This is a genomic window from Thiemannella venezuelensis (genome assembly GCF_014203605.1).
Classification (GTDB): domain Bacteria; phylum Actinomycetota; class Actinomycetes; order Streptosporangiales; family Streptosporangiaceae; genus Planomonospora_A; species Planomonospora_A venezuelensis.
Genome location: NZ_JACHJJ010000005.1, coordinates 230,687 through 285,637 on the forward strand (window position 1 = coordinate 230,687; position 54,951 = coordinate 285,637).

A 54,951-nucleotide genomic window follows, 5' to 3' on the forward strand; every position below is an offset into this window, starting at 1 on the left:
CCGGATCCTGAACCTGGAGCCCGAGGTGACCGGCGGCGCCGCACGCCCCGGCGCGGCGCACTCCGGCGGCCTGCTGCGCGACGTGGCCTCCGGCGCCGCGGTCCGCCCCGGGATCTTCACCGCCGTCGCGGCGGCCGTCCCCGAGGAGGCCATCGCCGTCGCCGACCGGCTCGGCCGCTACACCGACGGCGACGTGGACTTCGGCGACGTTCCGCTGGACACGCTGCCGCTGGCCGAGGTGCGCCGCCGGATCCTGGTGGCCGACAACGGCGCCGCCCTGTTCGCCGGGCGGCTCAGGGACGAGCTGGACGTCACCGGGCAGGCCTCGGACGAGGACCTCGCCGCCGCACTGCGCGCGGCCTGCGCCGAGGACATCGTCGAGGCGCTCCCGGACGGCCTGGACGGCCGGGTCGCCGAGGCGGGCCGGGAGTTCTCCGGCGGCCAGCGGCAGCGGCTCCGGCTCGCCCGCGCGCTGGCGGCCGACCCGGAGGTGCTCATCCTGGTCGAGCCCACCAGCGCCGTCGACGCGCACAGCGAGGCCCGCATCGCCGACCGGCTGGCCGCGACCCGGGCGGGCCGCACCACGCTGGTCTGCACGACCAGCCCGCTGGTGCTCGACCGCGCCGACCACGTGATCTACATCGAGGAGGGCGTCGTGCAGGCCCAGGGCACCCACCGGGAGCTGCTGGCCTCCGCGCCCGCCTACACCGCCACCGTCACCCGAGGGGAGGACTGAGCCGGATGAGCAGGAAGATCCTGCCGGTCGCCGACCAGGCACAGGTCCGGGCCTACGCCCGGCGGCTCACGCTGAAGTACCCCCGGGAGCTGGCGGCGGCGCTGGCCCTGCACGGGCTGGCCGCCGCCGCCGGGCTGGTGGTGCCGTGGCTGCTGGGCGGGCTCGTCAGGGACATCGAGGGCGGAGCCGGGGCCGACCCCGCCGCGGTGGCCCTGGCCGTCGCGGGCTTCCTGACCGCGCAGGCCGTGCTGGTCAGGTTCGCGGTCCTGGCCTCCTCCCGGCTCGGCGAGAAGGTCCTCGCCGAGCTGCGCGAGGAGTTCGTGGGCCGGGTGCTCGGCCTGCCGCTCTCCACGGTCGAGCGCGCCGGGTCGGGCGACCTGATCAGCCGGACCTCGCGGGACGTGGACTCGCTCTCGCGCACCGTACGGCACGCCGTCCCCGAGACGCTGATCGCGGTGGTCACCATCACGATCAGCGTCGGCGCGCTGGCGCTGGCCGGGCCGCTGCTGATACTGCCCGCGCTCTGCTCCGTGCCGCTGCTGTGGTTCACCACCCGGTGGTACCTCAGGCGGGCCAGGGACGGCTACCTCCGCGAGAGCGCCGCCTACGCCGACATGACCGACGGCCTGGCCGAGACGGTCAACGGCGCCCGCGCGATCGAGGCCCTCGGCCTGCAGGAGCGCCGCCACCGGCGCACCGACGACGACATCGCCCGCTCCTGGGCGGCCGAGCGCTACACCCTCGGCCTGCGCACGGTCTGGTTCCCCGCGGTGGACTTCGGCTTCGTGCTCCCCGTCGCCGTGACGCTGGTGACCGGCGGCCTGTTCTACATCGAGGGCTGGGTCTCACTGGACCAGGCCGTCATGGCCGTGCTCTACGTGCAGCAGCTCGCCGACCCGGTCGACCGGCTGCTCACGTGGATCGACGAGCTCCAGGTCGGCGGGGCCTCGATGGCCCGGCTGCTGGGCATCGCGGAGGTGCCCGACGACCGCGAGGAGGGCTCCGGCGTCCCCGACGGGGAGGAGCTGCGGGCCGGCGGCGTGCGCTACGCCTACCGCGAGGGCCACGACGTGCTGCACGGCATCGACCTGACGGTCCGGCCGGGGGAGCGGCTGGCCATGGTCGGGCCGTCCGGCGCGGGCAAGTCCACGCTGGGCCGCCTGCTGGCCGGAATCCACGGCCCGCGCGAGGGCTCCGTCACGGTCGGCGGCACCCCGCTGGTCGAGCTCCCCCTGGACGACCTGCGCGGCCACGTGGCCCTGGTCACCCAGGAGCACCACGTGTTCCGGGGCACGCTCCGCGACAACGTGCTGATCGCCCGGCCGGACGCCGACGACGCCCGGGTCCGGGAGTGCCTGGAGGCGGTGGACGCCTGGGGCTGGGTCGAGGCCCTGCCCGGCGGCCTGGACACCCCCGTCGGGTCGGGCGGCGAGACCGTCTCCCCGGCCCAGGCGCAGCAGCTCGCCCTGGCCCGCCTGGTCCTGGCCGACCCGCACACCCTGGTCCTCGACGAGGCGACCTCGCTGATCGACCCCCGGGCCGCCCGGGACCTGGAGCGCTCGCTGGCGGCCGTCCTCGACGGCCGGACCGTGATCGCCATCGCGCACCGCCTCTACACGGCGCACGACGCCGACCGGGTCGCGGTGGTCGAGGACGGCCGGATCAGCGAGCTCGGCTCCCACGACGAGCTCGTCGCCGCCGGCGGCTCCTACGCCGCCCTGTGGAGCAGCTGGCACGGCACCCCCCGGGACGCCGCCGCGCCGGGCCTGGACGGAACCGGTTCGCTCGTGAGCCGGTGAGAGCTCGCTGAGGGCCCGCCGGACCGGGCTAACCGATGCCGAGGGACTTCTTGAGGAAGTCGACCTGGAGAAGGAGCAGGTTCTCCGCCACGACCTCCTGCGGGGTCATGTGGGTCACCCCGGACAGCGGGAGCACGCTGTGCGGGCGGCCCGCCGCCAGCAGCGCCGACGAGAGCCGCAGCGTGTGCGCGGCGACCACGTTGTCGTCGGCCAGGCCGTGGACCAGCAGCAGCGGGCGGTCGAGCTTCTCGGCGTCGGCGAACAGCGACGAGCCGTCGTAGTGGCCCTCGTCCGGGTGGCCGAGGTAGCGCTCGGTGTAGCAGGTGTCGTAGAGGCGCCAGTCGGTCACCGGCGCCCCGGCGACGGCCGCGTGGAACACGTCGGGACGGCGCATCACGGCCAGGGCCGCCAGGTAGCCGCCGAAGGACCAGCCGCGGATCGCGACCCGGGACAGGTCGAGGTCGTCGGGATACTGCGCGGCGGCGGCGTGCAGGGCGTCGACCTGGTCCTCCAGGACCGGTCCCGCCAGGTCGTGCAGGACGGCCCGCTCGAAGGCGGGGCCGCGGCCGGGGGTGCCCCGGCCGTCGGCCACGACCACCGCGAAGCCCTGGTCGGCGAACCACTGGCTGGTCAGGAAGGCTCCGGAGGCGGCCAGGACGCGCTGGGCGTGCGGCCCGCCGTACGGGTCCATGAGGATCGGCAGCCTCGCCGAGCCGGGTACGTGGTCCGAGGGCAGGACCACCGCGGTGGACAGGCCGCGCTCGCCCGCGCGGATCAGGGAGACCCGCAGGTCGAGACCGGGGCGCTCGGCGTGCGAGGAGATGTGGCCGCGCGGGGTGTTGTGGTGCAGGACCTGGACCGCGGTGCCCTCGCCGGAGAGGGTCTGGCCGGTGAGCACGAGGGTGCCGCCCGCGGTGCGGCCGCTGTAGACGCCTCCCTCGGAGGGCCCGACCAGGGTGATGCCGCCGTCGCGGTAGGCCCACAGGGCGATCTCGGCCGGGTCGCCGCCGCTGGCCCGGAAGAGCACGGTGCCGCCCTCGACGTCCAGGACCTCCCGGACCTGGAGGGTAGGCGGGGTGACGGGCGCGTCGCCGACGACCAGCCGCCGCCCGCCGTCGGCGTCGGCCATCCAGACGAGGGCGCCGTCGGGCAGGTGCCGGGGCACGCCGGCGGCGATCTCCACCCAGGCGGCGTCGGTGTCCTCGCGGACGAGGGCGGTCGCGCCGGTCGCGGGGTCGACCTCCAGCAGCTTCATCGAGCGCTGGTCGCGCGAGAGGGTGACGATCACCAGGCCGTGGTCGTCCCAGTGGGCGGTGACGAGGTACTCGTCGGTGAAGGGGACGGGGACGCGCGAGCCGCTCAGGCCGAGGACGAAGAGCTCGACCCGGGCGTTCGGCGTGCCCGCGGCGGGGTAGCGCTGCTCGGCGGCGGGCCGGGCCGGGTTGGCCGGGTCGGCGATGAACCAGGTGTGCACCGGGGACTCGTCGGCCCGCGCGACCAGCACGGCGTCGCCCGAGGGCGACCACCAGTAGCCGCGCATGCGGTTCATCTCCTCGGCCGCGACGAACTCCGCCAGGCCGTACGTCACCTCGGGGGCCTCGGGGCGGGCCAGCGCGTGGTCCACCTCGTCCTGCAGGTCCTGGACGTGGAACGCGCCGCCGGTCACGTAGCCGACGTGGCCGCCGCCGGGGGACAGGCGCGGGTCGACCACCGGGCCGGGCGTGGTGAGGCGGCGCACGCCTCCGGACCGCAGGTCCGCCACGTAGAGCCCGCCGGCCAGGGCGAAGGCCGCGGTGGTCACCGCGGTGTCGGTGCTGTAGGCGACGATGCCGCCGGCCTGCTCCCGGCTCCGCTCGCGGCGCGCCCGCTCCTCCGGCGGCAGGTCGTCCTCGTCCGCGGCCAGCGTGCGCGGGTCGACGACCAGCCGCTCCAGGCCGCTCGCGACGTCGAACTCCCACAGGCAGGTGATCGGGTCGGAGCCGCCCTTCGTCCGCAGGAAGACGACCCGGGAACCGTCCGGCGCGATCGTGAAGCCGCGCGGGACTCCGAGGGTGAAACGGCGGGTCCTGGCATGGAGGCGAGGGAAGCTCTCACTCATGCGGTCCATCCTGCCAGTTCCGGGCCGCGTCCCAGGGTGTCTGCGGGCACACGTCCGGGCCGCGGCTCCCGGGCGGCCCGGGCGGGGGCCGGAGCCGGCTCCCGCCGCTGCGGGCATGACTTCTCCCGGTACGCCCGCCACGTCCCGGCCCCGATACCCTCGGAGGCATGAATGACCGGCGCCTGCTGCTCGTGCACGCCCATCCCGACGACGAGACGATCGGCACCGGGGCCACCATGGCGCGGTACGCCGCCGAGGGCGCCCGCGTCACCCTCGTCACCTGCACGCTGGGCGAGGAGGGGGAGGTCATCCCGGCAGAGCTCGCCCACCTGGCCGCCGACCGCGACGACACCCTGGGCGGGCACCGCGTCGGCGAGCTCGCCGCGGCGTGCAAGGCGCTCGGCGTCACCGACCACCGCTTCCTGGGCGGCCCCGGCCGCTGGCGCGACTCGGGGATGATGGGCGCGGCGTCCAACCACCGCGCGGACGCCTTCTGGCAGGCCGACCTCGACGAGGCCGCCGGGGAACTGGCCGCGGTGATCCGCGAGGTGCGGCCCCAGGTCCTCGTCACCTACGACGAGAACGGCTTCTACGGCCACCCCGACCACATCCAGGCCCACCGCGTCTCCCGGCGGGCCTTCGAGCTGGCCGCCGACCCCGCCTTCGGCGAGGGGGAGCCGTGGCGGATCGCCAAGTTCTACCTCACCGCGGTGACCAGGTCGTCGATGCGCCGGGCGGCCGAGGCGATGCGCGAGGCGGGGACCCGGTTCCTGGTGGAGGACGTCGACGACCTGCCGTACGGCTGCGCGGACCGGGACGTCACCACCGAGATCGACGCCCGCCCGTACGTCGGCGCCAAGCTCGACGCGATGCGCGCGCACGCCACCCAGATCAGCGTGGACGCGCCCTGGTTCGCGCTGTCCAACGACATCGGCCAGGAGGCGCTCGGGGTCGAGCACTTCATCCTGCGCGCCGGGGTGCCCGGCCCCGCGGGGCCGGGGGCACCGGTCGAGGCGGGCGGCATCGGCGAGCCGTACGACCGCGAGAACGATCTCTTCGCGGGGATCGGCTAGCCTCGGTGGTCATGATGGAGCAGGTCCCCGGGGTGGAGCGGCCGGCCGCGGCGCGCACCGCGGTGACGTACGCCGTGCTCGTCGTCCCCGGTCTCCTGGCGGGCGTGCTGGGGGGTTTCCACCACTCGTGGTACCTCCGGCCCGTCCCGGTCTCGGCCCTCGGCTGGGTGGCGCTGCTCTTCGCGCTCTGCTACGGCGTCGGCCGGATGCTGGGCGGCAAGGCGCCCGCCCTGGCGCCCGCGGCCGGCTGGATCCTGGTCACGATGCTCTGGCTCTCCCAGCGTCCGGAGGGCGACCTGATCGTCGCCAACGACCTGTCCGGCTACGTCTACCTGTACGGAGGCATGCTCGCCGTCATGGCGGGCGTCCTGCTCGCCCCGTCGAGGGGCGGCGGGTCGTGGCTGCTCACCCAGCACTCCTACGGCCGCGCCCCGGTCCATCCGGATCCGTCCTGATTACCTAAGGTAGTCTCCGTGCAGACAGAGCATCGAGCCGACAGGGACGCCTACCGCAGGGCCGTGGGGCGGTTCGCGACCGGCATCACCATCGTCACCACCCGGCGCGACGGGGCCGACTACGCGATGACCGTCAACTCCTTCGCCTCGGTCTCCCTCGACCCGCTGCTCGCGCTGTTCTGCGTGGAGAAGATCGCCCGCTTCCACGACGCCGTGCTGGAGACCGGGGTGTGGGGCGTGTCGATCCTGAGCGACACCGCCGAGGACGCCTCCCGCTTCTTCGCCCACCGGGGACGTCCGCTGGAGGGCCAGCTCGCGGGCCACCCGCACCACCACGGCGAGCTCGGCGTCGCGCTGTTCGACGACGCCCTGGCCACCGTCGAGTGCCGCACCGCGGCGGTCCACGACGGCGGCGACCACTCCATCGTGGTCGGCGAGGTGGTCGCGGTGGCCACCCCGGCCGACGGCGCGCCCCTGCTCTACCACGAGGGCCGCTACCGCAGACTGTCCGGATAGCGCACAATCGCCGGTATGCGACGGTGGCATCGGGTGCGGCGGGTCCTCAACTACGCGAACCTGTCGACCCCGCTGGGCCTGCTGGTGGCCCGCCTCGGCCGCGCCCGCCTGGCGCCCGGCCCCTGCGGGCTCGTCCTCGGGTACGGCTACCGCCTGCCGTTCCCGGTCGCCGGGGCCTTCACCCTCGGCAACGTGGTCCTGACCAAGCACCCGGAGGGCCACCTCACCGGCCACCTGCTCCGCCACGAGGACCGGCACGCCTCGCAGTACGCGGCCTGCGCCGGGCTGCCGATGCTCCCGCTCTACCTCGTCGCGGTGGCCGTCTCGTTCCTGGTCTGCGGGAACCAGGCCTCGTGGAACGTCTTCGAGCGGCTGGCGAACCTGGAGGACGGCAACTACCCCCGCACGCCGCCCTGGTGGGCCCGGACCAGGCCGGGCCCGCCGGAGTGACGGCCGGTCGCGGCGCCGGTCGGGCCGCTCCCGTGGCTGCTCCCGTGGCCGCTCGCGCGACTACGGGGCCGGGGACGAGCCCGGCAGGAGCGTGAGCGTGTTCACCGCGGCCTTCCTGACCGACTCCTCGCGGGAGAGCATGGGCGTGGTCCGCCCGCTCGCCCACAGCGGCGCCTGGTCGGCGTAGTTGTCGTGGAAGGCGTGGCCGGAGGCGCCGGTCAGGTTGATCCACCGCGACCGGTCGAGGTCGGCCAGGTCGACGACCATCCGCATGGACGGCAGCCAGCCCACCGCGTAGTCCTCCTGGACGTCCCAGCCCGCGGCGTTGACGGCATCGTCGTTGCCGCTCACCGGGAACGGACCCCGGTTGAACAGCCACTCGACCGGGGCGATCCCGGAGGTGCCCAGCGACTGGTGGGTCAGCGTCAGGGAGTGCAGGTCGCCCCAGCGCCACGCCGCCGCGTCCGGGCCGAGGCGGGCGCTCAGCTCGTCGTAGGCCAGGGCCACGGCCCGGCGCAGCATGTCGTCCCTGGTCTCCTCGCGGCCGGTCGTGGCGGTGTCGTCCCAGAACGGGTCGGTCTCCCGCTCCAGCATGACGCGGACCACCTCGAACCAGCGGTCGCCGCCGCCCGGCCGGGCGCCCTCGGGCAGGTCGTCGTTGAACGTCTGGACCAGCAGGTGCCGCCAGACGGCGTTGAAGTACATCGCCGGGGCCGAGTCCATGCCCTGCGAGCCGTCCCAGCCGCGCAGCAGCTCGCGGGCGTCCTTCGCGGGCCCGGCCAGGTCGAGCTCCATCAGCCGGGGCACCAGGAAGCCGGCGAAGCCGTTGCGGCTGTCCTGCTGCAGGCCGCCCATGTCCTCGGCGCCGACCTTGCCGCCGTCCTTCAGCGCGTCCCGGAGCAGGTCCAGGATGCGCTGGGAGCGGTAGCCGTACGCCCAGTCCTTCGTGAGCAGGTGCGGGTAGCGCCCGGGGTCGACGACCGCGTTGTTCGCGGTCACGATGTAGCCCTCCGGCGGGTTGTAGAGGCTGGGCAGCTCGTCGAAGGGGATCGTGCCCTGCCAGGCGTACTCGCCGGTCCAGCCGGGGACCGGCCAGGTGCCGTCGCCCCGGGTCCTGACCGGGATCCGGCCGGGGGCCTGGTAGCCGATGTTGCCGTCGACGTCGGCGTAGACCAGGTTCTGCGCGGGCACGTCGAAGCTGCTCGCCGCGGCGCGGAACTCCTGCCAGTTCTGCGCGGAGCCGAGCGCGAAGATCGCGTCCGCGCTCCGGCCGGGCTCCAGCGCGGTCCACCTGAGCGCGACCGCGTCGGCCGTCTCGCCCGCCACCCCGGCCGCGCCGGGCAGCGCCTTCTCCACGTCCTCCATGACGTCGGAGATGATCGGCCCGTGCGCGGTGTCGCGGACCACCAGCCGGACCGGGTCGCCCCCGGCGACCCGGATCGTCTCGGTCCGGACGGTGAGCGGCCTCCACTCGCCCGTCATCAGGTAGGAGTCGTCCTTGACCTTCTCCATGTACAGGTCGGCGACGTCGGGACCGAGGTTCGTGAAGCCCCACGCGATCCGGTCGTTGTGCCCGATGATCACGCCCGGCACTCCGGAGAAGGTGAACCCGGTGACGTCGAACGGGCACGCCGCGCTCTTCTTCCGGCAGTGCAGCCCGGCCTGGTACCAGACCGAGGGCAGCGCGGCCGACAGGTGCGGGTCGTTGGCCAGCAGCGGCTTGCCCGAGGCGGTGTGCGCCCCGCTGACCACCCAGGAGTTGGAGCCGATGCCGCTGCCGCCCGCGGGGTCGCCCAGCAGGCTCGGAACGGCCCTGACGGCCGCCGAGGCACGGGCCAGCGCCCCGGCGGCGGGCTGGTCGTCCGGCCGCCGGGTGACGCTCTTCCTCGGCTCCTCGTCCTGGTCGAAACGCCCCTCGGCGACCGAGCCCTGGGTCACGATCGGCTGGTGGCCGGCGAACGGGTAGCCGGGCCAGAGCTGCTCGACCCGCTCGCGCGGCAGCTCCGCCGCCGCGAGCGCCCGGCCGATCTCGTCGCTCATGTTGGAGCGCAGGTCCCAGGCCATCGCCTTGAGCCAGGCCAGGGAGTCGGCCGGGGTCCACGGCTCGGGCTCGTAGCCGGAGTTGGTCAGCTTGAGCACGCCGTACTCCAGGCTCCTGGCGAAGGAACCCGGATTCCGCTCCAGCCAGGAGTTCACGCCTCTGGCGTAGGCGTCGAGGTGGTGCCGGGTCGTCTCGGCCAGCATCGGCAGCTCCTGCTCGGCCACCTTCCGCCAGCCCATGGTCCGGATGACCTTGTCCTCGGTGAGCGTCGCCGCGCCGAACATCTCCGAGAGCCGCCCGGAGGTCACGTGCCGGCGGAAGTCCATCTCGAAGAAGCGGTCCTGGGCGTGGACGTACCCCTGGGCGAGGAACAGGTCCTCCGGCGAGTCCGCATAGATGTGAGGAATGCCGTTCCCATCCCGGTAGACGGTGACTTTTCCTACCAGGCCGTCCACCGTGAGCTCACCCGAGAGCTGCGGGAACGACGCGCGCACGTTCCACACGACCACCCCGCCGAGGGCCAGCCCGAGCACCACCAGAACGGTGAGCGCCCGCGCGAGCCAGGTCAGCGGCCGGGGCATCCAGGCATACGGCCGGAACCTCACAAAGCCCTCCTCCATGACACGTCCCAGCAAGTCTGGCAGCCCCCCGGCACCCGGGCACCCCGCCCGCAGGAGGAAGGCGCGGAGGATCACCCCGGCGCGCGGGAGCGTCCTGCCCGTCCGCCAGAATGCGGCGCATGGACTTCACGACCGCCGACCTGATCGACGCCCACGGTGACATCCTGGCGAGCTGCGTGACGCAGTTCCGCTCGTACGGCCTGCGCCCCCGCTTCGCGGGTCCCGTCGCCACCGTCCGCTGCCTGCAGGACAACGCCCTGGTCAAGCAGGTCCTGGCCACCCCCGGCGAGGGCCGGGTCCTGGTAGTGGACGGCGCGGGCTCGCTGCGCACCGCCCTGATGGGCGACCTGATCGCAGCCTCGGCCGTGGCCTCCGGCTGGTCCGGCGTCGTCATCAACGGCGCCGTCCGCGACACCGCCGCCTTCGCCACGCTCGACCTGGGCATCAAGGCCCTCGGCTCCAACCCCCGCAAGAGCGCCAAGAACGGCGTGGGCGAGCTCGACGTACCGGTCACCTTCGGCGAGGTCACCTTCGTCCCGGGCGCCTGGCTCTACAGCGACGAGGACGGCATCGTCGTCAGCCCGCACGCCCTGCTGTAACAACCATGTCGTCGACAGGGGCGGAGCAGTTCACAGCGGGTCCGGCGTGAAGATGTCGGCGGCGGTGACGGTGAGGATGTCGGGGGCCGCGTTGGTGACCGACTCGCGGGCGCAGATGGCGTAGGCGAGGTCGTCCGGGCTGCCGGTCAGTTCGGTCGTCTTGGCGGCGAGTTTGCGGCAGAGCCGTGCCGCGTCCACTTCGCGGGTCCACTTGGACTCGCCGACCATGATCGGCGTCTTCGTGCGGTTGCGCCGTCCGATGACCACCGCGTCGATCTGGTCCTGCCCGTCGGCACGCCACGGTGCTGGGCCGCCCGGGTGCGGCACCGTGCTTGCACTTTTTGCACTTCGTCTGAGATTCTGGAAACGAGCCGAAGGAAGGAGTGTGTCGTGACGACCGCAGCCAACGCCTTGATGCCCGATCCGGACGAGGCTCATGCCCTCGAAAAAGTGACGCGTGTGCTGCACTGCCAGGTGCGCCCGCGGTTGCGGCTCGTCCATGAGGGCGCCGAAGCCGATCTCCCTCCCTCTCTCGCCTCCGCGCTGGTCCGGATCGCCGAGCTGATGGCGGCGGGCCGAGGGGTGGCCATCGTTCCTGTGGACCGGGAACTGACCACCAGGGAAGCTGCGGACCTGCTCGGCATCTCCCGGCCGACATTGATCAAACTTCTCGAAGACGGTGAGATCGGGTTCACCCGGCCCAACAACAGCCGCCGCATTCCCCTGCACGAGGTCCTCGACTACAAGGAACGTCGCAGCCGTCGGCGCAAGGCGCTCCTCGACGAGATGACCACCGACGCCATCGACGCGGGTTTCTACGACATGCCGTCTTCGGACGCCGGGTGATGCGCGCCCATGACCATCGCAGTCCTCGATGCGAATGTGCTCATCCCCAACGCCCTGTGTGATCTACTCCTCCGACTCGCCGAGGAGGACCTTCTCCAGCCACGGTGGTCGCCCCACATCATGGAGGAGATGCAGCGGCATTTGCCCTCGGCCGACCCGCAGGCCCTCCGCCGTCGCGTCAACGCCATGAACACGGCCTTCGAGGACGCCATGGTGATCGGGTATGACGAATTGATCGTTCAGATGACCGACCATCCCAAAGACCGGCACGTTCTGGCGGCGGCGATTCGGGCGGACGCCGATCTGATCATCACATGCAATCTCCGGGACTTTCCGGCGGAGTCCTGCGATCTCCATGGCATCGAGGTGCAGCATCCTGATGACTTCCTGCTCGATCTTCTCGAACGGGAACCCGCCGCGATCCACCGGGTGATCCTTCAGTAGTCGGACGCGACTGGGCGATTCGGTCCGAAGCTGACACCGGTAGAGATCGTGCACTACCTGTCGACAGCAGGAGCCAAACGTTTCGCTGCCCGCCTGCTCGCTCGATTTGCAGACGGCCATGATCGATCCGTGGGGATCGTTTCCGAAGAGTAACGTCCGACAGAGCTTTCTCGCTCCGGCCGTCTGGGCAAGGGCGCCTGAAGTGTGTCGAGCCCATGGCCGCTACGGCAGATCAGAGCAGCACTGACGGAGGAGGTAACTTACATCTCAGGTAAGTTACCTCCTCCGTCAGTTACATATCGCGTCAGGTGAGCACCGTCTCCCGGACCACCGAGTGCATCGCGAAGCCGTTGCGTTCGAAGAAGCGGGCGGCCGCCTCGTTGCTCGCGTAGGCGGTCACCCCGGCGTACTGCGCCCCGTGGCCGCGCGCCCAGGACCGGAACTCCTCCACCAGCCGGGCGCCGATCTTCCGGCCGCGGTAGTGAGGCTGCACGTAGACACTCCCCAGGGTGGCCACCATGACCGGGCGCATCGGGGTCGGGCCGGACAACGACCCGGTCAGGTGGCCGATGACCCGGCCGCCGTCGTCGGCCACCAGCACCAGGCGGTCGGGGTCGCCCACCGCGTTCGCGAACGTGGCCTCGCCGTACTCCCTCGGCCAGTTCACGTTCAGCGCCGGGTCACGGGTCCCCGCGTCCTCGGCGAACAGCGCCGCGCTGCAGGCCACCACACCGTCGAGATCTCCCGCTCCCGCGGGCCGTACCACAACACCGGTCTCAGTCATGGTCGGGACGTTACCGACCGGCACTGACATTCCGGCCGGTCGGTCCGGATCGTGGATCCGGCCGCGTGCTCAGGACCGGCCGATCTCCGCGGGCAGGTCGAGGGCGAGGATCTGGTCGAGGTGGAGGAAGGCCTCGAAGCGGGAGCCGGGGGCGACCGACTCGTCCCGCTCCAGCTCGTCCACCAGACGCAGTGTCCGCGGGGTGCCGAGGTCGTCGCGGAGGGCGTCCTCGATCGCGGCGACCCGCTCGGCGGGCATCGGGGCGCTGGGCGCCTCCGACCACGTCGCGACCCGGGAGCGCCAGAACCGCAGGGTCGCGTCGGCGGCACGCAGGGTGTCCCAGGTGAGCTCCGCGTCCTCGCGGTAGTGGTGCCCCAGCAGCGCCAGCCGCACCGCCAGCGGATCGAGCCCCGCCTCCACCACCTCCCGGAGCCGTACGGCCCCGCCTCCGTCCCGCCCCGCGGGGAGCTCCCGGCCCTCGAAGCGCAGCCGCCCGGCCCGGACCCGCCGGACCACGCCGTCCCGGAGGCCCGGGTCGAGGAGCACCGCTCCGCTCCCGTCCTCCGCGGAGACGAACCCGGCCACCGGTCCGGCCACCTCGTCCGCCCGCAGCGAGCGGTCCGGAGGCCGCACGTTCAGCGCCGGCATGTCGTCCGCGGACGTCTCCCCGTCGGTCACACGGCAGGCCAGCACCCGCACCCGGTGCCGCTCGGCGATCCGCCTGATCAGGTCGGCCAGCAGGAGAGGGCGGAGATCCCCCAGATGGACCCGGTGGCGGGCCGGCGGGCCGACGGCGTACAGCCGCAGGGAACGGGCGCCCTCGGGGACGACCGGCTCGGTCAGGCCGCTGTGCGTGTCATGGAGCCGAAGCATGGGTCGAGACTAACCCGGCGGTCCGCGCCCGTTCCGTGACGGGCGCGGACAGGTGACGCGGGCGGATCGGGTGACGCGGGCGGGTCAGGCGGTGCCCTCCAGGTAGGCGAGGATTTCGCGGTCGCCGCGGTCGCGGAGCCGGGCCACGACCTCGTCCCGGGTGCAGCCGTCGGGCAGGCCGATGCGCGCGCCGATCAGGCGCAGGCCCTCCGCCTCCGAGGCCACCGGGGCGGTGTAGCCGATCAGGTGCAGCGCCCGGTTCAGCGCCGGGATGCCCGGCAGCGCCGCGGGCAGGTAGCGGGTGAGCAGCTCGCCGCCGTCGGAGACCGTCAGGAAGACGTGGTCGCCCTCGGCGGCGTTGGAGGAGGCCAGGACCGGGCGGATGGAGCCCATGGTCGGCTGGTTGTGCCAGCTGATCACCACGTCGCCCGAGGGGGTGGAGGCGGTGAGCTGGCCCCCCGGGGCCATGCCGAGGTACGCGGCGAACCCGGTGGGCAGCGGGGAGCCGGAGCCGCGCAGGTGCTCGGCGTTGACGTCCACCCGGTGCCACCAGCGCCCGTCCCGGCTGCGGAAGCAGCGCCGGGTCGCCGAGACGTCCCGGCGCGGCTGGTAGTCGGCCGGCTCGGTCCCTGCCACCCGGATCCACCCGCGCTGGGTGCGCTCGAAGCCGGGGCCGCCCGCGTAGGCGCGCACCGAGCTCTCGCTCACGTCGTAGCGCCCGGTCAGGTTGGCGACGATCGTGTTGACCGAGGCCTCGCCCCCGGCCCGCTCGATCTCTCTGACGATCATCTCGCGGATGCCCAGGTACTGCTCGCCGCCCCAGCGGGCCAGGCCGTACTTGTTGCGGTCCAGCCGGAGGAACCGGTCGTCGGCGGTGAGCTGGTTGCGGATGCCGACCAGGCTGTAGTCCTCGCCGATGCGCTCCTGGATCTCCTCGGGGGTCAGGGCGTTGCCGGCCACCGCGAGCACGGCCTCCGCCTTGTCGTTGACGCTGCGCGGCCAGGGCACCACGTGGTCCTCCAGCACGCGCAGCTGCGGAACGGAGAGCAGCCAGCGCTCGGCCACGTCCTCGCGGATGCCGAGCTGGCTGACCAGGGTGACGGCCTCCGGCAGCGGGCGCGGCCCGTCGGTGAACAGCTGCCGGGTCTTCTCCCGCAGCTCGTCGGCGCCGCCCGCGACCAGCCACCCGTCCACCTGGTCGTAGCCGGTCAGCAGGGTCCGCACGAACCGCCAGGCCGGGATGGTGAGCGTGGCCAGGTCGGTGCGGTGCCAGGGCACCGCCGCGGCCAGGTCGTCGGCCGGTACGGCGGAGCCGAGCCGGCCGCGCAGCCACGACACGTGCGCCACCAGCGGGGCCGCCTCCGGGCCCGCCAGCCAGGCCTCGACGTGGTCGCGCAGGTCGCGCTCGATCTGCCGGATGCGCTCCCGCGTCACCGAGAACCGCTGGGCCAGCTCGTCCAGGGTCACCCGCTGGGAGGCGTAGAGCCGGTCCCTGGCGATGGCCCGCTGCCGGTCGTCCAGAGAGGTGAAGACCTCGTCGATCAGCTCGGGCAGCGGCCGGTCGGGCCGGGAGGAGCGGGCCGGGGCGGCGCCGTCCTCGGCGACGGGTTCGAGCAGTCGCTCCAGCACCCCGGTGAAGAGCCGGTGCACCGCCTCGCGGCCGAGCGCCTCGGGGGTGCTCGCGCTCGCGGCCGGGTCGGCGAACCTGAGCAGGGGGAGGACGTCGCCGAGCACCAGATGCCCCCAGCAGGCGAGGGCCAGGTCGGCGAGCCGTCCGGCGACCTCGGAGGTCCCCACGGTGGAGCAGGCCCGCTCCAGCGGGATTGCCTGCCACCACGCCTCGGGGAGACGGGTGTCGGTTGCGATCGGCGCTACCTGGCCGGGAGAGGTCCAGCGCAGGGGTGGCGCGATGTCGCTCAGGCTGAGGTTCATTGAGGTCCAACCGGCAAAGGGGAATGTATCCGCAGTTCAGAGTATGTGGTCAGGTAGGGAGAAAAGGGCTGGCACGTCCGGAATAGGACACGTAGAGCACCTCCTCGGCCCGGGTGCAGGCCACGTAGAGCAGGCCGCGTTCGCGCTGGAGGTCGTGCGCCCGGGCCGAGGGATCCTCCCCGGCCGGGGTGAGCGAGTCGGGGGCGGGCACGATGCCGTCGGAGACGCCGATCACGGCGACCCGCCGGAACTCCAGGCCCTTCATGCCGTGCAGCGTGGTCACCCGCACTCCCGTCTCCCGCAGGGCGGCCCTGGCGTCCCGGACGAGCTCCGCGGTCCGCGCGGCGACGCCGATCTCCCCGGGGGGGACGCCGTCCTGGAGCCACTGCGCGACGTGCGCGGCCAGACCGCTCAGCTCGTCCTGCGGCGATCCGTAGGCGCGGACCATCGGGCGCGGGCCGTGCCGCATGGAGCGGAAGCCGTACAGCTCCTGGACCCCGGCCACCAGCCCGTCCGCCGGTCCGCCCCCGCGCAGCCGCACCCCCCAGGAGAGGATCTCCTGCGGGAGCCGGTACGACACCTGCAGCAGCCGCTGGTCGGCGTCGATCCCCACCGTGCCCAGAGCCACCCGGGTGTCGAAGACGCGCTGGTGCGGGTCGCCCACGATGAACAGGTCGTCCGGCGCGTACGGCACCGCCGCGCGCAGCAGCCGCCACTGCGTGGGGTGCAGGTCCTGCGCCTCGTCCACCACGATGTGCCGGTACGGCTCCCGCCGGGGCTCCGCCTCCTCCAGCAGGTCGCCGGTGGTCTGGCCGAGCAGGGTCGCCGCCTCGGCGGCGAGCTGGAGCAGGGTCCGCCTGCCGCGCTCGGCCAGCCGCCCGGTGACGTGCCCGACGGCCTGCCAGACGGCGGTGCGCTGCTCGGCGGAGAGGTCGACGGCGCGGCCGGCGCGCGGGGCGGCCAGATACTCGTCCAGGGTGCGGAGGTTCTGCGCCAGGATCACCTGCTCCCACTCGCGCAGCAGGAACGCCGGGCCGTACTCGCCGCTCGCCTCCCGCCAGAGCGCGGTCAGCTCGCCCGAGCCGACCAGCGAGGGCGGGCGGTCCTCCGCCTCGGCGACGATGCGGTGGGCGAGCCGGTCCACGTTCCCGACCTCGACGCGCTTGCGCACCACCTCGTCCTCGATCAGCAGGTCGAGCCTGGCCGACAGGTCGGCGCTCAGCCCCTGGGAGAAGGCGACCAGCAGGACCGGGCCGGAGCCGTTCCTGGCCAGGTGGGCCGCGCGGTGCAGGGCGACGAGGGTCTTGCCGGTCCCCGCCCCGCCGGTGACCAGGAGCGGCCGGTCGTAGGAGTCCCAGTGGGCCAGCCGGTGCTGCGGCGGGTGCAGGAACACGCACCAGCCGGGTGCGTCCAGCACGTGGTTCAGCTCTCGAGGGCCGTCGACGAAGACCGCCCGGTCCGGGCTGCGCCGGAGCGCGGCGGCGAGGTCGTCGAGCTCCTCGGGGCCGATCGGGCCGGTGCCGGCGACCGCGCGGTGGTTCTCCAGCTCCCGCCAGGCCCCGGCCACCGACTCGCCCCGGGCCAGCGCGGCCAGGGGCGCGTACTGGGTGGGCGGCAGCAGCGGCTCCAGCGCCTCCAGGGTCAGCTCGTCGGTGATCTGCCGGAGCAGCGGGAGGAACCTGTGGTCGATCCCCAGCTCGCCCAGGTCGGTGTCGCAGACCTGGGCGAACAGCCGGGCCCGGGACGCCGCGGCCGCCCTGCGGACGGCCGGCTCCACCCGCTCCAGCGCCGCGGCGTCCCACAGCTCGGCCACGCCGAGCACGGGGTTGACCCCGAAGCGCAGGCGCTGGGCGTAGGCCCAGGCCTCGGCGTCCGGCAGGACGGTCAGCAGCCAGTAGACGTCCCGCTGCCTGATCACGACGCCGCGGTGCCGGTCTGCGAGGCGGAGCGTCGCGACCCGGTCGTCCCTGGCCCCCCTGACCCGCTCCGGGTGCGGTCCGCCCGAGGTGTTCTGCAGGAACCGGCGTACGGCGACCACCGCGTCCCGGCGCACCGGCTGGGCCAGGGCGCCGAGCTCCGCGGGGAACCGGGGGGAGAGGGCGAGTCGGGGCATCGGCTACGCCAGGAGGGACTGCAGGTCGCGGTCCCCGCGCTCGCGCAGGCGGGTGAGGAGGTCGGGCAGGGTCACCGGTCCGCTCATCCCGACGCGGGTGGCGACGACGCGTGCGGCGTGCTCGGGGGTCTCGCAGGGCGCGGTGTAGCCCACCAGGCGCAGCGCCCGCACGATCGGCTCCACTCCCGATCCCGCGGCGGGCAGGTGCCTGGCGCGCAGCACCCCCTCGTCGGACAGCGTAAGGAACAGGTGACTTCCCTCCTTGGCGCCCGCGTCCCGCAGCAGCGGGCCGAGCGAGTCCAGAACCGGCCGGTCCCGCCAGCTCAGGGTCAGCTCGCCCACCGCGCTGCTGACCGTACGGCCGCCGCCGGGGGCCATGCCCAGGTAGGCGGCGAACCCGGTGGGCAGCGGGCACTCGGCGCCCTCGACGTGCTCGGCGGTGACGTCGATCCTCAGCCACCAGCGGCCGTCCGGCTGGCGGAAGCAGCGCCGGGTGAGCGCCACGTCCTTGAGCGGGCGGAACGGGGACCGGGCCTGCCCGGGCGCTCCGGCGGGCTCCTCGGCCGGACCGGGCTCCGAGGGCTCTCCGGCCGGTTCCCGGACCGGTCCCCGGTCCGGTTCCGGCGCGGGCTCCCGGTCCGGTTCCGGCGCGGGCTCCCGGTCCGGTTCCGGCGCGGGCTCCCGGTCCGGTTCCGGCGCGGGCTCCCGGACCGGTCCGGGGTCCGGTGCCGGCAGGGGTTCCCGGACGGGTTCCCAGGGCGCCTCCCCGGCCGGCCTCCCGGCCAGGGCCGTCGCCTGCGCCGTGCCGTTGAGGCGAAGGGCCGCGGGGTCGTTCGCGCCGAGGATGCGCAACTGCGGGACGTTCTCCAGCCACTCCTTGGCGACCTCGGGATGGATGCCGAGGGAGGAGATCAGCTCCAGGGCGCGGCCGACGGTCGGGCGCTCGGCGCCGCTGATGAGATCCCGGGTGCGGTGCCGCAGGTCGGCGATGTCGCCGTCGACCAGCCAGTCGTCGACCAGGTGGTGGTCCGGGAGGGTGGCGAGCACGAACTGCCAGGCGGGCACGTCGAGGGAGCGGAGTTCGAGCGTGTGCCAGCCGGCCGCGCCGATCAGCCGGCTCCGGGGGGCCGCCTTGCCGAGGAGCGCCCGCAGCCCCGCGAGGTGCTCCCGGTACGGCTCCGCCTCGTCGGAGGCGAGCCATTCCTCCAGTCGCCGGCGCAGCTCGGCCTCGGTGTCGCGGATGACCTCGGGCCGGACCGCGAAGAGCTTGGCCAGCGCCTCGACGGCCGCGGGTTCGTCGCTGAACACCCGGTTCTGCGCGACGGCCCAGCTCGTGTCCTCCAGCCCGGTGAACACCCCGTCGAGAAGCGCGTGCAGATCCACGGGTCCGGGCGCCCGCCCGGCCTGCGGCGCCTCGGGCTCCGCCGGCGCCTCGGGTTCCGCCGGCGCCTCGGGTTCCGGCGCCGTCTCGGGCTCCGCCGTCTCGGGCTCCGCCGTCTCGGGCTCCGCGGCCGTCTCGGGCTCCGCGGCCGTCTCGGGTTCTGCGGCGGCCTCGGGCTCCGGCGTCTCGGGTTCCGGCGCCTCGGGCTCCGCGGCTGCTGCGGGTTCCGGCGCCTCGGGCTCCGCGGCCGGGGCGGCGGCCCCGGCGACGGCGGCCCCGGAGAGCGGGGGAACGCCGGGGGCCACGGCGGGAGCCGGGGCGAGGCGGGTGAAGACCGCCGAGAAGAGGGTCTGCAGGAGCGGACGGACCCGGACGAAGGGCTGGTCGCGGAGGCCGTGGCCGGTGAGGGCGAGCAGCCCGGGCCACGAGCCCGCGCGGTCGAGCGCGATGGCCGTGCAGGGCTCGTCGAGCTCCGCGGCCTCGTCGGGGTCCAGCACGTACAGGGCGGGCAGGACGTCGCCCACCGCCGCCGCGGGCCAGTGCCTCAGGGTGATCTCCGCGAGCAGCTCGGCGAGCGCCGCGGGCGGCAGCACGGCGAGCACCCGGGAGAGCGGCAGGCTCCGCCACCAGGCGTCAGGAAGGCCGGGTTGCTCGCGCAGCGACGGGATCTCGGCCGCGTCGCTCCAGCGCAGCGGCGGCACGAGGTCGCTCAGACAGAAGTTCATCCGTTCCCTTCACCAGCCCCTCAAGCCGCCCGCTCCACCTCGCCGCTGGATAACGAGACTTATGGAACAGACCATAGTCTGGCAAATCGTCCCAGCGCACGGGTCAGGTCAGCGGCGTACGGCGGCGAACCTCAGCCGGACGTAGTCGGCCATCCAGCCGGTCTCCCGCCGCAGTGCGGGCGCTGCCAGCTCGTTCACCCGGCGGAGCAGCGAATCGGCCAGCTCCGGGGGCACTCCCCGCAGCAGCGAACCGGCGAACATCCGCACCCAGTCCGCCGCGCCGTTGGGGCACTCGTCAAGTGGAGTCGGCCGGTCGAAGTACTCCAGAATGCGGACGGTGAACCCGCCCTGCTCCAGCCGGGTGGCGTACTCGGCCGGGGTGGGGAAGTACCACGGCAGGTCGGGCTCGCGCAGCCCGTGCTCCCGCCACGCGGTGGAGACCGCCGCGGTCAGCGCGGCGCAGTTGCCCGCGCCGCCCATCTCGGCCACGAACCGGCCGCCCGGGGCGAGCGCCTCGCGGACGCTGGCGATCACCGCGTCCGGGTGCCGTGCCATCCAGTGCAGGGCCGCGTTGGAGAAGACCGCGTCGTACGGCTGGGCGAGCACGAAGTCGTGGCCGTCGCCGACGATGAAGTCCAGGCCGGGATACTGGGCCAGGGCCTTCTCGATCATCGCCTGGGAGCCGTCGATCCCCAGGACGTGCGCGCCCCGGGAGGCGATCTCGGCGGTCAGCACGCCGGTGCCGCAGCCGAGGTCCACGATGCGCTCGCCGGGTTGCGGGTCGAGGAGGTCGAGAAGCGGGGCGCCGTGCGCCGAGACGTAACCGAAGCTGCTGTCATAGGTGCGAGCGTTCCACCTCATCAAGCTCGGCGTATCGTATCGCAAGACGATCAGCTCACATTCTGAGACGACGCGGCCTCGTGCCGGTACTCACCAGACACTTTAAAGCCTCAGGCATGTCGCGACATATCAGTCCCGCCAGTCCCTCCCGCCTCACGACCCCTCGACGGTCCCGGCCCACTCGCGCCGGAGGTACGCCTTGGCGGCGTCGGTCTCCGGAACGGTCATGATCACCGGTCTGGCGGCCGTCGCCGGGAGCCGCCGGGCGAGGTCGGCGTCCAGCGTGCCGCGCATCCGCATCGCCTCCATGCGGGCGGGCCGGGCGTAGCCCTTCAGGAACAGGTTCTGGCCCCGGTCGGAGAGGAGGTACTCCTGCCAGAGCCGGGCCGCGGCCGGGTGCGGGGCGTTCTTGCTGACGGCCTGGACGTAGTAGGCGCCGAGCGCCCTGCCGCCCGGGATCGCGACCTTCCAGCCCGGTCCGCCGTCCGTCTCCTTGGCGGCGCGCGCGGCGTTGAGGAAGTCCCAGTCGAGGACGACCGAGGGCGGCTGCCCCGCCGCGGCGAGGTTCCCGGCCTCCTTCAGCCGGCCGAAGAACTCCACGCCCCGCTCCGCGTCGGCCCGGTCCCCGCGCTTCCCGCCGCTCCCGGCGTCCCCGGCGCCCTCGTCGAGCGAGGCCGCCATCACGGCGCCGAAGGCGGCCGCGCTCTGCCGGGGGTCGCCGGGCAGCCAGACGCTGTGGCCGGGCTTCAGAAGGTCGGCGTAGGAGGCCGGGGCGGTGACCCTGCGGGAGTCGTAGCCGATGGACATGTAGCCGCCGTAGGCGGCGTACCACGAGCCCTCGGCGTCCTTCAGCTCGTCGGGGATGTCCTGCCAGCCCCGCACCTTGTAGGGGGCGAAGGAGCCGGCGTTGGCCACCGCCACCTCCAGGCTCAGGTCGAACACGTCCGGCCGGAGCGTCTCGGCGGCCTCGATCTGCCGCAGGCTGCCGGCGCCGGGTTCGAGCTCGGTGACCTTGATCCCGTACTCCTCGGAGAAGGAGTCGATGATCTCGCCGTAGTTCACCCAGTCGCGCGCCAGCGCGATGACGGTGAGCGAGCCTTCCTTCCGTGCCGCCTCGACGAGGCGTTCCATGCTCGTGAAGCCCTCCGCGAGGGAGGCGGCCTGGAGTTTCACCGGAGGAAGCTTCCCGCCCCGGTCCTCGCCCGGAGGAGCCGCCGGGGCGCTGCACCCGGCGATCGTGGCGAGGAGGAGCGCTGCGGCGGCGATGCTGCGTACGGTCACGCGCCGGATACTTCTCCCGGCGGCGGGAGCGGTCGAGGAGGCGCGAGCCTTCTTGGTGAACGGCTTACGCCGGTTTCATGACAACCTTGGCCGCGGCGAGGGTCTCCTCGGGGATCTCGACGAGGCTGCCGTCGCGCCTGCGCACGCCGAGCACGCCGTCCCGCCAGAACTCCAGCTCGCCCACGGCGTCGCGGAAGCCCTCCGGGACCCGTCGCCGGGTGGTGACCCTTTTCCCCACGTCAGCAGGGGTTATCGTGATATTCAGCCGAGCGCCGAAGGCGGGGGACACCCCGGAGTACCCCCTCCCGTTTCAGAGATGTGGCGGGCACGGCAATACTAGGGCGTAGCAACCCGCGGTCGAAGTCGTGCCTAGGTGCGTAAAGAAGAAGGAGCCCGAGGTGACCTACGTCATCGCGCAGCCTTGCGTGGACGTCCTGGACAAGGCGTGCATCGAGGAGTGCCCCGTCGATTGCATCTACGAGGGCGAGCGCATGCTCTACATCCACCCCGACGAGTGCGTGGACTGCGGCGCGTGCGAACCCGTCTGCCCCGTTGAGGCGATCTTCTACGAGGACGACCTTCCCGAGCAGTGGAAGGACTTCTACAAGGCCAACGTGGACTTCTTCGAGGACCTGGGGTCGCCCGGCGGCGCCTCCAAGGTCGGCAAGATCGAGAAGGACCACCCGGTCGTCGCGGCCCTGCCTCCGCAGGCCGAGGGCCACTAGAACCACCGGACCCGGCGGGCCCACCAGGCGTGCCGGGTCCACCGGCCCACCCGGGCCGCCGGAGAGCAGACGCGGGCGGTGGCCCGGCGCGCACCGCGCCGCCCCGCCCGCGTGTTCCAACGACGACCTTCCCCCGCTCCTGCCGGGCGGGGCACGCCAGCGGGGAGAACCGTGATCGGGCTGCCGGATTTTCCGTGGGATCGGCTCACGCCGTACAAGGAGCTGGCACAGGCGCATGACGGCGGGATCGTCGACCTGTCCGTGGGCACCCCCGTCGACCCGGTGCCCGAGCTCGTACGGCGGGCACTGGCCGACGCCTCCGACAGCCCCGGCTACCCGCTGACCTACGGCACCGAGCGGCTGCGCGCCGCCGCGGCCGGATGGCTCCGGCGCCGGCACGGCGTCGTCCTCGACCAGGCGGACGTGCTGCCGCTGATCGGCTCCAAGGAGTTCGTGGCCTGGCTGCCGACGCTGCTCGGCGTCGGCCCGGGGCAGCGGGTGGTCTTCCCCGAGCTGGCCTACCCCACCTACGACGTGGGCGCGCGCCTGGCGGGCGCGGAGCCGTACGCCACCGACGGGCTGCTCGCGCTCGGGCCCGAGCGGGTCCCGCTGGTCTGGGTGAACTCCCCGTCCAACCCGACCGGCCGGGTGCTGCCCGCCGAGCACCTGCGCAAGGTCGTCTCCTGGGCGCGCGAGCACGGCGCGATCGTGGCCTCCGACGAGTGCTACATCGAGCTGGGCTGGGAGGAGCAGCCGATCTCGATCCTGCATCCGGACGTCTGCGGCGGCTCGCACGAGGGACTGCTCGCGGTGCACTCGCTCTCCAAGCGCTCCAACCTGGCGGGCTACCGCGCCGGGTTCGCCGCGGGGGACCCCGCGCTGGTCCGGCGGCTGCTGGAGGTCCGCAAGCACGCGGGCATGATCGTTCCCGCCCCGGTCCAGGCGGCGATGACCGCGGCGCTGGACGACGACGCGCACGCCGAGGAGCAGCGGGCCCGCTACGCCGCGCGGCGCGCGGTGCTCCGCCCCGCGCTGGAGGCGGCCGGCTGGCGGATCGAGCACTCCGCCGCGGGCCTGTACCTGTGGGCGTCCAACGGCGAGGGGTGCTGGGACCAGGTGCGCGCGCTGGCGGAGAAGGGCGTCCTCGTCGCCCCGGGCGACTTCTACGGCGAGGCCGGGAGCAGGCACGTCCGGATCGCCGTCACCGCGACCGACGAACGCGTCGATGCGGCGGTGCGCCGCCTCCAGTAGGATCCCGCGGCATGACCCCTGCGGTCGCCGTGATCCTCGGACTGAGCGTGATCACCGTGGTCCTGCTGCTGGGCGCGTTCTACGCGACCACGCGCCAGGACCGCAGGACGCGCGAGGCCGGGGCCCCCGGCGAGACCCCCTCCCCGCCGGTCGAGGCCGAGCGGTCGCCCCCGCCCGTGCAGGACACGGGCCACGTCGGCATCGACTACCCCGACCCCCGCACGATCCGGGTGGGCGACACGATCGACTGCCAGGGGACGCGGGCCCGCGTCCTCGGCGCGCTGTACGTGTCGTGCCAGGGCGTGCAGTGGACCGAGTACCTCCTGGACGACGGCACCCGCCGCCACCGGTGGCTCTCGGTCGAGACCCGCTCCGGCTCCGCCCCGGACGACGCCCCCCACCTCGAGGTGCTGCTGTGGACGCCGGTCCCCGCGGAGGGGATGATCCCGGCCAAGACGATGATCGTCGTCGAGGGCGTGGAGTTCTTCCCGGGGGACCGGGGCACCGCGGCCTTCCGCTCGGAGGGGTACACCGGGATGCCGGACCGGGGCCTGCTGGACTTCGCCGACTACCGCGCGGCCGACGGCCGGCTGCTCTCCTTCGAGCGGCTCCAGGGCGAGCCGTGGAACTCCTGCTACGCCCAGCCGCTCCCACCGGGCTCGATCACCATCGAGAAGAAGGGGGAGGGCGCCGCGGGCTCCTCGCCGAGGACTCCCTAGGAGATCCGGACCCTAGGAGATCCGGACCCGGTCCGCGGAGGCCTCGGCGTCGGGCTGCCAGCCGCCCTCCTCGCCTTCTGCCACGTTCCAGACGCGGTCGTCGTAGCGGATCGTGCTCAGGCCGTACTTCTGGGCGTGGGCGAGGGACCAGGTGGCGATCAGCCAGCCGCGCCTGCGCGAGGAGGCGGCGAGGGTGGTCCCGGAACCCAGGGTGCGGGCCAGCTCCCGCTCGGCCTCGCCCGGCGCGGGGCTGGGCGCGGGCGTCTCCTCGCCGCCCTCCGGCGGGAACCAGCAGTGCACCGCGTGCGGCACCCGGCCGGTGAACGCCCCGGCCAGGACCTTCGCGTTCTCCTCGTGCTGGGCGTACAGCGAGCCGTCGGCCGAGCGCTGCACCTCCTGGGCGGCCTCGTGCAGCGGGATCTTCCGGTAGTCCTTCACCTTCACCAGCGCGGCGAAGAACTTGCCGGAGGCGTAGACCGGATCGATCAGCTGCTCCGGCTTCCCCCAGCCCTGCGAGGGACGCTGCTGGAACACCCCGACGGAGTCGCGGTCGCCGAACGGCAGGTTGTACAGCTTGGACTCCTGGATGCCCGTGGCGTAGGCGATCACGACGGCCCGCTCGGGGAGCTTGCGGCGGTGGGCCACCCCGGCGATCGCCGCGGCCACCTGGGCCTGCTCGATCTCCAGGTCGAGGGTCCCGTCCGGAGTGGTGATCCTGCAGCCCTCCCCCGCCAGGCTCTTCCTGCCGATCCAGTTGATCAGCGCGAAGACGCCCGCGGTGATGGCCACCGCAAGCACGGTCACGATCGCGATGATCGCGATGACATCCCTGGAGAACGGCCGCCGCACGCTGAAGAACCTACATGCCCCCGGCCGGTGTGCGGTTCGCGAAGGCCGTATCGGCAGGGAGTCCGGGGCCGCGGGGCCCGGCCGGCCGAGGCGCGTTCCGGCGGGGCGCGGCGGCGGCGGTAGGGTCGCGGGCATGAGTACGCGGCTGGACCTCACGCAGGACGTCGGGGCGCTCACCGCCCGGATCGTGGACATCGAGTCGGTGAGCGGGGGCGAGAAGGCGCTCGCCGACGCGGTGGAGGAGGCGCTGCGCGCGCTGCCGCACCTGAGCGTGGACCGCGACGGCGAGTCGGTCGTGGCCCGCACCCGGCTCGGCCGGGGCGAGCGGGTGGTGATCGCCGGGCACCTCGACACCGTCCCGGTCGCCGGGAACCTGCCCAGCCGGGTCGAGGGCGACCTGCTGTACGGCTGCGGCACCTCCGACATGAAGAGCGGCGTCGCGGTCGCGCTGAGGCTCGCCGCCGCGCTGGAGGAGCCGGGCCGGGACGTGACCTACGTCTTCTACGACTGCGAGGAGATCGAGGCCGAGCGCAACGGGCTGCTCCGGCTGAGCCGGAACCGCCCCGAGTGGCTCGCCGGGGACTTCGCGGTGCTCATGGAGCCCACCGACGGCACGATCGAGGGCGGCTGCCAGGGCACCCTGCGGGCGCAGGTCGTCACCCGGGGCGAGCGGGCGCACAGCGCCAGGTCCTGGCTCGGGGTCAACGCGATCCACGCGGCCGGGCCGGTGCTGGAGATCCTGGAGCGCTACGAGGCGCGGCTGCCGGTGGTCGACGGGCTGGAGTACCACGAGGGCCTGAACGCCGTGGGGATCGCCGGCGGGGTGGCGGGCAACGTGATCCCCGACGAATGCGTGGTGACGGTCAACTACCGCTTCGCCCCCGACCTGTCGCTGGAGGCGGCGCGCGAGCACGTGCGCGAGGTGTTCGACGGGTTCGAGGTCCGCTTCACCGACGGGGCCCCGGCCGCGCGGCCCGGCCTGACCCATCCGGTGGCCGCCGCGTTCGTGACGGCCGTGGGCGGGGTGCCGAGGGCCAAGCTCGGCTGGACCGACGTCTCCCTCTTCTCGGAGCTCGGCATCCCGGCCGTCAACTACGGTCCCGGCGACCCGAACCTGGCGCACCAGCGCGGCGAGTTCGTCTCGCTGGAGAAGATCGCCGAGTGCGAGCGCCGCATGCTCGCCTGGCTGCGCTGACGCCCCGCGAGGGGGCGCCGGTGAACCAACCGAGGAACGCCCGCAGCGAGGAACGAGCGAGGACGTGACGAGGGCGGGAGCCGGTTACCAGCCCCCGAGCCGGCCGTGCGGAGCACGGCCCACAAGCACAGCACAAATAGAAAGTGGCTTTCCTCGCCGGCCATTTGGCGGGGAAAGCCACTTTCAGTCCCGAGCAGCACCCTCGGCAGTTAGACGCAGCCTCCTTGAAATCCGGTTCCGTGTTTTCAGAGGGAATTTTCAAGATTTTTTCCAAGCGGGCGCTAGCGTGATCCGCATGAAGAGAACACGCCCGGAGCGCCGTCAGGGATCCGCAGTGGTCCGCGGCGACTTCGTCCCTGAAACCACCTATGACCAGCGACTTCTCGACCGGCGGGGGCCCGCCGACTGGCTGCACATGGACCCCTGGCGGGTGCTGCGCATCCAGGCGGAGTTCGTGGAGGGCTTCGGCCAGCTCGCCGAACTGCCCCAGGCGGTCACGGTCTTCGGCTCGGCCCGCACCCCCGCGGGCACCCCCGAGTACGAGCTGGGCGTGGCGCTGGGCCGCAAGCTCTCGGAGGCGGGCTACGCCGTGATCACCGGCGGCGGTCCCGGCTGCATGGAGGCGGCCAACAAGGGAACCACGGAGGCCGGCGGCGTCTCGGTCGGGCTCGGCATCGAGCTCCCCTTCGAGCAGAGCATGAACGAGTACGTGGACCTCGGCATCGAGTTCCGCTACTTCTTCGTCCGCAAGACCATGTTCGTGAAGTACTCGTGCGGGTTCGTCACGCTGCCGGGCGGCTTCGGCACGCTGGACGAGCTGTTCGAGGCGCTGACGCTCGTCCAGACCCAGAAGGTCACCTCGTTCCCTGTGGTGCTGATGGGCACCGAGTTCTGGGGCGGGCTGGTCGACTGGATCAAGTCCACCCTGGAGGGCACCGGGAAGATCTCCCCGGCGGACCTGGACCTCATCCACGTCACCGACGACCCGGACGAGGCCGTGCGGATCATCACCGGGGCGGACCGCTCCCGCTCCCCCCAGCGGGAGAACGAGAAGGAGTCGGTTCAGGGGACGGTCTCCGACGCCCAATAGGGTGGGCCCGTGTTCATCTGTGTATTCCTCGCATCCAGCCAGAAGATCGACCGCAAGTACCTGGCGCTGGCCGAGGAGGTGGGGGCCGAGCTGGCCGGGCGCGGGCACACGCTGGTCAGCGGAGGGGCCACCGTGTCGTGCATGGGCGCGGTGGCCCGGGCGGCCCGCGCGGGCGGCGGCCGTACGGTAGGGGTGATCCCGCAGGTCCTGGTGGACGTCGAGATCGCCGACCGGGACTCCGACGAGCTGGTCGTCACCGCCGACATGCGCGAGCGCAAGGGGGTCATGGACGCCCGCTCCGACGCCTTCCTGGTGCTGCCCGGCGGCATCGGCACGCTGGAGGAGCTGTTCGAGATCTGGACCGCGCGCACGCTGGGCCTGCACGACAAGCCGCTGGTCGTCCTGGACCCGTGGGGCCTGTACGCGCCGCTGCGGGAGCTCGTCGAGGGCATGCACGCGGCGGGCTTCACCCGGCCGGGCGTCTTCGACGCGATCTCCTGGACGACCACGGTCGAGGAGGCGTTCGAGCACCTGGAGAAGGCGACCACGCACCTGGTCCCGAGCCCCGAGGAGCTGGGCGAGGCCGTGGCGGACTAGCGGCGCCCGGCAGGGGCGGCCGCTCAGGCGAGGCCGCGGCGGGCCAGGGCGGGAGGACGGCGACCGGCCAGGGACTCGGTCATCTCGACCGCGAGCCGCACCTGGTCCGGGCGGGCGGTGCGGAAGACCCGGGCGCCCAGCCAGGCGCAGATCGAGGCCGCGGCCAGCTCCGCGGCCTCGTCGCCGTCCCCGGCCAGCTCGGCCGGAGTGACGGCGACGGTGCGCCCCGCCGCGGCGAGGCGCTCGACCTCGGGGAGCGAGCGCGCCTCGACCCAGCCGGGATCGCCGCCGTGGTCCGGTCCGATCACCGTGAGAGCCGTCATGGCGCGATCCTACGCTCCGGGAGTTGTGGCACGATTCGTAGTGTGCTGGTCGTACTCTCCCTCGCCGCTCTCGCCATCCTCGCCGGCGTGGTGCTGGTCGCCATGGGGAAGGGCGGCGAGCTGACCGAGTTCGCGCCCGACGTCCCCCCGCTCGCCCTGCCCGACGCCGGGCACCTCGGTGCCGTGGACTTCATGGCCCTCCAGCTCCCGGTGAGCCTGGTCGGCTACCACACGCAGAGCGTGGACGAGACGCTGCAGCGCGCCGCGACCGCGCTGAGCGAGCGCGACACCCGGATCGCGGTCCTGGAACAGCGGGTCTCCGAGCTGCTCGCCGGCAGGCTCCAGGCCCGCCAGGAGGCGCACGCCGGCCCGTCGTACGGCCCGCTCACCGAGCACCGGCCCCGGATCCCGGCGCAGGATCCCGAGGAGCTGCGGGGGGACGGTTCCCTCGGCGAGTGGCGGGGGGACACGGCGTACCCGGACCCCGCGCACCAGGACCCCGCGCACCAGGACCCCGCGCACTCGGAGCCCGCGCACCAGGACCCTCCGAGCCGGGAGGCCGCGCACCAGGACCCCGCGCACCAGGAGCCCGCGCACCAGGACCCTCCGTACCGGGAGCGTCCGGCGGGCGACGAGACGCCGTCCGGAGGGACGGAGGCGGTCCCGGGGCCGGACGATCCCGCCCCTTCCGGGAATGCGGGGGAGAGCTCGGCCGCCGGGAGGACGGACGGGGCCGCGGAGGCCGGGGAGCCGGACGAGGCCCCGGCGCAGGACGGCACGGAGCGGCGGGCGTGACCGACCGGGTGCGGTGCGGGTGGGTGAGCTCGGCGCCCGAGTACATCGCCTACCACGACGACGAGTGGGGCCGCCGGGTCGAGGGGGACGACCGGGTCTTCGAGCGGCTCACCCTGGAGGCCTTCCAGTCGGGCCTGTCGTGGATCACGATCCTGCGCAAGCGGGAGAACTTCCGGGCCGCGTTCGCCGGATTCTCCATCCCGGCCGTGGCCGCGTTCGGCCCGGCCGACGTGGAGCGGCTCCTCGCCGATCCGGGCATCGTCCGCAACCGCGCCAAGATCGAGGCGGCCGTCGCCAACGCGCGGGCCGCCCTCGACATCGGCCTCTCCGACCTCGTCTGGCGCCACGCCGACCCGGCCTCGCCGGTGCCCGCGACCGGCGCCGACGTGCCCGCCCAGACGCCCGGCTCCAAGGCCCTGGCCAAGGAGCTGAAGCGGCACGGCTTCCGCTTCGTCGGTCCCACCACGGCCTACGCGCTGATGCAGGCCATCGGCCTGGTCAACGACCACATCTCCGACTGCTGGGTGCGGGACCGCGCCTAACGCCCCTCGAAGGCCGGGCGCTCCTTGCGCAGGAACGCCCGCGTGGCGTTGAGGTGGTCGTCGGTCTTGGCGCAGGCGTCCTGGAGGTCGGCCTCCAGTTCCAGCGCGTCGTCCAGAGTACTGCCCGCCGCGAACGCCAGCGCGCGCTTGGTCGCGGCATAAGCGCTGGTCGGGCCCTGCGCCAGCCGTACGGCCAGCGCCCGGGCCGCGGCCGCCAGCTCCTCTGCGGGCACGACCTTGGAGACCACGCCGAGCTCCAGCGCGCGGGCCGCGTCGAACGGCTCGTTCAGCAGCAGCAGCTCGGCCGCGCGGGCCGGGCCCACCAGGCGCTGCAGGGTCCAGGAGGCGCCGGAGTCGGGGGCCAGGCCGATCCCGGTGAAGGCCATCGTGAACTTCGCCTTCTCCGAGGCGATCCGCAGGTCGCAGGCGAAGGCCAGGGAGGCGCCCGCGCCCGCCGCGACGCCGTTCACCGCGGCGACGACCGGCTTGCCCATCTCGGCGATCGTGCGGACGATCGGGTTGTAGTGGGTGCGCACGGTGCCGTCCAGGCCGCGGCCCGCCTCCAGGTTGGCGGCGTGCTCGCCCAGGTCCTGGCCGGCGCAGAACGCCCGGTCCGACCCCGTCAGCAGCACCGCCCGCACGGAGTAGGCGTGCGAGGCCATGGTCAGCGCCTCCAGCAGCTCGCCCTTCATCCGCACGGTCAGCGCGTTCATCGCCTCGGGGCGGTCCAGCGTGACGGTGGCGACGCCGTCGTCCACGGAGTAGAGGACATCGTTCACGGAGAACCCCTTACTGTTCGGTCAGGTGGCGTTCGACGAACGCCGCGGCTGCGGGCAGCAGGCGGGTGGCCTCCTGCTCGAAGTAGGTTCTGGCCTTCTCTCCCGGCCAGCCGGGCGGGAGCAGGTCGGCGGGGAGGCCGGGGTCGCGGAACAGGAAGTTGCGCCAGCCGTGCAGCAGCCTGCTCCGGACGGCGAACACCCGGTCGTCCGCCGCGCCGTCCGGCAGCGCGCCGACCAGCTCCACGGCCCGGGCGAGCCACTCCTCGTAGGCCGCCCCGATGGCCGCCAGGTCCCAGGTCCTGGCCACCAGCGCCCGGGGGTCGCCGTCGAGCACCGCCTCGAACCGCTCGGCGCGGACCTGCTCGCTCGCGAGCAGCGGATCGAGCTCGGGAGAGGGGTGTGGACCGATCCAGGTCGTCTCCGACAGCGGCGCGTACCCGAGGAAGGACAACTCGGCCCGCAGCCGCTCCCGCCGGGGCCGCTCGCGCACCGGCTCGACCACGACCAGGTGCCACCGGCCCGACCAGGGGATCGTTCCCGCTCGGTAAATTCTCAGCGCGGTCTCGTCGAGACGGCGCACGCACTTGGGGGTGACCTCGTAGCCGGGCCCCCGGGGCAGGCGGACGGGGGTGAGCCAGCCCTGCCGGACCATCCGGGAGACGGCGGTGCGTACGGCGGGAGCGGCGATCTCCAGGGGGGAGAGCAGGCGGACGAGGGCGGCGACGGACGCGCGGCCGCCCCGGGACCTCAGGTGGTCCCCGTACAGATCGAACAGCGCGGCGCGGGCGTTCACGAGGACAAGTCTGGCCGTCTGAGGGGTCCCGGACAACGGTGCCGGGCCCCCCGGCGGAGGGAAGCGGAAGCTGATCGTTCCCATTCCGAGTGCGGAGGCGGGATAATAGGACATCACAGAAGACGTGAATGCGTCGGCCACCCTCGGGTCAGTCGGAGATCCGGAGCCCGAAGCAGGAAGGGATACACGCATGGCGGCGATGAAGCCGAGGACCGGCGATGGTCCGCTGGAGGTCGTCAAGGAAGGCAGGGGAATCGTCATGCGGGTCCCCCTGGAGGGCGGCGGCCGGCTTGTCGTCGAGCTCTCGGCGGACGAGGCCGGCGCTCTGGGCGAGGAGCTGAAGAAGGTCGTCGGCTGATCCGGGCACGACCCTGAGGCGGTGCGGCGGGCACCATCCACCGTGCTCCCCCGGAGCATGACACCAGCGACAGTCCGCACGACCGCCACCGATGCACGGCCCTGGCCGCCGGACCGCCCCCCGTGGCGGCTCGCGCCAGGGCCGCGGTGTTCTCCCGGTTGTCCGTTCTCCCGGGGTGCCCGTTCTTCCTGGTCATCCTGGCCCTCTCCGGGGTTCTCCCGGTTCTCGACTGGAGTTTTCACGTGCCGATAGAGACGTCGATCACCGCGGCCGCGCGGCCGCAGGCCGGGGCGGAGCTGCTCGCGGTCCCCTTCGGGCCGGAGCTCGGCCCGAAGGCCGAGCTGCCGGTCCCGGCCGCCGCGCTGCTGGACCACTACCAGGCCAGGGGCGAGGCGGGCGAGGTCGTCGAGGTGCCCGTCGCGCGCGGGGACGGCGTCGGCCGGGTGCTGCTGTACGGGATCGGCGACGGTTCGGCCGCCGCGCTGCGCAAGGCCGGCGCGGCCGTGACCCGCCGGGCCAAGGGGCGCGAGTCGCTCAGCGTGGTGCTCCCCGGGGGCTCCACCGGGGCGCGGGCCGCGTTCGTGGAGGGCGCGCTGCTGGCCGCCTACACCTTCCGGATCGGTGAGGCGGGCTCCGGGCCGGTGGCCTCGATCGAGTTCGCCGGAGTGCACCCGGGGGAGGCGCAGGACGCCGCGGACGCCGAGGCCGTCGAGGCCGCCGTGGCCAGGGGCCGGGTGACCGCCGGGGCGGTCGCGCTCGCCAGGGACCTGGCCAACACGCCGTCCTCGGTGAAGACCCCCGAGTGGCTCGCCGAGAGGGCCCTGGAGCAGCTGTCGGAGGAGGGGCCCGGCGGGCGGATGAGCGCCAGGGTCTGGGACGAGGACGCCCTGCGGACGGGCCGGTTCGGCGGCATCCTCGCCGTCGGCCAGGGCGCGGTGAGCCCGCCGCGGCTGATCCAGCTCTCCTACGAGCCCGCGGACGCCGTGGCGCGCCGCGCCGAGGGCAGGCCGCTCAAGCACGTCGTCCTGGTCGGCAAGGGCATCACCTACGACACCGGCGGCCTGTCGCTCAAGCCCACCGAGGGCATGAAGTTCATGAAGACCGACATGGCGGGCGGCGCGGTCGTCATCGCGGTCCTGGGCGCGCTGTCCGCCCTCGGCGCGCCGGTCCGCGTCACCGGCCTGATCGCCGCCGCCGAGAACGCCTTCTCCGGTGCGGCGCAGCGCCCCGGGGACGTGATCGCGCAGTACGGCGGGCGGACCGTCGAGGTGCTCAACACCGACGCCGAGGGCCGCCTGGTGATGGCCGACGCACTGGCCTACGCGGACGCCGAGCTGGACCCGGACGTCATGGTGGACGTCGCCACGCTCACCGGGGCGATCAGCATCGCGCTCGGCAAGAACCTGGGCGCGGTCTTCGCCTCCGACGACGCGCTGGCCGCCGAGCTGACCGAGGCGGGGGAGTCGAGCGGCGAGCGGCTCTGGCGGATGCCGCTGATCGAGGACTACACCCCGGCGCTGGAGTCCGGGATCGCCGACCTGGCCAACATCGAGGCCGGGTCGGCCTACGGCGCGGGCTCGATCACCGCGGCGCTCTTCCTGCGCGAGTTCACCGGCAAGCGGCCGTGGGCGCACCTGGACATCGCCGGGGTCGGCCGGAGCACGGCGGACGAGGGGGTCCTCGCCAAGGGGGCCACCGGCTTCGGCGTCCGCCTGCTGCTGGAGTGGCTGACCGGGGCCGGCGAAGCCTAGCCGGGAAGCTTGATCGCGGCGAGGACGCCGTCGCCGAGGGGGAGCAGGAGCGGGCGGAGCCGTTCGTCGGAGCGCACCAGCTTGCCCAGCTCCCGCACGGCCACGGTGTCCGGGTCGCGCTGGGCCGGGTCGGCGACCCGGTGGTGCAGCAGGGCGTTGTCGAAGACGACGATGCCGCCCGTGCGGAGCAGCCGGACGGCCTCGGCCAGGTAGTCGCCGTACTCCTGCTTGGCGCCGTCGCAGAAGACCAGGTCGTAGCCGCCGTCGGACAGGCGGGGCAGCACGTCCAGGGCGCGGCCGGTGATCAGCCTGACCCGGCCCCCGGAGAACCCCGCCTGGGCGAAGACCTGCCGGGCCAGGCGCTGGTGCTCCGGCTCGACGTCCACGCTGGTGAGCGTGCCGTCCTGGCGCATGCCCCGGAGCAGCCAGAGGCCGGAGACGCCGCAGCCGGTGCCGATCTCCACGACGGCGCGGGCGTTGATGGCCGTGGCGAGGAAGCAGAGGGCGGCGCCGCCGCTGGGCGCGATCGGCGGTGCGCCCACCTCGACGCCCTGCCGGCGGGCGGCGCGCAGGATCTCGTCCTCGGGATGGAAGTCCTCGGCATAGGCCAGAGTGGCCTCCAACGAACTTGTCGGCGTCTCTGCCATCGGCCTCTCCTCCCGGTCTCTCCGTACACGGTCACACGAACGCTGGGTCGCAGCCTAGGGGAGTCGGGCCAGATCGGGAACTCATGTCCTGGCCGGTGCGTTGCACGGTTTAAGCGGCGTTTGCCGGTCGTGAAGGCAGCGAGTACGCACGAAGGGACGAAACCAGGCACTATGGCGATAGCGGTGGTCCCGGAGAGAGGAGTGCCGGTGGACGGATCCGACCACCAGGCGGATACTCCCATGCCTGACTGGACGCCTCCCACCTGGGAGGAGGTGGTCCGGACCCACTCGGCCCGCGTCTACCGGCTGGCCTACCGGCTGACCGGCAACGTGCACGACGCCGAGGACCTCACCCAGGAGGTCTTCGTCCGGGTCTTCAGGTCCCTGTCGAACTACACGCCGGGCACCTTCGAGGGCTGGCTGCACCGCATCACCACCAACCTCTTCCTCGACATGGCGCGGCGCAGGCAGCGCATCCGGTTCGAAGGGCTCGCCGACGACGCCGCCGAGCGGCTGCGGGGACGGGAGCCCTCTCCCGCCCAGGCGTATGACGACAATCACATGGAGCCCGACATCCAGGCGGCGCTCGACGCCCTCGCGCCGGAGTTCCGCGCCGCCGTCGTGCTGTGCGACATCGAAGGGCTGTCCTACGAGGAGATCGCCGCGACGCTCGGCGTGAAGCTCGGCACCGTCCGAAGTCGCATCCACCGAGGCCGGGCACAGTTGCGTGACGCGCTGGAGCACCGCGCGCCCCGCGGCGAGCAGTTCCCCCCGACCGTCACCCGCGGGGAGGAGTTCGCATGAGAAACGAGCGAAGGCCCGGAATGAGCACCACCATCAAGAGCGAGTGTCACGACGAGCCGTTCGGCGAGGAGTCGGCATGAGTCATCTTGGAGAGCGTGTTTCGGCGCTCGTCGACGGAGAGCTGAACCACCATGAGCGCGACCGCGCCCTGGCGCACCTGACCTTCTGCGCGGACTGCCGGGCAGAGGTCGACACCATGCGCGCGCTGAAGAGCCGCCTGCGGTCCCTGGACGGGCCGTCCATGCCGGCGGACCTGACCTTCTCCCTGCTCCGGATGGCCGAGCCCGGCGGCCCGCTGCCGCCGCGCGAGCGGCCCTTCCCGGTCTCCCGGACCTTCGGCGGGGCGCCGATCCCGAGCATGCACAGCATCGCGCCGCCGGACAACCGGCCCCGCGGGCGGGCGACCGGCGGGCCCCGCCGGTCGCGCAGGGCGGGCTACGTCGCGGTGGGCTTCGCCTCGGCGGCGGTGGCCCTCGGCACCCTGTTCTCCGTGGGCGGCGCCGAGTCCGGTCCGCGGGTCCCGCCCTCGGAGATGTTCGCCAACCAGCCCAGGATCGCCCCTTCCAACGGCACGGTGACGCCCACCCCCTCGCCGACGCCCCTGGCGCCCACTCCGTGACCCGCCCGTCCGCCGCCGCGCTCCCCCCGGACCGCGCCGGCGGGCAGCCCGCGCACGGCGGTTCTCGGTGATACTTGTATCCGGAGCATTCGGATCGTCTGCCCGTGATGTCGGTCTCCGTCCAGTCCGGTGTGTTCGGGGGGAACGTCTCTGTTGACGGCATGCGGAGCGGCGCGGCGGGCATACGATCTGGACTCGGGCCGGAGCCGTCCGCCGTCCCGGGCCGGCACCTCCGGATGAGGCGTGTTTTATGCCTTTCGTATGTCCGTGCCGGGAAGATGGTCTGTCTGCTGCCGGCGAGCGGCCTCATGCGAGGCGAGGAGTAGTGAAGATTCGATGACCGACGATCCCCGCACCCACGAGGGGAACGACGCCGAGGGGCGCGCGCCGTCGGATCTCGCCGACGCGAGAGGTCCGGCCCCGGAGTTCTCCCGGCCGGAGTTCCTGCCCGCCGACGCCGCGGCCGGGCACCAGGGCGACCGGCCCGGCGACGGCTGGAGCCAGCTCGGCCCGCCGCCCGGGCGGAGCCGGTGGAGCCAGGAGGGTCAGGGAGGGGCCGAGCAGGCCGCCCGGGGCGCCCAGGACCGCCCGGATCCCGGCTGGATCGACCCGCCCGAGGAGAACGGGTGGGGCGACCCCTCCGGCCGTCCGCGCCAGGACACCACGATCATGGTCTCGCCGTACGGGCCGCCCGGGAACGGCGGCGCGGTCTTCGGCAACCCGCCGCCCCCGCCCTCCCGGGCGTTCGGGATGGGCCCGGGCTGGGCGCCGCCGCCGGCGGGCCCCTCAGGGAGCGTTCCGGCCCCCGCCGCCTTCCCCGGACCCGGCATGGCCTTCCCCGGACCCGGTGCGGTCCCCGCCCGGCGGGGTCTGGGCACCGGGGCCTTCGTCGCGCTCGCCCTGGTGATCGCACTGGTCGCCTCGGCGCTCGGCAGCGTCGGCACCTACCTGCTCACCCGCTCGGGCGGCACCGGCTACGACGCCTCCTACACCCTGCCGGCCACCGACTCGGGCTCCAAGGCCAGGCCGCCGGAGTCGGTGGCGGGCGTGGCCTCCAAGGTGCTGCCCAGCGTGGTCTCGCTGGCCGTCGAGGGCGGCGGCAGTTCGGGCACCGGCTCCGGCTTCCTGATCAAGGGCGGCTACGTGGTGACCAACAACCACGTGGTCGCGGCCGCCGCGGACGGCGGCCAGATCCAGATCCAGTTCAACAACCGCAAGTCCACCTCCGCCCAGATCGTCGGCCGCGACCCCGAGTCGGACCTGGCCGTGGTCAAGCCGGCCGAGACCTTCGGCATGCCGGAGATCACCCTCGGCAACTCCGACAACGTGGTGGTGGGCGACCCGGTCATCGCGATCGGCTCCCCGCTCGGACTGACCGGCACGGTCACCACCGGCATCGTCAGCTCCCTCAACCGGCCGGTCCAGGCCGGTGAGGAGAACAGCTCCGACACCACCTGGTTCAGCGCCATCCAGACCGACGCCGCGATCAACCCCGGCAACTCCGGCGGCCCGCTGGTCAACGCCAACGGCGAGGTCATCGGCGTCAACTCGGCGATCGCCACCCTCGGCAGGGACATCACCGGGCAGAGCGGCAGCATCGGCCTCGGCTTCGCCATCCCGGTCAACCACGCGCGCCGGGTCGCCCAGGAACTGGTCACCACCGGGACGGCGAGCAAGTCCCGGATCGGCGTGATGATCGACCCCGCGTACCAGGGGACCGGGGTCCGGATCGCGGGCTCGGCGATCGAGGGCAGCCAGCCCGTCACGCCCGGCGGCGCCGCCGACAAGGCCGGCCTCAAGCCGGGCGACGTCATCCTGGAGGTCAACGGCCTCGTGCTGCAGGACGGCAACGAGCTGATCGCGCTGGTCCGGGGCAAGGCTCCCGGCGACAAGCTGGAGGTCAAGTACCAGCGCGGCGGCCAGGAGAAGACGGCCACCGTGACCGTGCAGGCCGATGTCGCCGCCACACCTACACCACGGCCCTCCTGAAGCTCGCTTTGGGTGCATGCTTGCGGTTGGGGGCATTAGTCTGGAAGCGCTCCGGGATCCGTCCCGGAGCGCTGACCTTGGCGTTGAGCCCGTAGGAGATCACCGTGTTCGGACTCAACTGGCCTGAGATCGCGGCACTGGTGGTCATCGCCCTGCTCGTCTTCGGCCCGGAGAAGCTGCCCCAGGCCGCCGCCCAGGCGGGCAGGACCCTGCGCAACCTGAGGCGGCTGGCCAACAACGCCAGGGACGACCTGAAGACCGGACTGGGCCCGGAGTTCGCCGACTTCGACCCGACGGACCTCAACCCGAAGAACTTCGTCCGCAAGCACCTGACGGCCGATCTCGAGGACGACTGGAACGCGGCCTCCTCCGCCGCCGCGGTCGCCGCCCCCGCCTACGCCACGTCCTACGCGGCAGAGGCCGCCGGCGAGCTCGGGTACGGCGAGATCCCGCCGTACGACCCCGAGGCCACCTGAGCCGCCGGACGAGATCCGGCCGCGGGGTCCGCGGCGCCGTACGGCACCGCGGGGGAGAGACCCCGGGCGGCGGAGACCCGGAAACGGGCGGAGACCCCGAAACGCGCAGAGGCGCCCCCTCAGGGGAGCGCCTCTGCTCTGTTTTTCCCGGGCGGAGCCTCCCGGGGCCTAGCGGCCGCGGGTGGGGGAGATCCCCAGCTGCATGCCCTTGAGGCTGGCCGACTTCTTGCTCAGGCCCGCGGCGATGCGGCGCAGTTCGGCCGCGGCGGGGGCGTCGGGGTCGGTGAGCACGAGCGGCTTGCCCTCGTCGCCGCCCTCGCGCAGCCGCATGTCGATCGGGACCTGGCCGAGCAGCGGCACGCGGGCGCCGAGCGTGCGGGTGAGCGCGTCGGCCACGGTCTGGCCCCCGCCCTCGCCGAAGACCGGGATCCGGTCGTCGCAGTGCGGGCAGGCCATCCAGGCCATGTTCTCGATGACGCCGGCGATCTGCTGGTGGGTCTGGGCGGCGATCGACCCGGCGCGTTCGGCGACCTCGGCGGCGGCCTGCTGCGGGGTGGTCACCACGAGGATCTCCGCGGACGGCATGCGCTGCGCGACCGAGATCGCGATGTCGCCGGTGCCCGGGGGCAGGTCCATCAGCAGGACGTCGAGGTCGCCCCAGTAGACGTCGGCGAGGAACTGGTGCAGCGCGCGGTCCAGCATGGGGCCGCGCCAGACGACCGGGGTGTTGCCCTCGGGCTTGAACATGCCCACCGAGATGACCTTGATGTCATGCGCCACCGGGGGCATGATCATGTCTTCGACCTTGGTGGGCCGCTCGGAGACGCCGAGCATGCGGGGGATGCTGTGGCCGTAGATGTCGGCGTCGACGACGCCGACCTTCAGGCCGCTGGACGCCATGGCGGCGGCGAGGTTCACCGTGACGGAGGACTTGCCGACACCGCCCTTGCCCGACGCGACCGCGAAGACGCGGGTCAGCGAGCCGGCCTTGGCGAACGGGATCTCCTTCTCCGGCCCGCGGTCGCCGCGCAGCTTGGTCTGGAGCGTCTTGCGCTGCTCGGCGCTCATGACGTCCATCTCGATCTGGACGCCGGTCACGCCGTCGATCTTGGAGATCGCGCCGGTGACGTCACGCGTGATGGTGTCCTTCATGGGACAGCCCGCCACCGTGAGGTAGATGCCGACGCGCACCACCCCTTCGGCGGAGATGTCGACGCTCTTGACCATGTCGAGCTCGGTGATCGGCCGACGGATCTCAGGGTCGTTGACGGTCGCGAGGGCGGCCGTCACGAGTTCCGGGGTAGGTGCCATCGAAGTGTCGGCATCAGACCGCCACCTTGAGGGCGACGGGGGTTGCCGTCCCTCCTTGTCTGTTGTCGTCCAGGAGTTCCACGGGTGAGTCCATGGTAAGAACCCAGGGGGAGTGCGATGAATTCCGGTAGCCGCCCAAGTGAGCCGGATCCGGACAATTCATTGTGTAGATGCGCGTGCAACGTCCTAAGGTTACTTCGTGACCCTGACGGCGAGCGAGTCAAGAGGGACCATCAGCTCCGAGGAGCTGGTGGTCTGGCGCATGCTCCAGCGGGCCCAGGTGCGCATCACCCGGCTGCTGGAGGCGGATCTGCTGGTCGAGCACGACCTGGCCCTGGCCTCCTACGACGTGCTCACGCAACTGTCGGAGTCCCCGGACCGGCGGCTGCGGATGAACGACCTGGCCGAGCGGGTGCTGCTCTCACGCAGCGGCCTGACCCGGCTCATCGACCGGCTCCAGCGCGACGGCCTGGTCGAGCGCGAGGCCTGCACCAGCGACGCCCGCGGGCTGTTCGCGGTCCTCACCGACGCGGGCGCCCTGCGCCTGGCCGAGGCGACCCCCACCTACCTGCGCGGCATCCGGGACCGCTTCCTCGACGTCCTCGACGGCGACGAGCTCCGCCAGTGCGCCTCCATGCTCACCAAGCTGTTCCCCGAGGCCGAGTGACCTCCCGGTGACGCCGCCGCGGCTTCGGCGGGGTCCCGCCGGCCGGGGCCGTGCTCGGCTGGGTTCCGCCGCGGTGCGCGTGGCCGCGCTCAGCGGGTTCCGCCGGCCCGGAAGGCCGCGTCGTAGTCGTCCCGCAGCTCCTCCTGGAGGTGCTGGAGCTCCGAGCGGATGTAGTCGCGGGTGGCCACCTCGCCGAGGGCGATGCGCAGGGCCGCGATCTCCCGGGTCAGGTACTCGACGTCGGCCTGGTTCCGCTCGGCGGCCCGGCGGTCGTGCTCGTTCTGGATCCGGTCCCGGTCGTCCTGGCGGTTCTGGGCGAGCAGGATCAGCGGGGCGGCGTAGGAGGCCTGGAGCGAGAGCATGAGCGTGAGGAAGATGAACGGGTAGGGGTCGAAGCGCCAGCCCGCCGGGGCGAAGATGTTCCACAGGATCCAGACGGCGACGAACCCGGTCATGTAGACGAGGAACCTGGCGGTGCCGAGGAACCGGGCGATGCGTTCCGACAGGCGTCCGAACGCCTCGCGGTCGTAGGACGGGCGCAGGCGCAGGCCCAGTTCCCTCGGCTGGTCGAGCCGGTCGGTCATGCTCATGATCACGCTCCTTCTGCGCCGTTGTCCTCGTGCTCCCGCCAGTCTCCGGGGAGCAGGTGGTCGAGTACGTCGTCCACGGTGACCGCGCCGACCAGCCGGCCCGCCCCGTCCACCACGGGCACCGCGACCAGGTCGTAGTTGGCCAGGTACGAGCTCACCTGTCTGAGGGTGAGGTCGGGCCGGATCGGATCGAGCGAGTCGTCCATGACCGTGCCCAGCAGGGTGGACGGGGGCTCGCGCAGCAGGCGCTGGAAGTGGACCAGGCCGAGGAACCTGCCGGTGGGCGTCTCGACGGGCGGCCGGGACACGTAGACCTGGGTGGCCACGGCCGGGATGTGGTCCTGCTGGCGGATGTGGGCCAGGGCCTCGGCGACGGTGGCGCTCGGCGGCAGGATGATCGGCTCGGACGTCATGATGCCGCCCGCGGTGTTCTCCGGGTAGATCAGCAGCCGGCGGACCGGCGCCGCCTCCTCGGGCTCCATCAGCGCCATCAGCGCCTCGGCCTGCTCGGCGGGAAGGTCCTGGAGCAGGTCGGCCGCGTCGTCGGGGTCCATCTCCTCCAGCACGTCGGCGGCCCGTTCCGGTTCGAGGCGGCTGAGGATGCCGATCTGGTCGGGCTCGGGGAGCTCCTCCAGGACCTCGGCGAGCCGTACGTCGTCCAGGGCGGCGGCGACCTCGGCCCGGCGCTTGTCGGACAGCGTGTGCAGGGCGCTGGCCAGGTCGGCGGCGCGCTCGGTCTCGAAGGCGGCCAGCAGGGCGGCGGCGCCCTGGTCCTTCTGCACCGCGCCGAAGCCGCTGACCTCGTCCCAGTCCACGATCCGGTTGGCGCCGCGCCGCCGCAGGCCCAGCCCCGAGCCGCCCTTGACCAGCGCGACCTTGGTGATCAGCCACTCCGTGGTCCTGGTCTTCTCCATGGCCAGGTCCAGCACGGTCATCCGCTCGCCGCCGGTCTCCACCGACAGGTCGAGCATCTCGCCGATGACCAGGGTCTCCGAGGTCCGCTGCTCGAACCTGCGCATGTTGACCCGGCCGCTGAAGACGATCGACCCCGCCTCGATGGAGAGCACCCGGGTGATCGGCACGAAGACCCGGCGGCGCGGCTGCACCTCCACCACCAGCCCGTGCACCCGCGGCGGTGCGGAGACCGGGACGGCGACCACGACGTCGCGCAGCCGGCCGATCTGGTCGCCCGCCGGGTCGAAGACCGGGGTGCCGGCGAGCCGGGCGATGAAGATCCTCACATTTGAAGCGTAGGCCGTATGCCCGGACAGAGTCCCACGGCACGCCCATATGCCGGACTCCCCTTGCTGGTTCTTGCCCCGCCGTGACAGCATCAAAAGACTCGAACGGTAGTTACATGGGTGGTGTCATATGAGGCAGTCGGGGTTGCTGGTCGCGTTCGCGTCGTCCTGGTGTTTCGCCTTCTCCGGGCCGATGGCCAAGTACCTCGCCGCGGCCGGGCTCGCGCCGCTGGAGTCGGTCTGGGTCAGGATGGCCGGTGCGGGCCTGCTGCTCGTCGGCATCCTGGCGGTGGTCAGGCCCCGGGCGCTGCGCATCCCCCGTGCGCGGCTGCCGTTCTTCCTGGCCTACGCGGTGGTCGCGGTGGCGGGGGTGCAGGCGCTCTACTTCGCCGCCATCACCAGGCTGCCGGTCGGCGTCACCCTGCTGATCGAGTTCACCTCGCCGGTGCTCGTCGTGCTCTGGGTGCGGTTCGTCCGCCGGGTACGGCTGCCGCGCGCGGCGTTCACCGGGGCCGTGGTCGCGGTCGTCGGCCTCGGCATCGTGGTGGAGGTCTGGTCGGGCCTGAGCCTGGACCCGTTCGGCCTGCTGCTCGCCTTCGGCGCGGCGGCGTGCTGCGCCGGCTACTTCCTGCTCAGCGACGGCTTCGGCGACGACATCGACCCGCTCGGCCTGATCGCCTGGGGCCTGCTCGGGGCGGCCGCCGTGCTCGTCCCGGTCTCCCGGCCGTGGGACGTCCCGTGGCGGGCGCTCACCCGGACCGTCACCCCCGAGGGCGGGTACGCCCTGCCGGTGCTGGGGGCCGCGCTCTGGATGATCCTGGTCGCCACGGTCGTCGCCTACATCCTCGGCGTCACCGCGGTCCGCCGCCTCTCGGCGGCGGTCGGCTCCACGGTCGCCTCGCTGGAGGTCATCGCCGGGGCGGTGGTCGCCTGGGTCCTGCTCGGGGAGGCGCTGGGCGTCTTCCAGATCGCCGGCGGCCTGATCGTTCTGGTCGGCGCCTACCTCGCCCAGCGGGCCACGGCGGACCTGCCCGCACCCGTCAGGGAGGCGGGGGCGCCGGTTCCCGTGGCGTGAGGCGGGGCCGGGCCCGGCGGGAGGGCGCGGGGTCAGGCAGCCGGGGTCAGGTGGCCGGGGTCAGGCGGCCGGGGTCCGGGGCGTGAGCCGTACCACCTGGGACCCGGCGGCCCAGCGCTCCGTCAGGCCCGCTCCGTCGGCGGCGTTGAGCCGGTCCTTGGCGAGCGCGGCCACCGCCTCGGCGTGCGCGGCCTGGTCCACCACCTCGACGGAGGCGTCGAAGACGACCAGCCGCCCGCCGTTGTCCTTGCTCCGCAGCGTCACCTCGACCCGCTCGGAGCCGGCCAGCCCGGGGAGCTCCTGCTCGCCGCCGCCGGTCACCACGTAGATCGCGCCGTCGTGCCAGGTGTGCCAGGCCAGCCGGGGCCGGTCCAGTGCGAGCCACAGGATGCCCGACTTCTTGGCGCCCTCTTCGATCACGCTCATGAGACGACTGTACGGCCCGCGCCTCCGGGAGTCCGGGGCGCGGGCCGTACGGGATCGCGGGTCAGCGGCGGGCGAGCTTCCAGGCCGCCGGGAGCAGCCCGGCGGCGACGGCGATCTTGATCGCGTCGGTCACGACGAACTGGCCCGCGCCCGTCACCAGGGCGGTGCCCAGGTCCATCCTGGCGACGGCGATGAGGACCGGCAGGCCGAAGGCGTAGATGGCCAGGTTGCCCAGGACCATCGTGCCGACCGTGCGGGCGACGGTGCGGTCGCCGCCCCGCTCGGCGAGCCTGCCCACGAGGATGCCGGCGGCGACGAAGCCGAGCAGGTAGCCGAAGGTCGCGCCGACGAAGCCCGAGGTGCCCTCCGCGAACCACGGCACACCCGCGACTCCGGCGAGCACGTACACGGCCATGCTCAGCGCGGCGCGGTTCATCCCGAGGGCCGCGCCGACCAGCAGGACCGCGAAGGTCTGTCCGGTGAAGGGGACCGGAGAGCCGGGGATCGGGAAACTGAGCTGCGCGGCCAGGCCGGTCAGCGCGGCGCCGCCGGCGACGAGCGCGACGTCGCGGACCCAGGTGCCGGGGATGAGGTCGGACAGTACGGCGGGCCGGGCCGCCGAGGAAGCGTTTGCCATCGTTTATCTCTCCCTTTACCGATGCGTCGTGCTCATTATTCGGACATTCCATCACCGATCCGCTCAAGGGGTGTGCCAAGAACGAGGACGAGACTTTGTATGACCGCCATAGAGGCACGTCCGCGGCAGGGGACGGCGGCGGAACGGGACCGGCCCGCCGGTCCGGGCCGAGCGCCCGCTACGGTGTGGCCATGCGCTCCCGACGTTCGTGCCTCGCGGTCCCCGGCAGCAGCCCCCGCTTCCTGGAGAAGGCCCAGGGCCTGGCGGCCGACGAGGTCTTCCTCGACCTGGAGGACTCCGTCGCGCCGCTCGCCAAGGAGAGCGCGCGCAGGAACATCGTGGCCGCCCTGCGCGAGGGCGACTGGTCGGGCAAGGTACGGGTCGTGCGGGTCAACGACCTCGGCACGCAGTGGACCTACCGGGACGTCATCGAGGTCGTGGAGGGCGCGGGGGAGTTCCTCGACTGCCTGATGCTGCCCAAGGTCGAGGACGCCGCCCAGGTGGTCTGGCTGGACACGCTGCTCACCCAGATCGAGAAGGCCAACGGGCTGCCGGTGGGCCGGATCGGCATCGAGGCGCAGATCGAGAACGCCCGCGGGCTGGTCAACGTGGACGCCATCGCCGGGGCCTCGCCCCGCCTGGAGACGCTGGTCTTCGGTCCCGCCGACTTCATGGCCTCGATCAACATGCGGACCCTGGTGGTGGGCGAGCAGCCGCCCGGCTACACCGAGGGCGACGCCTACCACTACATCCTCATGCGGATCCTGATGGCCGCCCGCATGCACGACCTGCAGGCCATCGACGGGCCGTACCTCGCGATCAAGGACCTGGACGGCTACCGCCGGGTGGCCGGGCGCTCGGCGGCCCTCGGGTTCGACGGCAAGTGGGTGCTCCACCCGACGCAGGTGGAGGCGGCCAACGAGGTGTTCTCGCCGTCGCAGGAGGACTACGACCACGCCGAGCTCATCCTGGACGCGTACGCGTACTACACGACGGTGGAGAGGCGCGGCGCGGTCATGCTCGGCGACGAGATGATCGACGAGGCGTCGCGGAAGATGGCGCTGGTGGTCGCGGCCAAGGGCCGTGCCGCCGGTCTCCCCCGCACCAGCGCCTTCACTCCGCCCACCGCCTGACGCCGGTCTACAGCTTGACCCCGATCGTGGTGAAGAACCACAACGACGAGGTCAGCCAGAGGCCGGTCAGCGCGGTGAACGCCAGCCCGCCGAGCAGCGGGAGCGTCCAGCCGGGCAGCCCGCGCCTGGGCAGGGCCAGCATCTTCGCGGTGAACACGCCGTAGAAGAAGCAGCCCAGCAGCGAGTGGACCATCACGCGCGCCACGTCGAACTGGGCGCCGAGCGCGTACAGGCAGTGGAACGCCACCGGGATCGTCAGGACGAACGCGATCCGGCCCGACCAGCGGTGCAGGGTGCCGATCCACGGGACGTCCATCTTGATCTTGCCCCACATCACCAGGGCGGAGAAGACCTGGACCAGTGCGAGCAGGAACGCGCCGGTGGTGAGCCAGGACTTCATGGCCAGCGGCCCGGAGAACCCGGCCGGGCCGACCGCGTAGCCGGTGGGCGCGTGGACGCGCCCGTACAGGCCCAGCGCGACCGCGACCAGCCCGCCCACGACGAGCGGGACGAGCAGCGGGGCGAGGTTCTGCCGCTGCGGGAGCCGGGAGACCTGCGTGTCGTTCATGTCGCTCATGGGATCTCCTCCGGAGTTCGCGTCCGTGAACGCGCCGCGCCCGTCGATTCGCTCGCTCACGAGATCTCCCCGATGAACTCGTCGACGTCCTTGGGGTCGACCTCTTCGCCGTTGACGGTCGCGTTCTCGCCCGGTTCGGGGATCGCGACCTCGGCGGGCTCGCCGTCGACGAGGGCCAGGCCGACCCTGCTGCCGTCGTCGAGGTAGATCCAGCCCGCCCGGACCTGCGCGCCGCGGACGATCGCGCTGGCCCGGTAGAGACCGGAGGGCTTCTTGACGGTGGGCGCGGCGAAGTCCCACTGCTCGGCGCCGAACTCCAGCGTCCCGGCCGCCCTGCCGCCGCCGAGCTTCGCCTCGACGGAGGCGCCGCCCGGGCCGGAGAGGGTGACCCGGCCGTCGGCGGCCTTGCCCTTGAGCCAGGCCTCGATCCTGCCGTCGCAGAAGTAGCCGACGGCCTTGCCGTTGCGGATGGAGATGGCGATGAGTCCGCCGTTGCCCCGGACCCGGCCCGCGTAGTCGGCCTTGGCCGGTACGGGCTTGGCGGTCTTGGACGGTGCGGGCGACGCCGAGGCCTCCGAGGTGGCCTCGGCCACCGGGGCGGGCCCACCCTGGGCGGCGTCCTGTGTCGTCGGTGAGGTGGTGGCGCTGAGCGCGCCGAGCGCGACGGTCATCACCGCGCCGACGGCCAGCGTGAGAACGGGCCCCAGCCGTTTCATGATCTGCTCCCTGGGGTTGGATTTCTTCCTGCCCCCCATGAAAGGTCCCACCGGCCGGGACGTCTGTGAAGTAATCCGCACAGGGCGTTCTTCTCCGGTTTTCCCCTGACGGCGGATCGGGTCCCGTCCGGGCGGGGTGCCGGACAGGATCTCCGGACGCGATGACTCGGATTTATCGCTGTAACAAGTGATAAATCAGATGTCGAGTTGATGAATCTCACTAGAGAGGTCTCGCCAGAGCGGTCCCGGCGTGTTGATCTGGAAGGTGTACGGCCTGCCGCAGGAGTCCGGATCACGGAGGTGATCGTTTCGACGGGACGGGTAGTAGTAGGGTCGCCTGGGATTCGCCGTTCCCGCAGGGGATTGCGGTCGATCGCCATGGGACGAGTGGAACGGTCCGGACGTCAGGGACTCCGGACGCGTAGGCTTCCTGCGAGGAGGTGCTGAGCGTGGCCTCGGGCCCTCACGACCCGCGCTCGCGAGAATGGCCGCCGGACGACGACGGCGTGCCCGACGGCACGGCACGGCCGCCCCGGTCCCAGGAGCCGCAGGAGCCCCCGCCGACGATCCAGCACACCCCGCCCGGTCCCTCGGACGACCGCACCCGGGGTCTGCCCCTGTCCTCGCCCTGGATGTCCCCGCCCTTCGCGGCCCCCGCCCCGGACGACGAGGACCCTCCCCGGTCCCCCGGCGAACGCCGCCGCCCCTACACCCAGCCGTACGGCCCCCGGCTCCCGGCCCCCGCCGGTCCGGGCGGTTCCGAACCGCCCGCCCGCGCCGACTCCGACCCGTCCTCGTCCGACCCGTCCTCGTCCGACCCGTCCTCCTCTGGGCCGTCCGGTGCCCCGGACGACGCCGGAACCTCCGCCGGGACGCCCGCGCAGCCGGAGGCCCCCGCCGCCGCGCCGGGGCTGCGCCGCAGGGCGGTGAACCGGCCGGACCTGCTGGTCGCCTCGGGGCCACCGGGAGGGCCCGGTGCCCCTGTGCGGGCGGTGCCCGGGGATCCCGCGGTTCCGGCGGGATCCGAGCCGGTACGGGACCCCGGGCCGGTGAGCGGTTCCGGGCCGGTACGGGAACCCGGACCGGTGCGCGGACCCGTGCGCCCGCCGGACGCCGAACTCGTGTGGCCGATCCGGGCACCGGAACCGGCGCCCGGGCCGCCCGCCGCGCCCGCTCCCGCGGAGCCGGAGGAGCGGCGGGACGGACCGCGCGCGCCGTACGGGCTCCGGCGCGAGGGGGACGGGCCGCCCCCGGCGCACGACCGGGACGAGCCGCCCGCGCCGTACGCGCAGGACGGGCCGGACGACCCGCACGAGCAGGACGACTTCGAGCCGGTGCGGCGCGTCGGGCGGCCGCCCGGCGGCCGTCCGGCGCGGCCGGACCTCCTGGTGGCCCAGGGGCCGCCGCGCAGGCGCGGTCCCAACGGCGGGCGGCACCACCGCTCGGCCACGGCGCCCTCGGCCGTGCGCCGTTCCAGCCCGGCGCGGAGCAGGCGCGGCCGGGGACTGGTCATCCCCTTCCTGATGGTGCTCGTGCTGACCGCCGCGGTCGGCGGAGGCCTGGTGCTGTGGGGCTGGGTGAGCAGCCCGTTCGCCACGGGCCTGCGCCTGGTCGGGGACGACTTCCGGCTCGGGGACACGGCCTTCGTCTCCCCGATCGCCGGGCACGGCGACGGGTCCAACCAGGTGCTCAACGACATCGCCTCGGTCGGCTCCACCACGGTCGCGGTCGGCAGCGACACCACCAGCCCCGTTCCCCGGCCGCTCTTCCTGGTCTCGCAGGACGAGGGCGCGACCTGGGGGCTGGGGGAGGTCACCGGACCGGTGGGGCGGGAGGGCGCGCCGACCACCGTCGGCCTGGTGGCGGGCGGCGACGGCCGCTGGCTGGCCGTCGGGACCGAGCCGTTCACCACCGCGCCCGGGCTGTGGACCAGCGCCGACGGCCGGTCGTGGACCGCGGTGGACCCCGGGGGGCTGACGGCCTTCGAGACCGGGGGCCAGATCATGGACCTGGCCCGGACCTCCTCCGGGTTCGTCGCGGTCGGCGCCACCTTCCTCGACGACGGCGCCTACGGAGCCGCGGCCTGGACCTCCCAGGACGGGCGGAGCTGGACCCGGGTGGAGGCGCGCGACCTCGGCGCGTCCGTGCGCGGCCTCCAGGCGGTCGCGGCCCGGGGGGACGCCGTGGTCGCGCTGGCCGACCCGGCGGAGGGGGGCTCCGGCGCCGTCGTCCTGCGCTCGGGCGACGGCGGCAGGTCCTGGCTGCGGGCCGGGAAGCCGCTGGACGGCGTGACCCCGCGGGCGGGCTCGCTGGCCGCGGAGGGCGGGGGCTTCGTGCTCGTCCCGCTCCAGCAGCGCGACGCCAAGGGCGAAGTCCGCGTCTACTGCTCCGCCAACGGCGGCACCTGGGACCGGTGCGGGACCATCACCGGGCTGGACCCGCAGGGGTCGGGCGTCAGGCGCCTGGCCTCCTCCGCCGCCGGGGTGGCCGCGGTCGCGGAGTCGGGCCCCGAGCGCTACGCCGTCTACACCAGCGGAGACGGCCGCGACTGGACCGGGACCACCGAGCTCGGCGAGGTGTCCGGCACGCTGCGGGCACTGGCGATCTCCGACGCGGGCACGCTCGTCGCCGGAGGCGACAGGCGCGCCGTGGGGGAGGACAACCGGCTCGTCCTCCTCACGGCGCCGAAGGGAGGCCAGGCGCGCCCGGTCGACCTGGACGCGATCGCCGGCCTCAACCGGGCGGCGCGGGAGACGGCCAGGGTGGCGGCGGCGGAGGAGGGCGGGTTCGTCGCGGTCGGCACGGCCTCGGGCGACGCCGCGATCTGGACCAGCGAGGACGGCGCGGAGTGGCGGGCCGGCGGTCCCGCGCAGATCTTCGGCGGAGAGTACCGGCAGGCGCTCAGCGACGTCGTGCACGGCCGGAGGGGCTGGCTCGCCGTGGGCGGCACGATGAGCGGGGTCGCCTCGACCGAGCCCCTGCTCGTCACCTCGGCCGACGGGCGGAACTGGCGCCGGGTCCCGGTCATGGGCCCCCTCGGGCGCCGGGACGGCCACGACTCCCTCGCCGCGCACGCGGTCGCGGCGGGCCGCTCCGGATACGTGCTGGCCGGCGAGGAGCGCGGGCCGGCCTCCGTCACCCCCGTCCTGTGGTTCTCCGCCGACCTGAAGCGCTACACCAGGGTGGCCAGGCTCCCCTCCGGGGGCGCCGGTGTTCGCCTGCGCGACGTCTCGCCGACCTCCTCCGGCTACATGGCCGTCGGAGGCTCCGGCACGGCGGGGCGGGAGACCGGCGTGGTCTGGGTCTCGGCCGACGGGGTCACCTGGACCGCGCGCAAGCCCGTCCTGCCCGAGGGGGCGAGCTCGGCGGACCTGCGGCACGTGGTCACGTACGGCGGGCAGGTGGTCGCGGCGGGCGTGGCGGAGACCGGGCAGGGCCCCCGCGCCTTCGCCGCGGTCTCCCGGGACAACGGGGCGACCTGGCGGATGGCCTGGCTTCCGGCTGACCGGGCGGCGGCCGTGCAGGACCTGGCGGCGACCCCGGAGGGCGTGGTGGCGGTGGGCTGGCAGGGCGAGCCCGGCGCCGGGGACAGTGCGGCCTGGACGTCCGAGGACGGGCTGTCCTGGCAGCGGCACACGCCCACCCAGGGGCGGCTCGCCGGTGAGGGCGCCCAGGCGCTCGGCGCGGTGGCGGTCTCCGGCGACCAGGTGGTGGCCCTGGGCCGGTCGACCACCTACGACGCCGACCACCTCATCCTGTGGCGTTCGACCCTGGCGGCCGGTCGATGAGCGCCCATCCGGCCAGGGCGTCCAGGAGGCCGGGGGAGAGCGGCAGGCGCGGCAGCTCGCCGGGGTCGAACCAGCGGGCGTCGGCGGCGTCGTCACCGGCGGCGAGCGCGCCGCCGGTGACCTCGGCCAGGTAGTCGCGGATCTCGTAGACGGCGCCGCCGGGGCCCGGCCGGTCCACGACGCCGGCCAGGGAGCCGACCGCGACCGTCAGGCCGGTCTCCTCCAGGACCTCGCGGGCGACCGCCTCGGCGTCGGACTCGCCGGGCTCGACCCGGCCGCCGGGGACGGACCAGAGTCCCGCTCCGGGAGGACGGCCGCGGCGCACAAGGAGCATCCGCCCAGATGCATCAAAAATGATCGCTCCCACACAATTTACGCGCACATAGACAATATTACGACTGCATAACGGGTGGCACCCTTGACTCATGGGTGGCTGGGAGCGCACCGTGGGTAGTCGTGAGAGCCTCGCCTACCTGCCCGCGCTGTTTCGGGCCGCTCCGCCCGCCGAGTGCTTGGTCAAGCGCCTGGCGGTGCGGTCCGCACGGTGACGTCCTGCCGCTGCAGCCGCCGAGACAGCCGTCGTCCGCCGCCGTGGAGGCGGTCAGCCGGAACGCCCGCGTCCCGGTCTGGCTGCCGTGGCCGCTCCCGCCGGGCTGGCTGGTCACCGGCTTCACCGAGGCGGGTGACGAGCGCACGGGCGGCCGGGCCACGGTGGTCGCGCTCTCCGGCCCCTCCGTCACCCGGGGACCGGCCGACCTGCTTCTCATCGCGGAGGAGCCGGGGGTGGGCCTCGGTGCGGGCTTCGCCGGGCTGGACGGCCCCGACCCGGGAGACGGGTTCGGCGCCGGCCCCCCGCACGCGAAGATCGAGGTGAAGGGGCATCCGGCCGCGCTCTGGTGCGTGGACGCCGCGCCCGACCGGGCGGTCTACGCGGGCGAGGCCCTGGGAGACTGGCTGTGGGCGATCGCCTGGCCGGCCGAGGCGGGCTGCCTGATCGTCCTGTCCGAGCTCTCCCTGCGCGACCTGCGCGACGACGGTCAGGCGTTCGACCTGCCCTTCGGGGCCTTCTCCCCCCGCCTGGGCGGAGGAAGCTGACCTTCCATTGCTCTCCCCCCGACCGGCCCAGGGGGGATTCGTGTTCGATGTCCAGTTCTTCGTCGAGGCGTTCGTCACGATGTTCGTCATCATGGACCCGCCCGGCGTCATCCCCCTCTTCCTGGCCTACACCGGCGGCAGGGGGGCGGCGGAGCGCAGGAGGGTCGCCTGGCAGGCGCCCATCGTCGCGTTCTGCCTCATCGTGGTCTTCGCGGTGTTCGGCCAGGCGATCCTCGGATACCTGCACGTCGAGGTGCCCGCCATGCAGATCGCGGGCGGCCTGCTGCTCCTGCTGGTCGCCCTCCAGCTGCTGACCGGGGAGACCGAGCCGCCGGCCGGGAGCATGAAGTCGAACGTGAACGTCGCGCTCGTCCCGCTCGGCACCCCCCTGCTCGCCGGGCCCGGCGCGATCGTGGCGACGATCGTCTTCGCCCAGCAGGCGGAGGCCAAGAGCGGCGGCATCCTGGCCCTGGCCATGGCCATCGCGGCCGTGCACATCCTGCTCTGGGTGTTCATGCGGTTCTCGGTGGGGATCGTCCGGGTCATCAAGGAGAACGGCATCGAACTCGTCACCCGCATCGCGGGCCTGCTCCTGTCGGCCCTCGCCGTACAGCTCATCATCACCGCCGTCCGCACGCTCGTCGCGACCGGGTGACCGGCATCCGCACATGCGCCGGGACCGGACGGGCCGTGATGCGCAGCATCGCCGTTAATGGGGCAGTAAGGTTCTGAGTCGTGACAGCGCGTATCGAGCGAGTGGTGACCGAGGGCGTCGTCGATGTCGACGGCGTCGAGCACAAGGTCGAGAGCAACACCTGGATCGTGGGTGACGATGAGGAGGTCATCGTCATCGACCCCGCGCGTGACGCGGAGAAGATCCTGGAGCAGGTCGGCGAGCGGGAGGTGCTCGCCGTCATCTGCACCAGCGGCCTGCCCGACCACGTCGGCGCGGCCATCGAGGTGGCGGCGCGGGACGAGGCGGTGGTCGCCATGCATCCCAAGGACAAGCCGCTGTGGCGGCGGACCTGGCCCGACACCTGGCCGGACATCGAGCTGGAGGACGAGGGCGTGTTCGCCGTCGCCGACGTCGAGCTGGAGGTCATGACCACCCCCGGCGTCACGCACGGCTCCATCTCGCTCTACAGCGAGGACCTGGACGCCGTCTTCACCGGCAAGACGCTGCTGGCCGACGGCCCCGGCAAGCTCGAGGGCGAGTACCCCGCCCTGGCCGACCAGCTCTCCACGATCGGCGGGCGGCTGTTCACCCTGCGCCACAGCACCCGCGTGCTGCCCGCGCACGGCGAGGAGACGGTCATCGGCGAGCTGGAGCCGAAGTTCGACTCCTGGCTGTCCGGCTCGCTGACCGGCGGCTCCGCCGCCGCGGACGAGGGCCCGCTGACCGACGGGACGCGCGCCGCGGGGATCCGGCTGAACACCGACGGCGACTAGCCCTCGATGGACCAGCTCCCCCTGGAGGGAATGCCGCGGCGGCTGTACGCATGCACGCCGTCGCGGTTGAACACCTGGCTGGACTGCCCCCGGCGCTACCGGTTCACCTACCTGGACCGGCCGGCCCCGCAGCGGGGGCCGCGGTGGGCGCACAACAGCGTGGGCGTGAGCGTGCACAACGCCCTGGCCGCCTGGTGGCGGGAGCCGTACGACCGGCGCACTCCGGCGGTGGCGGGCGTCCTGCTCGCGAACGGGTGGATCGGCGACGGGTTCCGCGACGCCGAGCAGTCGTCCGCCTGGCGCGACCGGGCGCGGGAGATGGTCTCCGGGTACGCCGCGACCCTCGACCCCTCCGACGAGCCCGTCGGCGTCGAGCGGACCGTGGCGACCCGGACCTCCGTCCTGGCCCTGTCCGGCCGGGTCGACCGGCTCGACCGGCGGGGCGGGGAACTGGTCGTGGTGGACTACAAGACCGGGCGCCGCCCGCCGGTCGACGACGACGCCAGGTCCTCGCTGGCGCTGGCCGTCTACGCCATCGCCTCCGCCCGCATGCTGCGCCGCCCGTGCCGGAGGGTGGAGCTGCACCACCTGCCGAGCGGCTCGGTCACGGCGTGGGAGCACACCGACGAGTCCCTCGCCCGACACCTGGGCCGCGCCGAGGAGATCGGGAGCGAGGCCGCCGAGGCCGACGAGGGCTACCGGGCCTGGGCCGGCGCCGCGGGCCGGGACTCCGGCGGGGCGGGGGGCTCCCGCCCGAGATCCGGTGCGGCGGGCGGCCCGGGCGCCGACCGGGTGCCGCCGGCCGTCCCGCCGGAGATCGACGCGCTCTTCGCGCCGCGCACCGGTCCGCTCTGCTCCTGGTGCGACTTCCGCCGCCACTGCCCCGACGGTCAGGCCGCGGCCCCCGACAAGGCTCCCTGGGACGGCCTGGCCGGTTGAGGGGCCCCTCCGGGGGTCCCCCGGCGTGCCCGGGTCAAGCGGCCTTCGCGGCGCCCGCGGGCCAGCGGCGGGGGTCGGTCAGGCCCTTGAGCCCCCGGCTCACGTCGTAGCCGGCCGCCTCCAGCCGCTCCCGCGACGCGGCGAGCATCTCGCGGGTGTACGGCATGAACGCGCGGTCGTGGACGGGCTCGGGGACCGAGTTCATGCCCAGCCGGAACGCCCTCAGCGCCGCGGTCACCGTGGCGCGCGGCACCTCGGGCAGCACGCCGTACAACCGCCTGGCCCAGTGCGGCAGCGAGTAGTAGCACAGCGCGCCGAACGGGAAGTAGGCCGGTTTGCCGGGGTTGAGCATGCGCAGCTCGGCGGGCAGGCGCGGCCACAGGAGGAAGCGGACGGTGGCGGCGGCCTCGGGGGTGACCTTCAGCCTGGGCCTGACCTGTGTGAAGTAGGCGTCCATCTCGGCGAGCGAGCCCGGCACGTCCTCCGCGTGCAGGCCCACGTAGGAGGCGCTGCGGCGCTGCTCGGCCAGGTAGCGGTCCGCCTGGCGGTCGGTCAGCCCGAGGCCCGCCCGGCGCGCCACCGACAGGTAGGACGAGACCTCGGCGCAGTGCACCCAGAGCAGGAGCTCCGGGTCGTCCACGCGGTGGATCCGTCCGGTGTCGGGATCGTCGATGCGCAGGGTCCGGTGGATGCCCCGGACCCTGCGGCCGATCTCGTCGGCCTCCGCCGGGCTGCCGAAGGTCACCCGGCCCACGAAGTCGGCGGTACGGCGCAGCCGTCCGAACGGGTCCTCCTGGAAGTTGGAGTTCTGCCAGACGCCCCGCATCGCGAGGGGGTGCAGTGCCTGGAGCATCAGGCCCCGGACTCCGCCTATCCACATGGAACGGTCGATGTGCACCAGCCAGGTCGCGGTGTGCGGGGGCTGGACCACGATGTCGTCGATGCTCTCCATAGTAAGTAGATGGTTACACACCATTCGACGGGTCGTCCAACAGGGGTGGGCGGAGTGCTTGCGGCGCAGGTGGGCGGCGCGCCGGCGGGACCGGCCGGGAACGGGCGGGCGGGGTGCCCGCCCGGGGCGGGCCTCAGCTCAGCAGCCGGGCCTCGGCGGCGTTCCAGAACCGGGTGAGGGCGGCGGCCGTGGTCTCCGGGGCCTCCACGGCGGGAGAGTGGACCGCGCCGGGGACGACCACGCACTCGGCGTCCAGCCGCAGGGCCATCTCGGCCTGCATCGCGGGCGGCCAGCCGTCGTCGTGCTCGCCGTACAGCACCAGGGTGTCCACCTCGACCTGGGTGAGCTCGTCGCACCGGTCGGGGGCGGAGAGCACCTGCCGGGTCATGGCGGCCATGCCGACGGGCGAGTTGGAGAACAGCCGCTTGCGCAGGAACGCCACGATCT

57 protein-coding genes (2 of these 57 only partly in view) are annotated in these 54,951 nt (G+C 73.4%); 31 read left to right on the top strand and 26 right to left on the bottom strand.

The window, feature by feature from the left end; translation table 11 throughout:
* Both FHS22_RS10555 and FHS22_RS10560 read left to right on the top strand, forming a co-directional pair.
* A protein-coding gene (locus tag FHS22_RS10555) for an ABC transporter transmembrane domain-containing protein (RefSeq protein WP_184940569.1) crosses the window boundary here: on the top strand, window positions 1-736 show its final stretch. 965 nt of this gene lie to the left of the window's left edge; the window shows 736 of its 1,701 coding nt (coding positions 966-1,701); its start codon lies beyond the left edge, outside the window; its stop codon occupies window positions 734-736.
* A 5-nt stretch (window positions 737-741) separates the two neighbouring features.
* Window positions 742-2,535 carry an ABC transporter ATP-binding protein gene (locus FHS22_RS10560; protein ID WP_184940571.1) on the top strand — a complete coding sequence of 598 codons (1,794 nt, stop codon included), beginning with the start codon at window positions 742-744 and terminating at the stop codon, window positions 2,533-2,535.
* A gap of 28 nt (window positions 2,536-2,563) precedes the next feature.
* On the opposite strand, the gene FHS22_RS10565 is transcribed toward FHS22_RS10560, so the two are convergent.
* A complete protein-coding gene (locus FHS22_RS10565; protein ID WP_184940572.1) occupies window positions 2,564-4,633 on the bottom strand; it encodes a S9 family peptidase in 2,070 nt (689 codons plus the stop codon).
* A 167-nt stretch (window positions 4,634-4,800) separates the two neighbouring features.
* Here FHS22_RS10565 and mshB point away from each other — a divergent pair, with 167 nt between their 5' ends.
* From mshB to FHS22_RS10585, 4 genes are read left to right on the top strand one after another with little or no spacing between them, the layout of a single operon-like run.
* Window positions 4,801-5,706, top strand: a complete 906-nt coding sequence (gene mshB, locus FHS22_RS10570; protein ID WP_184940574.1) for an N-acetyl-1-D-myo-inositol-2-amino-2-deoxy-alpha-D-glucopyranoside deacetylase — start codon at window positions 4,801-4,803, stop codon at window positions 5,704-5,706.
* 11 nt (window positions 5,707-5,717) lie between these two features.
* The gene (locus tag FHS22_RS10575; protein WP_184940576.1) at window positions 5,718-6,161 is read left to right on the top strand and encodes a DUF6113 family protein; all 444 of its coding nucleotides are present in this window, start codon (window positions 5,718-5,720) and stop codon (window positions 6,159-6,161) included.
* Between the two features lie 18 nt (window positions 6,162-6,179).
* Entirely contained in the window at window positions 6,180-6,677 is a 498-nt protein-coding gene (locus FHS22_RS10580; RefSeq protein WP_184940577.1) for a flavin reductase family protein, read from the top strand.
* Window positions 6,678-6,692: 15 nt separating this feature from the next.
* Complete coding sequence (locus tag FHS22_RS10585) at window positions 6,693-7,127, top strand: hypothetical protein (protein WP_184940579.1); 435 nt, start codon at window positions 6,693-6,695, stop codon at window positions 7,125-7,127.
* Between the two features lie 60 nt (window positions 7,128-7,187).
* Here FHS22_RS10585 and FHS22_RS10590 read toward each other — a convergent pair whose 3' ends face one another.
* Window positions 7,188-9,749 (bottom strand): penicillin acylase family protein, encoded by a 2,562-nt coding sequence (locus FHS22_RS10590; RefSeq protein WP_260407857.1) that lies wholly within the window; start codon window positions 9,747-9,749, stop codon window positions 7,188-7,190.
* Window positions 9,750-9,907: 158 nt separating this feature from the next.
* On the opposite strand from FHS22_RS10590, the gene rraA reads away from it, so the two are divergent.
* Window positions 9,908-10,387, top strand: a complete 480-nt coding sequence (rraA, locus tag FHS22_RS10595) for a ribonuclease E activity regulator RraA (protein ID WP_184940583.1) — start codon at window positions 9,908-9,910, stop codon at window positions 10,385-10,387.
* Window positions 10,388-10,417: 30 nt separating this feature from the next.
* Here rraA and FHS22_RS10600 read toward each other — a convergent pair whose 3' ends face one another.
* Window positions 10,418-10,714, bottom strand: coding sequence for a hypothetical protein (locus FHS22_RS10600; RefSeq protein WP_184940584.1), 297 nt, complete (start codon window positions 10,712-10,714; stop codon window positions 10,418-10,420).
* A gap of 63 nt (window positions 10,715-10,777) precedes the next feature.
* Between FHS22_RS10600 and FHS22_RS10605 the strand changes: the two genes are divergently transcribed.
* Entirely contained in the window at window positions 10,778-11,233 is a 456-nt protein-coding gene (locus FHS22_RS10605; protein ID WP_184940586.1) for a helix-turn-helix domain-containing protein, read from the top strand.
* A 9-nt stretch (window positions 11,234-11,242) separates the two neighbouring features.
* Window positions 11,243-11,677 (top strand): PIN domain-containing protein, encoded by a 435-nt coding sequence (locus FHS22_RS10610; RefSeq protein ID WP_184940587.1) that lies wholly within the window; start codon window positions 11,243-11,245, stop codon window positions 11,675-11,677.
* A gap of 304 nt (window positions 11,678-11,981) precedes the next feature.
* On the opposite strand, the gene FHS22_RS10615 is transcribed toward FHS22_RS10610, so the two are convergent.
* The 8 genes from FHS22_RS10615 to FHS22_RS10650 form a co-directional block, all read right to left on the bottom strand.
* Window positions 11,982-12,461, bottom strand: coding sequence for a GNAT family N-acetyltransferase (locus FHS22_RS10615; protein ID WP_184940588.1), 480 nt, complete (start codon window positions 12,459-12,461; stop codon window positions 11,982-11,984).
* A 69-nt stretch (window positions 12,462-12,530) separates the two neighbouring features.
* Window positions 12,531-13,334 carry a hypothetical protein gene (locus tag FHS22_RS10620; protein ID WP_184940590.1) on the bottom strand — a complete coding sequence of 268 codons (804 nt, stop codon included), beginning with the start codon at window positions 13,332-13,334 and terminating at the stop codon, window positions 12,531-12,533.
* An 84-nt stretch (window positions 13,335-13,418) separates the two neighbouring features.
* Window positions 13,419-15,266, bottom strand: a complete 1,848-nt coding sequence (locus FHS22_RS10625) for a sigma factor-like helix-turn-helix DNA-binding protein (RefSeq protein ID WP_184940592.1) — start codon at window positions 15,264-15,266, stop codon at window positions 13,419-13,421.
* A gap of 49 nt (window positions 15,267-15,315) precedes the next feature.
* The gene (locus FHS22_RS10630) at window positions 15,316-17,379 is read right to left on the bottom strand and encodes a UvrD-helicase domain-containing protein (protein WP_184940594.1); all 2,064 of its coding nucleotides are present in this window, start codon (window positions 17,377-17,379) and stop codon (window positions 15,316-15,318) included.
* Window positions 17,380-17,382: 3 nt separating this feature from the next.
* Window positions 17,383-19,485, bottom strand: a complete 2,103-nt coding sequence (locus FHS22_RS10635) for a hypothetical protein (RefSeq protein ID WP_184940596.1) — start codon at window positions 19,483-19,485, stop codon at window positions 17,383-17,385.
* Between the two features lie 108 nt (window positions 19,486-19,593).
* Window positions 19,594-20,346, bottom strand: a complete 753-nt coding sequence (locus tag FHS22_RS10640; RefSeq protein WP_184940598.1) for a class I SAM-dependent methyltransferase — start codon at window positions 20,344-20,346, stop codon at window positions 19,594-19,596.
* A gap of 132 nt (window positions 20,347-20,478) precedes the next feature.
* Window positions 20,479-21,606 (bottom strand): ABC transporter substrate-binding protein, encoded by a 1,128-nt coding sequence (locus FHS22_RS10645; protein WP_184940599.1) that lies wholly within the window; start codon window positions 21,604-21,606, stop codon window positions 20,479-20,481.
* 64 nt (window positions 21,607-21,670) lie between these two features.
* Window positions 21,671-21,844: a putative acetyltransferase gene (locus tag FHS22_RS10650; RefSeq protein WP_338047698.1), complete on the bottom strand. Its 174-nt coding sequence runs from the start codon at window positions 21,842-21,844 to the stop codon at window positions 21,671-21,673.
* A gap of 160 nt (window positions 21,845-22,004) precedes the next feature.
* Here FHS22_RS10650 and fdxA point away from each other — a divergent pair, with 160 nt between their 5' ends.
* The 3 genes from fdxA to FHS22_RS10665 all read left to right on the top strand — a co-directional run bounded on the left by fdxA (window position 22,005) and on the right by FHS22_RS10665 (window position 24,301).
* Entirely contained in the window at window positions 22,005-22,331 is a 327-nt protein-coding gene (gene fdxA / locus FHS22_RS10655) for a ferredoxin (protein ID WP_184940603.1), read from the top strand.
* Window positions 22,332-22,502: 171 nt separating this feature from the next.
* On the top strand, window positions 22,503-23,582 hold the full coding sequence (dapC, locus tag FHS22_RS10660; protein WP_184940604.1) for a succinyldiaminopimelate transaminase: 1,080 nt from the start codon (window positions 22,503-22,505) through the stop codon (window positions 23,580-23,582).
* Window positions 23,583-23,593: 11 nt separating this feature from the next.
* A complete protein-coding gene (locus FHS22_RS10665; RefSeq protein ID WP_184940605.1) occupies window positions 23,594-24,301 on the top strand; it encodes a DUF4178 domain-containing protein in 708 nt (235 codons plus the stop codon).
* Between the two features lie 12 nt (window positions 24,302-24,313).
* Here FHS22_RS10665 and FHS22_RS10670 read toward each other — a convergent pair whose 3' ends face one another.
* A complete protein-coding gene (locus FHS22_RS10670) occupies window positions 24,314-25,150 on the bottom strand; it encodes a hypothetical protein (RefSeq protein ID WP_184940607.1) in 837 nt (278 codons plus the stop codon).
* A 133-nt stretch (window positions 25,151-25,283) separates the two neighbouring features.
* Here FHS22_RS10670 and dapE point away from each other — a divergent pair, with 133 nt between their 5' ends.
* From dapE to FHS22_RS10685, 3 genes are all read left to right on the top strand, one after another.
* Complete coding sequence (gene dapE / locus FHS22_RS10675; RefSeq protein WP_184940609.1) at window positions 25,284-26,345, top strand: succinyl-diaminopimelate desuccinylase; 1,062 nt, start codon at window positions 25,284-25,286, stop codon at window positions 26,343-26,345.
* Window positions 26,346-26,640: 295 nt separating this feature from the next.
* On the top strand, window positions 26,641-27,435 hold the full coding sequence (locus FHS22_RS10680) for an LOG family protein (protein ID WP_184940611.1): 795 nt from the start codon (window positions 26,641-26,643) through the stop codon (window positions 27,433-27,435).
* 9 nt (window positions 27,436-27,444) lie between these two features.
* Window positions 27,445-28,032 (top strand): LOG family protein, encoded by a 588-nt coding sequence (locus FHS22_RS10685; RefSeq protein ID WP_184940612.1) that lies wholly within the window; start codon window positions 27,445-27,447, stop codon window positions 28,030-28,032.
* A gap of 23 nt (window positions 28,033-28,055) precedes the next feature.
* On the opposite strand, the gene FHS22_RS10690 is transcribed toward FHS22_RS10685, so the two are convergent.
* Window positions 28,056-28,355, bottom strand: a complete 300-nt coding sequence (locus FHS22_RS10690; RefSeq protein WP_184940614.1) for a hypothetical protein — start codon at window positions 28,353-28,355, stop codon at window positions 28,056-28,058.
* A gap of 42 nt (window positions 28,356-28,397) precedes the next feature.
* Between FHS22_RS10690 and FHS22_RS10695 the strand changes: the two genes are divergently transcribed.
* Both FHS22_RS10695 and FHS22_RS10700 read left to right on the top strand, forming a co-directional pair.
* On the top strand, window positions 28,398-29,150 hold the full coding sequence (locus FHS22_RS10695) for a hypothetical protein (protein ID WP_184940616.1): 753 nt from the start codon (window positions 28,398-28,400) through the stop codon (window positions 29,148-29,150).
* Window positions 29,147-29,692, top strand: a complete 546-nt coding sequence (locus tag FHS22_RS10700; RefSeq protein WP_184940617.1) for a DNA-3-methyladenine glycosylase I — start codon at window positions 29,147-29,149, stop codon at window positions 29,690-29,692. The genes FHS22_RS10695 and FHS22_RS10700 overlap by 4 nt, the downstream gene beginning before the upstream one ends.
* Here FHS22_RS10700 and FHS22_RS10705 read toward each other — a convergent pair.
* Together FHS22_RS10705 and FHS22_RS10710 are read right to left on the bottom strand one after the other, a co-directional pair.
* Entirely contained in the window at window positions 29,689-30,471 is a 783-nt protein-coding gene (locus FHS22_RS10705; RefSeq protein ID WP_184940619.1) for an enoyl-CoA hydratase-related protein, read from the bottom strand. The two genes, FHS22_RS10700 and FHS22_RS10705, sit on opposite strands and share 4 nt — an antisense overlap.
* 10 nt (window positions 30,472-30,481) lie before the next feature.
* Window positions 30,482-31,264, bottom strand: a complete 783-nt coding sequence (locus FHS22_RS10710) for a PaaX family transcriptional regulator C-terminal domain-containing protein (protein ID WP_184940621.1) — start codon at window positions 31,262-31,264, stop codon at window positions 30,482-30,484.
* Window positions 31,265-31,454: 190 nt separating this feature from the next.
* Here FHS22_RS10710 and FHS22_RS10715 point away from each other — a divergent pair, with 190 nt between their 5' ends.
* The gene (locus FHS22_RS10715; RefSeq protein ID WP_068901342.1) at window positions 31,455-31,622 is read left to right on the top strand and encodes a DUF3117 domain-containing protein; all 168 of its coding nucleotides are present in this window, start codon (window positions 31,455-31,457) and stop codon (window positions 31,620-31,622) included.
* A 242-nt stretch (window positions 31,623-31,864) separates the two neighbouring features.
* Window positions 31,865-33,373, top strand: coding sequence for a leucyl aminopeptidase family protein (locus tag FHS22_RS10720; RefSeq protein WP_184940622.1), 1,509 nt, complete (start codon window positions 31,865-31,867; stop codon window positions 33,371-33,373).
* On the opposite strand, the gene FHS22_RS10725 is transcribed toward FHS22_RS10720, so the two are convergent.
* A complete protein-coding gene (locus FHS22_RS10725) occupies window positions 33,370-34,020 on the bottom strand; it encodes an O-methyltransferase (protein ID WP_184940624.1) in 651 nt (216 codons plus the stop codon). The genes FHS22_RS10720 and FHS22_RS10725 overlap by 4 nt on opposite strands.
* Window positions 34,021-34,191: 171 nt before the next feature.
* On the opposite strand from FHS22_RS10725, the gene sigE reads away from it, so the two are divergent.
* From sigE to FHS22_RS10745, 4 genes are all read left to right on the top strand, one after another.
* Window positions 34,192-34,824, top strand: coding sequence for an RNA polymerase sigma factor SigE (gene sigE, locus FHS22_RS10730; RefSeq protein ID WP_184940626.1), 633 nt, complete (start codon window positions 34,192-34,194; stop codon window positions 34,822-34,824).
* Window positions 34,825-34,900: 76 nt separating this feature from the next.
* On the top strand, window positions 34,901-35,443 hold the full coding sequence (locus FHS22_RS10735; RefSeq protein WP_184940628.1) for an anti-sigma factor family protein: 543 nt from the start codon (window positions 34,901-34,903) through the stop codon (window positions 35,441-35,443).
* A 336-nt stretch (window positions 35,444-35,779) separates the two neighbouring features.
* The gene (locus tag FHS22_RS10740; RefSeq protein ID WP_184940630.1) at window positions 35,780-37,432 is read left to right on the top strand and encodes a trypsin-like peptidase domain-containing protein; all 1,653 of its coding nucleotides are present in this window, start codon (window positions 35,780-35,782) and stop codon (window positions 37,430-37,432) included.
* Window positions 37,433-37,536: 104 nt separating this feature from the next.
* Window positions 37,537-37,908, top strand: coding sequence for a sec-independent translocase (locus tag FHS22_RS10745; RefSeq protein WP_184940632.1), 372 nt, complete (start codon window positions 37,537-37,539; stop codon window positions 37,906-37,908).
* A gap of 168 nt (window positions 37,909-38,076) precedes the next feature.
* Here FHS22_RS10745 and FHS22_RS10750 read toward each other — a convergent pair whose 3' ends face one another.
* Complete coding sequence (locus tag FHS22_RS10750) at window positions 38,077-39,219, bottom strand: Mrp/NBP35 family ATP-binding protein (protein ID WP_184940633.1); 1,143 nt, start codon at window positions 39,217-39,219, stop codon at window positions 38,077-38,079.
* Window positions 39,220-39,418: 199 nt separating this feature from the next.
* Between FHS22_RS10750 and FHS22_RS10755 the strand changes: the two genes are divergently transcribed.
* Window positions 39,419-39,886, top strand: a complete 468-nt coding sequence (locus FHS22_RS10755) for a MarR family winged helix-turn-helix transcriptional regulator (protein WP_338047699.1) — start codon at window positions 39,419-39,421, stop codon at window positions 39,884-39,886.
* Window positions 39,887-39,975: 89 nt separating this feature from the next.
* On the opposite strand, the gene FHS22_RS10760 is transcribed toward FHS22_RS10755, so the two are convergent.
* Both FHS22_RS10760 and FHS22_RS10765 read right to left on the bottom strand, forming a co-directional pair.
* Window positions 39,976-40,470, bottom strand: a complete 495-nt coding sequence (locus FHS22_RS10760) for a DUF1003 domain-containing protein (RefSeq protein WP_184940780.1) — start codon at window positions 40,468-40,470, stop codon at window positions 39,976-39,978.
* Between the two features lie 8 nt (window positions 40,471-40,478).
* Window positions 40,479-41,717 (bottom strand): magnesium transporter MgtE N-terminal domain-containing protein, encoded by a 1,239-nt coding sequence (locus FHS22_RS10765; RefSeq protein WP_338047700.1) that lies wholly within the window; start codon window positions 41,715-41,717, stop codon window positions 40,479-40,481.
* A 130-nt stretch (window positions 41,718-41,847) separates the two neighbouring features.
* On the opposite strand from FHS22_RS10765, the gene FHS22_RS10770 reads away from it, so the two are divergent.
* Window positions 41,848-42,792, top strand: a complete 945-nt coding sequence (locus tag FHS22_RS10770) for an EamA family transporter (RefSeq protein ID WP_184940637.1) — start codon at window positions 41,848-41,850, stop codon at window positions 42,790-42,792.
* Between the two features lie 60 nt (window positions 42,793-42,852).
* Here FHS22_RS10770 and FHS22_RS10775 read toward each other — a convergent pair whose 3' ends face one another.
* Together FHS22_RS10775 and FHS22_RS10780 are read right to left on the bottom strand one after the other, a co-directional pair.
* Entirely contained in the window at window positions 42,853-43,218 is a 366-nt protein-coding gene (locus tag FHS22_RS10775) for a hypothetical protein (RefSeq protein ID WP_184940639.1), read from the bottom strand.
* Window positions 43,219-43,279: 61 nt separating this feature from the next.
* Window positions 43,280-43,855 carry a biotin transporter BioY gene (locus FHS22_RS10780; protein WP_184940640.1) on the bottom strand — a complete coding sequence of 192 codons (576 nt, stop codon included), beginning with the start codon at window positions 43,853-43,855 and terminating at the stop codon, window positions 43,280-43,282.
* A 191-nt stretch (window positions 43,856-44,046) separates the two neighbouring features.
* Between FHS22_RS10780 and FHS22_RS10785 the strand changes: the two genes are divergently transcribed.
* Entirely contained in the window at window positions 44,047-44,988 is a 942-nt protein-coding gene (locus tag FHS22_RS10785; protein ID WP_184940642.1) for an HpcH/HpaI aldolase/citrate lyase family protein, read from the top strand.
* A gap of 7 nt (window positions 44,989-44,995) precedes the next feature.
* Here the strand turns inward: FHS22_RS10785 and FHS22_RS10790 are convergent, their stop codons facing one another.
* Window positions 44,996-45,565, bottom strand: coding sequence for a DUF6529 family protein (locus tag FHS22_RS10790; protein WP_260407832.1), 570 nt, complete (start codon window positions 45,563-45,565; stop codon window positions 44,996-44,998).
* Between the two features lie 56 nt (window positions 45,566-45,621).
* Window positions 45,622-46,281: a hypothetical protein gene (locus tag FHS22_RS10795; protein WP_184940644.1), complete on the bottom strand. Its 660-nt coding sequence runs from the start codon at window positions 46,279-46,281 to the stop codon at window positions 45,622-45,624.
* A 449-nt stretch (window positions 46,282-46,730) separates the two neighbouring features.
* On the opposite strand from FHS22_RS10795, the gene FHS22_RS10800 reads away from it, so the two are divergent.
* Window positions 46,731-50,069: a sialidase family protein gene (locus FHS22_RS10800; RefSeq protein WP_184940645.1), complete on the top strand. Its 3,339-nt coding sequence runs from the start codon at window positions 46,731-46,733 to the stop codon at window positions 50,067-50,069.
* On the opposite strand, the gene FHS22_RS10805 is transcribed toward FHS22_RS10800, so the two are convergent.
* Window positions 50,032-50,496, bottom strand: coding sequence for an NUDIX hydrolase (locus FHS22_RS10805; protein ID WP_184940647.1), 465 nt, complete (start codon window positions 50,494-50,496; stop codon window positions 50,032-50,034). The two genes, FHS22_RS10800 and FHS22_RS10805, sit on opposite strands and share 38 nt — an antisense overlap.
* Window positions 50,497-50,525: 29 nt before the next feature.
* On the opposite strand from FHS22_RS10805, the gene FHS22_RS10810 reads away from it, so the two are divergent.
* The 4 genes from FHS22_RS10810 to FHS22_RS10825 all read left to right on the top strand — a co-directional run bounded on the left by FHS22_RS10810 (window position 50,526) and on the right by FHS22_RS10825 (window position 53,552).
* The gene (locus FHS22_RS10810) at window positions 50,526-51,164 is read left to right on the top strand and encodes a DUF6758 family protein (protein WP_184940649.1); all 639 of its coding nucleotides are present in this window, start codon (window positions 50,526-50,528) and stop codon (window positions 51,162-51,164) included.
* Window positions 51,165-51,204: 40 nt separating this feature from the next.
* Window positions 51,205-51,819: a MarC family protein gene (locus tag FHS22_RS10815; protein ID WP_184940651.1), complete on the top strand. Its 615-nt coding sequence runs from the start codon at window positions 51,205-51,207 to the stop codon at window positions 51,817-51,819.
* A gap of 80 nt (window positions 51,820-51,899) precedes the next feature.
* On the top strand, window positions 51,900-52,613 hold the full coding sequence (locus tag FHS22_RS10820) for an MBL fold metallo-hydrolase (RefSeq protein ID WP_184940653.1): 714 nt from the start codon (window positions 51,900-51,902) through the stop codon (window positions 52,611-52,613).
* Between the two features lie 6 nt (window positions 52,614-52,619).
* Complete coding sequence (locus FHS22_RS10825) at window positions 52,620-53,552, top strand: RecB family exonuclease (protein WP_184940655.1); 933 nt, start codon at window positions 52,620-52,622, stop codon at window positions 53,550-53,552.
* Between the two features lie 34 nt (window positions 53,553-53,586).
* Here FHS22_RS10825 and FHS22_RS10830 read toward each other — a convergent pair whose 3' ends face one another.
* Together FHS22_RS10830 and FHS22_RS10835 are read right to left on the bottom strand one after the other, a co-directional pair.
* A complete protein-coding gene (locus FHS22_RS10830; protein WP_184940657.1) occupies window positions 53,587-54,504 on the bottom strand; it encodes an oxygenase MpaB family protein in 918 nt (305 codons plus the stop codon).
* A gap of 133 nt (window positions 54,505-54,637) precedes the next feature.
* Window positions 54,638-54,951: the end of an alpha/beta fold hydrolase gene (locus FHS22_RS10835; protein WP_184940658.1), read on the bottom strand. Its footprint extends 559 nt past the window's final position; only the last 314 of its 873 coding nucleotides appear in the window; the start codon falls outside the window, past its right edge — the gene reads right to left on this strand; the stop codon is at window positions 54,638-54,640.

Coding starts and splice junctions, on each gene's coding strand:
- FHS22_RS10560 (WP_184940571.1), top strand. CDS start 742: ATGAGCAGGAAGATCCTGCCGGTCGCCGACCAGGCACAGGTCCGGGCC.
- FHS22_RS10565 (WP_184940572.1), bottom strand. CDS start 4,633: ATGAGTGAGAGCTTCCCTCGCCTCCATGCCAGGACCCGCCGTTTCACC.
- mshB (WP_184940574.1), top strand. CDS start 4,801: ATGAATGACCGGCGCCTGCTGCTCGTGCACGCCCATCCCGACGACGAG.
- FHS22_RS10575 (WP_184940576.1), top strand. CDS start 5,718: ATGATGGAGCAGGTCCCCGGGGTGGAGCGGCCGGCCGCGGCGCGCACC.
- FHS22_RS10585 (WP_184940579.1), top strand. CDS start 6,693: ATGCGACGGTGGCATCGGGTGCGGCGGGTCCTCAACTACGCGAACCTG.
- FHS22_RS10590 (WP_260407857.1), bottom strand. CDS start 9,749: ATGCCCCGGCCGCTGACCTGGCTCGCGCGGGCGCTCACCGTTCTGGTG.
- rraA (WP_184940583.1), top strand. CDS start 9,908: ATGGACTTCACGACCGCCGACCTGATCGACGCCCACGGTGACATCCTG.
- FHS22_RS10610 (WP_184940587.1), top strand. CDS start 11,243: ATGACCATCGCAGTCCTCGATGCGAATGTGCTCATCCCCAACGCCCTG.
- FHS22_RS10615 (WP_184940588.1), bottom strand. CDS start 12,461: ATGACTGAGACCGGTGTTGTGGTACGGCCCGCGGGAGCGGGAGATCTC.
- FHS22_RS10620 (WP_184940590.1), bottom strand. CDS start 13,334: ATGCTTCGGCTCCATGACACGCACAGCGGCCTGACCGAGCCGGTCGTC.
- FHS22_RS10625 (WP_184940592.1), bottom strand. CDS start 15,266: ATGAACCTCAGCCTGAGCGACATCGCGCCACCCCTGCGCTGGACCTCT.
- FHS22_RS10630 (WP_184940594.1), bottom strand. CDS start 17,379: ATGCCCCGACTCGCCCTCTCCCCCCGGTTCCCCGCGGAGCTCGGCGCC.
- FHS22_RS10635 (WP_184940596.1), bottom strand. CDS start 19,485: ATGAACTTCTGTCTGAGCGACCTCGTGCCGCCGCTGCGCTGGAGCGAC.
- FHS22_RS10640 (WP_184940598.1), bottom strand. CDS start 20,346: ATGAGGTGGAACGCTCGCACCTATGACAGCAGCTTCGGTTACGTCTCG.
- FHS22_RS10665 (WP_184940605.1), top strand. CDS start 23,594: ATGACCCCTGCGGTCGCCGTGATCCTCGGACTGAGCGTGATCACCGTG.
- dapE (WP_184940609.1), top strand. CDS start 25,284: ATGAGTACGCGGCTGGACCTCACGCAGGACGTCGGGGCGCTCACCGCC.
- FHS22_RS10680 (WP_184940611.1), top strand. CDS start 26,641: ATGAAGAGAACACGCCCGGAGCGCCGTCAGGGATCCGCAGTGGTCCGC.
- FHS22_RS10690 (WP_184940614.1), bottom strand. CDS start 28,355: ATGACGGCTCTCACGGTGATCGGACCGGACCACGGCGGCGATCCCGGC.
- FHS22_RS10715 (WP_068901342.1), top strand. CDS start 31,455: ATGGCGGCGATGAAGCCGAGGACCGGCGATGGTCCGCTGGAGGTCGTC.
- FHS22_RS10725 (WP_184940624.1), bottom strand. CDS start 34,020: ATGGCAGAGACGCCGACAAGTTCGTTGGAGGCCACTCTGGCCTATGCC.
- sigE (WP_184940626.1), top strand. CDS start 34,192: ATGGCGATAGCGGTGGTCCCGGAGAGAGGAGTGCCGGTGGACGGATCC.
- FHS22_RS10735 (WP_184940628.1), top strand. CDS start 34,901: ATGAGTCATCTTGGAGAGCGTGTTTCGGCGCTCGTCGACGGAGAGCTG.
- FHS22_RS10740 (WP_184940630.1), top strand. CDS start 35,780: ATGACCGACGATCCCCGCACCCACGAGGGGAACGACGCCGAGGGGCGC.
- FHS22_RS10750 (WP_184940633.1), bottom strand. CDS start 39,219: ATGGCACCTACCCCGGAACTCGTGACGGCCGCCCTCGCGACCGTCAAC.
- FHS22_RS10760 (WP_184940780.1), bottom strand. CDS start 40,470: ATGACCGACCGGCTCGACCAGCCGAGGGAACTGGGCCTGCGCCTGCGC.
- FHS22_RS10770 (WP_184940637.1), top strand. CDS start 41,848: ATGAGGCAGTCGGGGTTGCTGGTCGCGTTCGCGTCGTCCTGGTGTTTC.
- FHS22_RS10775 (WP_184940639.1), bottom strand. CDS start 43,218: ATGAGCGTGATCGAAGAGGGCGCCAAGAAGTCGGGCATCCTGTGGCTC.
- FHS22_RS10780 (WP_184940640.1), bottom strand. CDS start 43,855: ATGGCAAACGCTTCCTCGGCGGCCCGGCCCGCCGTACTGTCCGACCTC.
- FHS22_RS10785 (WP_184940642.1), top strand. CDS start 44,047: ATGCGCTCCCGACGTTCGTGCCTCGCGGTCCCCGGCAGCAGCCCCCGC.
- FHS22_RS10790 (WP_260407832.1), bottom strand. CDS start 45,565: ATGAGCGACATGAACGACACGCAGGTCTCCCGGCTCCCGCAGCGGCAG.
- FHS22_RS10795 (WP_184940644.1), bottom strand. CDS start 46,281: ATGAAACGGCTGGGGCCCGTTCTCACGCTGGCCGTCGGCGCGGTGATG.
- FHS22_RS10805 (WP_184940647.1), bottom strand. CDS start 50,496: ATGAGTCAAGGGTGCCACCCGTTATGCAGTCGTAATATTGTCTATGTG.
- FHS22_RS10825 (WP_184940655.1), top strand. CDS start 52,620: ATGGACCAGCTCCCCCTGGAGGGAATGCCGCGGCGGCTGTACGCATGC.
- FHS22_RS10830 (WP_184940657.1), bottom strand. CDS start 54,504: ATGGAGAGCATCGACGACATCGTGGTCCAGCCCCCGCACACCGCGACC.